The sequence below is a fragment of the Phormidesmis sp. 146-33 genome, assembly GCF_052939515.1.
The window spans coordinates 1-56,136 of sequence record NZ_JBJPHU010000031.1 but is presented as its reverse complement, the minus strand read 5'-3'; the positions used below and the strand labels follow the sequence as shown (position 1 = coordinate 56,136).

Genomic DNA, 56,136 nt, shown 5'->3' with positions numbered 1-56,136 from the left:
GGCCGCGAAATTGCCCGTCTCGGTCAGGGCGAAATCGTCGGTGAAATGTCGTTTGTCGATTCTCGTCCGCCGTCTGCCACGGTGAGAGCCGCCCAAGCTTCACAAGTCTTTGCAATTCCTCAAGTTGATCTCGCTGAGAAACTCAATCTCGATGTCGGGTTTGCTTCTCGGTTTTATCGAGCGATGGCCATGTTTTTGTCTAATCGGTTGCGATCGACGGTCGGCCAATTAGGAGATGTTGGAGAATCTGCATCCGAAGTCAGCGAGATTAACCAAACGGCCCAAGCTCGATTAGCGATGCTGCTCAAACGCCTGCGAGAAAAGTGACGAAAAGCAGCTGTTCCTGGCTGAATAGATGCTCTCAAGTAATTAAAACCGCAGTGATTCAAACAAACTGTGGACTCATTCAACAGACTGTCTTTTTAGCGTTAATGCAATGATTTTTTTCGCTTCGGTGTTCAGCGCCTCTGCCCCCAATCCCTCATTCTGACGGGCTTTAAAGCAATTCCGGTTTCAAAGTCCCTGACTCGTGAGGAATTTAGGAGGCTGCCCGGATTAATCACCGTAGCAAAAGATTTCATCGAATCCATGTCTTTTGAGGAGGATCACCTTAGAGAGATAGCTTACGATCGCTCACTCAGTCCAAAGGTAGGTTTTGTGAGTTCAGGAACCTTGTTAAAAATTCTCTAGTCAATAAAGACATCGCTACTAGAACACGACCTGAAGGACAGACCCATGTTGAACTTAAAGAAATTTCAAGCAAGTACCGCGCTCGCACTGACTTTGGGCGTGACTTCGACGAGCATCGCCCCCATGATCATGATGGGAGCCGCTAACGCCAATCAAGCACCCCAAAAAGTTGCACAACTCTTCCCGTCTCAGCGCACTTCACCCAGCTATGGTGTGAGAATCCCTGCGGGTGCCAGCTTCCCCGTAGTCTATGACAAAGCCGAAAGAATTGTAATCGCGCCAGCCGAAACAGTGCCCATGACGCTGACGATCGCCCGCAACATTCGATCGTCTTCTGGAACGCTACTCATCCCCGCTGGAAGCCAGGTTGAAGGTGAATTTCGACCCGCAGAGAACAACAACTCCCAATTTGTCGCCAGAACGCTAATTTTGACCGATGGCACACGCTTGCCGATCGATGCTCGTTCTGATGTTCTCAGCCGCAAAGAAAACATTCGCCAGGGTGTCGATACCGGAGCGATTTTGAAGGGAGCGGCGATCGGGTCAGGTGCGGCAGCAATCATCTCAGGAGTGACGGGTAAAAAACGCATCACGCTGGGTAGAGTTCTGATTGGGACGGGGGCCGGTGCCCTGGGCGGACTGCTACTCGGACGCAAAAACAATGAAGTCGTCGTCGTCGAGCCTCGCACCGATAATCTCTCTCTAACACTCAATTCTTCACTGGCGTTGAATCGTTAGAGACGTTAGACAGCCAGAGACGTTAGACATTGAACCGAAGATAGAAGACTTTCAAGGCTGCTTAGTCTAGAGTCCAAAGTATGAAGTTCAAGTCAGCCATAATCGTGACCGATTCCAGTTGGGGTTTGTCACGATTTTTAATAGCAATCATTTGTTCTTTACTCAACGTTAACGTTCGCTTACTGACTCATTAATTACAAAGCTGATAGCCTGTTCACAGATTCATTAAAAAACAACTTTTCTCAAGGCTTCCATCTATAAAGTTTTGAATCGCTTGGAGATTTACATTCATGATGCAAATTTTTCTAAGTCATGTATGAAAATAATTCAGTAAGCTGATTTCAAACTTTTTAGATTCTGTTCATTGTTAACCTCTCCCTTGTATTCAATTAATCTGAATGACGATCGCCCTTAAGCCACAGTCTACCAACCTTCCTAAATTGCGTCCTTGCTTCTGTGGTCTACTGCATTCAAACGATTCATCTGGTCAAAAGATGCAGGTGATTTCAATTGCGTTAGTCCTTTTAGCCAGCCTGTTTGCAACTGAATTAGCGATCGGCACCTGGAGCCATAGCCTCTCTTTACTGGCTGATGCGGGGCACCTTTTAGCCGATGTAACCGCCCTGAGCATGACTTTGGGAGCCGCCTGGTTAGCACAGCGTCCTGCGAGCGATCGCGCCACTTTTGGACACCAACGAGTTGAGATTCTCGCCGCCTTACTCAATGGCTTGGGACTGCTGGCGATCGCTGCCTTTGTCACCTGGGAAAGTTGGGAACGATTTAACTTACCGCAGACCGTTTTGGGCTTGCCGATGCTGCTGGGAGCCGGGATTGGGTTACTGGTCAACAGTTTGAATATTCTTTTGCTCTATCAGCGCAGTCAAGATGATCTCAATCTCAAAGCCGCTTTTTTGCACGTGGTGGCGGATGCGGCTAGTTCGGTGGGCGTGATTGTGGCGAGTTTGACGATCTACTTCTGGCATTGGATGTGGATGGACACGACGGCTAGTTTGATGGTCGCTGCTCTGACGAGTTTGAGTGCCTTACCGTTGATTAAGCAAAGTCTGGAAATTCTTCTAGAATACGCGCCCGCGTCGATCGATCCCACCGAAATCGAAGCCACTTTACTGACCTTTGAATCCGTCCAACAAGTCGAAGCGCTGCGGATCTGGAGCATTACGGCCGATCAGGTGGCGCTGGTGGCTCAGATTCGAGTTGAGAAAGCCTTGGAGAGTGGAGAACGCGATCGCTTACTACAAAAGATACAAGCTCACCTCCAAAAAACCTATCAAATTCAGGAGACTATTCTCCAACTTAAGGGAGATGAAACACAAGCTGAAACAGGCTTCCATCCATTACTTCATCAAAGCTTAACAGAGCATGTCTTCAGGAAAACACGGAGTTCATCAAGTTAGAGATTACTCTATTGACAGAACCTCTGAAACCCTGCTCATCTATTCATCTCAAAGACAAATTATGGGTTTACGTCTGCAAAATTGGGTGATTTCAGCCCTCTTGATTGGGTCAATGGCGGCTCCCGCTCGTGCCGAAAGCCGTCAAATTGAACGCTTACTCAACGCGGAAAGCGGCGATTTTGCAACCTTGATGAAGCAGGCAGACACGATCGCCACCGACCTGATCAATCAAAGCTTTGCCGATCCGACGACGACCAAAGTCTCGCTCAAAGTCCTGGGAGAACGAGAAGGTCAGATCGCCCCGCTGCTGTCTGTCAGCGTCTCTCGGCAGGATTGGCAAACCCGCTCAAGCGTTCAGCAATGGGCGCGTTATTTTGGAGGATCTACCACATTACTCGGCTTTGATCGATCGCCCGATACCACTCAAGTCGCTGCGTTTACGCCCCCGGTTCCGGTATCAGAAAACGAGCCAAACTTTTACGACAATCGATGAGCCGTTCTTTCTAGTTTCTGTTTAGCGTTCGTTTTAGTGTTTACCTTAAATTCAGGATCTTTGCATGATGCGTTTACCGTTCCATAAATCTGTGCGTTGGCTGACTCTCTTTCTGGCGGGTTTTTGCGTAGCACTCATCACAGCCGTGTGGTCTTTGTCTCAAGTCGCAACGGCGACCTCTTCGATTTACCCGCAAGGGGTTGAGCCTTCCGTCCACACTGCACAGCCCCAATTTTCTGCCCCAGTCAACCAGTTTGCTCAAGAAGTCATTGACAGCCATCGGGCCCCTAACTTCTATCAGTAGAAGACAGGCGTAGTAAAAAATCTGGCGTTGCTGAATCAGGGGATGAATTGCCCCCAAGCGGCGGGAACCCCAAGGTTCAAAGTCCCTCACTCGTGGGGGATTTAGGGGGCGAAAAGATGGACACTTCCCACAGAGTCATCCCTCCAATCAGCAACGCCAAAAATTTCTGTCACCCCTTCTCAAATCCAACCGGGATTCGCTCCAAGCTGAGTTCCACAGATTTTTTGTGCCAAAAAGCCGGACTTTGTTGCAAAGGAATAAACCATGATTCGTTTTTTTGACAGCATCACCCTACTCCTTGTGGGTAGCTTGAAGCGATCGTTTTCTCTCTTTCTCGCCTGCCTTTTCTGTCTCCTAAATGTCACCTTTTCTCCCCTCAGCACACCTCCTGCCCTGGCCGAAGGAAACGGAGTTAATGTCATCATCATGATCGGTGATGGGATGGGCTGGAACATGGCACGGGCGGCTGCGGCTGCGAAAACAGGCACCCTTTACAAAGCAGGAAAGGGGCAAGGGCTGAACTTTCAAAAGCTAAAGGGCTACACCTACACGACGACCTATGGAACGACGATCGACGCGACTAATGCCACCACAGGCGCAGTCACATCCTCAACGGGCAACTCGGCGCTAGATAACTCCAATCCGATTACGGGTCAGAGTCCCATTCGTCCAGGGTTCCAATTTAATCCGGCAATCAACCCCGGCACCCCCGCTCGCGACTTGACCGCCACCGCCAACCAACCTTGCCGCAACGGAGGCGACCCCGGAAAAGGCAACATTGTCGGCTACGAAATCGCCAAAGGCGGCCCAACTCCCTGGATTCCTCTGTCTCCGGCGGTTCCTCAAGGCACCGATCCTGAGTACATCAAGTGCAGCTATCCTGACTCGGCCAACACTGCTTCGACCTTGTACACCGGGGTTAAGAGCTACAACAACGCCATGTCAGTCGATATCTACGAGCAAGCCGACAAAACCATTCTGCAAACCGCACGAGAATTGGGCAAATCGACTGGACTGGTTACTTCAGTTCCGATTACCCATGCGACTCCTGGTGCGGCTGCTTCAAGTGTTAACCGTCGCAACAAATATGATGCTGACTTCCCGGCTTTAGACAACATTTTGCAAGAAGCGCTGCGTGAAGACCAGGGTTACCTGCCCACTGTTTTGCTGGGAGGTGGGCACCCGCTCGACTTTCTCAACACCACGGCAGCCAGCACTGTCACTCCCAAGGGCTTTGAATACATCAAGCAGTCTACCTATGAAGAACTGCGCGACAAGCCGACTAATAATCGCTATGGCTACACCTTTGTCGAACGGGATACCAGAGTTACCACAACAACCCGATCGGGCCAAATTAGACTGGGTGGCAAAACCTTGCTCGAAACGGCGAAGAAGCTTGATCCCAATCAGGGCGATCGTCTCTTAGGTTTGTTTGGGGCCCGTGGTCAAGATGGCAATATTCCCACGCTGTCCGCTAATGGCGATTACAGCCTAACGGGGTTGTCTAACTTCTCGGTTTACTCGACGGCCGCGGCTCCGACCAATGCGACGGGAACCCCAGTTAATAACGGCACTCAGATTCCCAAACCTGATACAGTGCGTCCTTTGGCAACGGCGATCGCTGAAACCAATGAGCAGTTCATAGTGAAAGAAGTCCGGGCAAATCCGACGCTGGCCCAAATGACGAGAGCCGCTTTAGAAGTGTTGGGTAAGGACAAAGATGGTTTTTGGCTGATGGTTGAAGGCGGCGACATTGATTGGGCTGCCCACGACAACAATCTAGATAACCTAATTGGGACGATGACCTCTTTTGACAATGCGGTGAAAGAAGTAACCAACTGGGTGAGCAAAAACGGCGGCTGGAAGAAAAACGTTCTGATTGTCACGGCTGACCACGACCACTATCTGACACTCAACGACAACTATGCTGAATTGGTCAAAGCCAACGGTGCAGAAGCGTTGACCTTCAATAAAAACACGCCAGCCGAAGCGGGTCACTTCTGGGGTTCTGATCCGGCTATCAAGTATGGCTGGGGCAACCACAGCAACCGATTGGTGCCTGTTTACTTCCAGGGCGACACCTTCAAGCTGCTCGATTATGTTGGAAGCAATGTTGAGTTTGTAGACAGACCACCGGGAGGCACTGCTAAGACTTACCAGATTCCTGGTGTACCGGGGGCAGTTGATCAGTCACACATCTATAAAGCAATGTTAGCTGCATTAAAGTCCTAGTTACGATGTGATTCACAGTCTGGATACCTTCTAGAAGCTCGATCGACTCAGTGCGATCGGGCTTTTTTTGCACCGACCACAAGGACTCTGGACTAGGGACAGGGCAAGTTTCAAATCCGGCATTGCTAAATCGTGGGCTGAATTGCCCCAAAGCGGCGGGAACCCCAATGTTCAAAGTCCCCCATTTTTGGGGGATTTAGGGGGCGAAAAGATGGACACTTCCCACAGAGTCATCCCTCCAATCAGCAACGCCAAAAATCCAACGTCTAAAGTCCAAAGTCTGCCCTAAAAATCATCCTTCCAAACCAATTTTTGAAACTGCTAAAGTGCTCGTATTGAGCAAGCCTTTGAAACAATTGAGAAACCGGATGAAGACAAACGCCGTCCGTATTTTGGACAACCTTGGCATCGATTACGACCTGCGAGACTACGACGTTGACCCCGATGATCTAGCCGCCGAAAGCGTCGCTCAAAAAATCGGATTGCCCCCCGAACAAGTGTTTAAAACATTGGTAGCTAGAGGCGATCGCACCGGAATTCTCTTAGCCGTCATTCCAGGCAACACCCAACTGGATCTCAAAGCACTGGCGCAACTGTCGGGCGATCGTAAAGTAGAAACCTTTTCACTTAAGGAAGTCCAACCTCTTACAGGCTACATTCGCGGCGGCGTGACGGCACTGGCTTGCAAAAAAGACTATCCCGTTTACGTAGACGAACTCATTGAAATTTTTGATCTCGTTTCTATCTCTGCTGGAGTCCGAGGAACACAAATTTTGTTACATCCCAGTGATTATCTTCGCGCTGTCAAAGCAGTTGTCGGCATGATTTCACAAGACAAACTTTGAGGCGAGAATCTTATCTTAAAGTTCACCAGAATTGGGGGCAGAAGGACAGAACACCAAAGCGCAAAAACTCGTCGAATTCACGTTAATGCTAAGGCTTAATCTTCACCAGTTCAGGCAACAAGATCTCGAACGCTCTGCCCCGGTGACTGACTTCATGTTTCACTTCGGGCGGCATTTCTGAAAATGTCATTCCTTGCTCAGGCACATAAAAAATCGGATCATACCCAAAACCGCCTTCTCCGAGCGGCTGCGTCAAAATTTCACCCGGACAAATGCCTTCCGCTTGCAGGGCGATCGTGCCATCCGGTCGAGCCAATGCGATCGCACAGACAAACTGAGCTTTGCGATCGGAGCGATTGCCCAATTCTCTCAGCAGTCGGTCAATTCGATTGGCATCAGTCGTCCCATAGCGTGCAGAATACAATCCGGGTGCCCCATTCAGCGCATCGACGGCTAAACCAGAATCATCAGCGATCGACCATTCCCCCAACGCCTTGGCAACCTGAGACGCTTTGAGCGCAGCATTTTCAGCAAAGGTTGTCCCCGTTTCTTCAATATCCAACTCATCTGGCTTGAGCATCAATTCCCAATCCAGCCCGACCAGATACGCCTGCATTTCTCGCAGCTTGCCAGGATTGCCCGTCGCCACCACTAATTTCGTCATATTCAACCCCAAAACCCCAATCACCCAATCCAATCCCGCAGCGCCTGCCAACCTAAAAGATCTTGCAGCAGCGTTTGATAGCCCATTACGTTAGGATGCAGCCCATCTTCGGTCAACTGCGTCTGACACCAATCCATCCCTCGCGACATCCACAGATCAAACAAGTCGAGATAAGGAATCTGTCGCTTTTCGCAGGCCAGCCGCGTGGCTTCTTTGTAGCGATGTTGATCAGCATGATTGTAGTAGAGACAGTTGAGAAACGGCATTTTGGCTTGATTGACAGGCACCATGCCTACAAAGATCACTGGGCAGAGGCGTTGGGAGCGATCGAGCAAATCAGCGATCCCCATCTCAAAGCCCTCAAACTCCGTCAAGTTTTTGCCATCCAGTCTAGCTAATCGTGGAGAATCATTCACACCCACCGAGAGAATAATCAAATCTGGAACTCGATTCCGCAGTTCGCCTCGATTGTGAAACTCAGCTTCAAGCCGTCGCGCCACCTGCCGAACGCCATCTCCCCGCACTCCCAAATTGTAAAGCGCATGATTGGGGCCACCCGGAGTCATCCACTGTCTGCGAAGTCGCTCAACCCAGCCGCCCCCCACCGGATCACCAAATCCATAAACCAGACTATCTCCTAGCGCTAACAGCCTCAGCGACGGAGGAGTGGGACGAGCATCTAATCCAACAGAGGGCGGGTCGATCGTTTGCATGAAACCGTGTAATCTTGGGTGGGTCTACGCTATTAATAGAAGGGGGCTAGACTGAAAATTTAGCATTCTAAGACGAAGATTTTCAAATCTTTACACAACCCTATCTCAAAACGGCATCATTCGCGATCCGTTGACAGACTTACCGAGATTTTGCGGAAAGCCCCTCGCCTTTAGGCAGGGAATGCAGAGCAACGGCGCTATCGCGCCAATCTCTTACGGCAATGAACGAAGAAACTCTCGCACGATGTCCGTTTTTGTGCGCTTTGCCTTCTTCGCGTAACGCTCAAGCTTTTTCATTTCTTCCTCCTAGATCCTAATGTTTAATTGTTTTCCAGTCATTTTTGTATAGCAATGCGCTATCCTGATTCTAGTGGAAAGGGTAATCAACCACTCTAAAAACCCAGTTGCCGAAAGGCTCAACGCTGCACCTTGAAAATTGAATCGATGCGGTTCTACTGCATTTTTCTAGACTCCCCCTCGCAGTAGGTAAAAGATTCAGAGGAGCTAGACAAACAGCATCTTGAAGCATTATTTGTTTCAAAAAACCTAAACAGGACTTGCGAAAGCAAATAGGGTAGGGCATACCCGAATTAACGCTTGGGGAGAATCCCACCTCTGGGCTAGAGACTGCAAGGAATCTAGTTTAAGTGGTTTCGTTGAGCCAAGAATCCCCGTGCGTTTACGTCGGGGAGTGTCAAGCTCTCGACCACTTACCCAAGACAACATTTATGGCAAAATCTGGCTCCTTACACAAGCGTCCTACCTTTGACACAACTCAACTGATGCGCCGCGCCGATGAGTTGATTAACGCTGCCTCCAACCGCTACCGGATCACTGTCCAGGTTGCCAATCGCGCCAAACGCCGCCGTTTTGAAGATTTTGATAGCGGAGACGACCCCATGATGAAGCCAGTGATGCGGGCGATCGTTGAGATGTCAGACGAGCTAACCCAACCCGAAATCATTGGTGAGTAGCGCATTCTGAGGAGATCGGGGGTGTTTGGCGCATCCCTATCTTCTCCTTCAACGCTGTCATTTTTTTTTGGGGAAACCTTTCTCTTCAAATTCGTCAACAGATTCAACGGACAAGATCGACCCGCATGAGCAAGCAATTTGATAAACGACGCATAAGACGATTTGGGCTGACTGTGGGCACGATCGGGCTGATTGGCTTGCTGGCTGGAGGAACGATCGCTGCCGAACCTTCTACGCCCACGACGACGAGATCCAGAGTCCAAGATGCCTGGTCAAAGGTTTATCAGCAGTTACCAGACCTACCGCTCGAAAATCAATACATCAACCGCGAGACGGGCAAAGTCGATCCAAACAACACCCTTGTCAGTCGCATGGTGCGCTATCACCAATATATAAAAGGCCGTCCCCTTGTCTATCGTCTCGACTGGAAGCTGACGCTGGGCGATTATCTGGGCATTAATGAGCCGATGCTGGAATCGAGCTATCCAGGCTTTGACAATTTGCGAAAAAATCCATTGGAGAGCGATCGGGCTGCCATTAGTCGCCTCACTCGGAGACAGCGAAATGCTCTGGTTCAGGCGCTAGTCAACGTTTTTAATCCGTCCGCCAGTCAACCGATCGCGCCCTCTGTTGCCAAACCAGTTGCCAAACCCCAACCGACCCCGACTCCGGCCGCTTCGCCTCAGACAGGGGGTGCCCGGTTACTATTGCCCTGATGGGACGGTTACTCAAAAGTGGCGCTGGCTGGCGGCTGGGATGGGATGCAGACGCTCCAGAATTTCGGGGACTGATCGGAGGAGACGACTGGGCGATCGAGCTAACAGAGTCCGAACTGTCTGATGTCATCCGATTAGCCGACCAACTGAGCCGCACCATGCTTCAAATGGCAGGAGAACTAATGGACGAAGAAACGATCGCCTGTGAAGCCGAAAGCGACCTCCTGTGGCTCGAAGCAGAAGGCTATCCTCACGCCTACAGTCTGCGTCTGATTTTGCGGTCTGGGCGGCGTGGTGAAGGCTTTTGGACTGAGGCCGTGGTTCCAAAATTACTGGAGGCGCTGCAAACTCTGCAAGTTTTCTGAAGATTTGGTCGAACAGGGCGCATTATGTTATGCTGGTTAAGCAAGTTCGGGGCGTAGCGCAGCTTGGTAGCGCACCACTTTGGGGTAGTGGGGGTCGCACGTTCAAATCGTGTCGCTCCGATCAGATAGAGGCCAGTCATTGTACTGGCCTTTGTCGTTTTTGGATCAGGGTTGCGCGCTCAAAATAGTTGGTAGCTGGGGTATGTCGCCGTCGGTCGCCCCTTGCAACCTTCCACCAATTGCTACCGTTGTACCAAAACATTCACTTTTAGTCGTTTAATCGACCTTAGCTCGGAATCGAAAGAAGCCATAAGAGGTTGACGGCGTACTGGTTGCGTTGGTGACGGTTCCGACTTGGATTCGGACTGCACCGCGCCCACTGTTGATGCCCGTACAATCAACAGGGAATGTAGCCGTGTAAAACCCACTTCCTGGGCCAGCACCAGAACCTTCAGTAACAGCAGTGGTAGTCCCGCCAAAGTTAAGTTGGATCGTTCCAGGAACTAAGGTTTGTTTAGCGGGCACAAAGTCACAAAGGTTGACATTGTTTGCATTGATCGTGCTGTCGGATAAAAAGTAAATGGTGTACTCCACTTCGTCTTTGGGAGCAGGGGCACCTGGATTCGGGGTCGGGATTTGTGTGCCGTTAATAGCTCCTAGAAGGTAAGTGTTGCTGCCGCCCGGCCAATTTACACCAGGGTTATCGTTATTGTCGGTGGCTAAGTTGTTGTATCCCCCGATCGCAGTCACAGTCGCGCTACCCTCCTTTTTGATACCCGTAATTCGTTTGACCAGACGCAGCCGAGGGCGAATCGGAGTTACCGTCGGATCGTTAGGGGCCGGAGTGCCAGGGTCGTTACTGGGCGCATTGGCAAAACCCGTACTAGAGACAACTGCCTGGTTTAAGAGTTGAGTTGTTCCTGCTGGCAATGGGTCATTAATTTTAACGCGGAATTTAACAGTGGTTGTATTGTTGGCAGCCGTCGTTCCTAAACTCCCACCTGCCGAACTCGTTGCCCCTGTACCTAATCGGAAAACAATCTGAGAGCCATTAATCTCAGCTTGATCGTCTGTGACCGCATCGGTTTTGCTTCCCGTATTTGCTCCAGCAGTAATTTGTAAGGAACTAGGAACATAAGCGGTGTTGGTGGGAAGCGGATCACTCAAAATCACGTTATTGACTGAGGTGGTAGTGCTAGTATTTCTGACCGCCACCGTGTACTCCAAAATATCACCGGGTGTCGTGCCGCTTGAGTTGTCGCTATCTGCCGCTAGAGCGACTGTCTTATCGACTTGCAGAGGGCTAACGGGTACGATCGTCACATCTTCTGCTGTATTTGCAGGTGATGTACCGTTGTATGTCGAAGTGACTGGGGCGCTGCCTGTCGGCGCACTGGTGACATTTGCGCTTGTATTGCTGTACTGTGCGGCTGCCGTGGCACTGTTGTTGTAAGTTCCAGAAGTGGTGCCGTTGGCAATGTTAACGGTGAACGTAATAGCAACGTTGCCGCCTGGTGGAATCTTGAACCCTGACCAGGAGGGCTGAGAAGCAGTTCCTCCGGTTGTCACGGTTGCTGGGCCGGTCGCTCCTCCTGAATAAACGGGAGTCACCGTGGCTGAACTGTTGGTAAACCCAGTGGGCAACCCTGAATCCGCAATCACGACGTTCTCAGCGGTCGATCGATTTGTTCCCGTGGGATTGCTGGCAGTAATGGTGTAGGTTGCTGTTCCGGGTGCGACCATCGGCCCGGGAGTTGAGGTTGACTTAGCGGCAGAGATGATACAGCTTGCCCCTGAAATGCTTGTTGTGGCATCTGCGGGAGTCACTGAAATTGGAGCAGTCACTCCATCCCCTGCGGTTGCTCCCCCAAAGTTGGTGGCATCATTGTTAGTCGTTCCGGCTGCCCCCCCGCTCACATTCGTGGTTGCGCCAGGGCTAAAGAGAACGACCCCACCAGAACCGCCCCCACCGGGCCCATGAGGAGCGCCGCCCCCTGTGTTAGTGCCCCCTCTGCCACCGCTTACATTAATACTGAGACCAGTTGAACTTCCCGTTTGCGAAATAACGAGAACACTACCCCCCGCTCCGCCCCCACCACTTGCGTCATTGGCAGGAATGGGGGCTGGAGTGGCACCTTTGGCACTGATCGTTCCTGTCCCAGCGATCGTTCCTGTCCGCAGCAGAACTATTCCCCCCCCAGGGGCACCACTACTGGCTAATCCAGCGCCAGGAGTTCCAGTCCCGTTGTTTGTGGTGCCAGCCCCGCCACCCCCACCCAAAATCAACCGACGGGCAGATGCTACTGAGAAAGGGGCACCTCCTGCGCCCCCGTAGGGCAAGACGCTATTCCAAGTTCTGCCACCTCTACCACCTGAACCGCCATTGCTACCGCCACCGCCGCCAGCGTTTTCATCGTTAGCGCTGGGTCTCCCGTCTGTACCGCCGCCGCCAGCGTTTCCGGGGGCACCACGACCATAGCTTCCATTGGGATAGCCTTCTTGCGTGTTAGTGACTAAGGCATTCGTAGTGGGGTTAAATAGGTATCTGGGTGTCCCGGCGACTCCCTCCCCCTTAGAGGCGTTGTTGTTGATAGTAGAAAGGGAAACAACATCTGTGTTTGCGCCAGCGCCTCCTCCCAACTGACGACCGCCGCCGCCTCGAAAGCCTTGCCCATCTACATTAATTTGGCCTGCACCTGTAAAGGTCGTGCTACCCACCACATCGATCGCTACCACACCGCCCGTTGATCCATTCCAGGGAGTTGCTGCGATCGTGCCACTCACGGTCAGGTTTGCATACTGTGGCACTCGAACTACCTGAAATCGCTTTTGCCCCTGGCTACTTCCACCCGTATTATCAGCATTCACATAGCTATTTACTAGAGAAGAACTGAGGATAATTGTGCCGCCGCTAGTTGCAACAGTGTTAGTTGCCACAACGTACTCAAAGTTTCCGGCAGTGAAGTTGGTCGCCGTGTTGCCATTGACAGTGCCATCTGTTGGAAAGTTTGGCAGCCCTGTCGAGCCATTGTTGCTAGAGTCACCATCCCCATAGGCACCCGTATTGGTACTATTAATCTCTGCACCTTGCATTTGGATGACTAGTAGCAAGTCACCTGGCTGAATCGGGCTGCTAAATCCTGATGATGTTCCTACGGTAATGCTATTGGTTCCAGCACTCGCAGTGACTCCAGCCGCACCAGGATAGTAAGTGTTGGCTACACTCGACCCCACAGTTGGACTCCCATCTTTACCGGGAACTGCGCAGATAGTGCCACCGCCCCCTATTTTGTCCGCCCTTGCGGGGGAGGTAAAGAACCAGAGATTTTGTGATACGAGCAAAACGGTAGCCGCATAGAGGGGACTAATGCTACGCAGTGATCGCGCCCAGAACGGCGATCGTTCAACATAAGGAGAGATTAAATTACGCTTCATGGGGTGGCACCTTGGACACTGGGGGGACTAACCGGAGCAGTTGAAAGGGTAGCTTCTGGTTTGGGCTGGTTGGCTGGAGTCGGTTTCTGTAAGCCAAAGCCGCTAAATAGTTCGTTGAGTTTGATGGTTAGCCCCAGGTAAGGGCCGCCTGTCGATCGACTGCCATCAAAGTCGCGATCGTTAACTCGACCAAAGCTATATCCTGCTGCCAGTCTAAGATTGGGTGTGAGATAGTAGCCTGCCTCTAGCAAAAAGCCTGTTTCACTAAATCCAGCACTGGGCTGAGTAATCCAACGGGCTTCTCCAACAAGATCCCAGCTATAACCCAAACGATAAGTGGCTCTGAGTTGGGCGAGAGAAACCGTGCTAGTGCCTACCAGATCGCTGGCAAAGAGCTACGACGCATGGCGTACTTCCCGTAGAATTCCCAGCGCCAATTAGGCGCATACAGACCTTCTAAAGCGATCGTGTGATCTTCGGAACCAGTGCCACTCCCAAATAAAATTGTGTCAGGAATCGTCGAGGGGTTTTTGCGGTACTCGTAGCGAAACAGAGCATTGAACTTGTCGTCATTGGGATTGCGGTAAGCTAGCCCTACTTTCAGGTTTGCGGTATTTCCTAATCCAATCAGCGTTTGGTTCGCGGCGTTGGCTTGCTGGTAGCGGACTAGTGCTGTAAGTGAGGGAGAAATCTTTCCGGTTGCCGCCGCCGAAATCACTGTATTGCTGCCGCCTGAAGAAGTCCGACGCTCATAGCGGGCACTCGCCTGAAAGTCTTTGCTGCCCGTATATTCCAGCCCTACGCTGTAGTTACTTCCTCCCTGCAAGCCGATCGCCGAAGCACTCTGACCGACCGCAAAGGGTTGAGCAAACTGTGTCCCAACTCCAGTAGTACCAAAGAAGCCACCAAACAGATGTTCATAGGCCAGATTCATTCTCAAACCAGGGGCGATCGTCAGTCCTTGATTGATTCCGATCGCGCCTTGGGTTGTCCAGCTACTTGCTCCACCAATAATGCCATATCGAGCCGATAGGGTCGTGTCTGAGCCAAACTTATACTCACCGCGAATCCCCAAGTTGGTAATTGATTGTCCAGCGAGTTGTCCCCTGGTATAGAACTGTTGACTCAAGCCCAAATTAACCCCTGGCATGAGCGCCCAATCTAAGCCAACGGCAGTGCGATCGGAGTAGACTGCATCGGTATTAGCAGACAGTGTAGTTTCGTTGAGCGCCTGGAAAGTCAGGTTCTTTGCCAGAGGCATTGTAAAGCGTGATCGCAGCTGATCTGAGGAGCCACTCGATTCGGGAGCAAGGCGATCGTCTCGCTGGCGATGGAGTAGATCAACATTCAGATCGGCACTTCCAAAACGTTGTTGAACTCCGACAGCGATCGTGGTTAGTGAATTGTCAACCTGTGTTCCTGGAATCGCTTCTGTCCTGGGAGCAAACAGATCTTGAAAGGTATCAATCTGTCGCGGTGCAACGCCTACATTGTCTTCGCGATCGTACTGCACTCGTAACTTCGTAGTTGGCGAAACACTGCCCGTGACTTCCGCTCCGTAGCGGGTTTGACCCGGAACAAAGCTCACTGTTGCATCGTTGGCAAAGCCAGTATCTGTTTTGCGGTAGTAGGCCCGCGCATCAATGCTATTAGTAATTTTGGCGTTGGCTTCGATGCGGTAAGCTGAACCACTCACTAGACCAAGAACATCCGATCGATTGCTAGAGTGAGCATATTCTGCAATCACACTGCCGTTGGCAAACGAGAATAGTGCATCGGTGCCATATAGTTCAAAATCACGAACGCCTTGATTTTCTCTCAGATAAGTTGCGCCAATCCAGCTTTCTTGTCCGGGTGTGTTTGAGAAGTGATAGCGAGCGCGACCTGCATAGATATTGCTCTTGTCGCCCTGCTGATTTTCGTACTGGTAGGTTGTAACAATCCGACGAACAAGAACCTGCCCCGCTTGATCAACATCCGTTCTCAAAATTGGTTGTTTGAATAACAGCGTGCCGCGATCGTAATCAATGTCGTAGTCTGTCCCCCGTACCAGTGGCTTGCGTTCTAGTACAGTGCCCGGACGGTTCAACTCTTCGACTTCTAGAAAGACATTTTCACTGCCGCCAATCACCAACCGTCGAGATAAGAAGTAGAAGCCACTTGTCCCATCAGGCGCGATCGTATCTCGCTGAAAGCCTTGCACATTGTTGCCGTAGAAAGCACTGAGTTGTAGCTTGCCAATGTTGTAGTTGCCCTTAAAGCCATGAAGCTGACGGCTAGTTGCGCTAAACTGCTGTGATCGAGTTGCAAACTCCTCGGTGTTGTAGTCGCCCCACATAAAGGAATCAATGCCGTTTGAGGTGGGGGAAGTGCGTTCAATTTTGAAGTACACACTGTCTGTTGAGGGAGTCAGAATATCAACCTTTGAGCTATCACCATAGACGGGATAGTTCTGATCACAGAACTGCTGGTCTCGAAATAATCTGGACGTTCCATCACAGGTTTCATTAAGGGCACGATCGCTGTTGTATGCACCAGTAACTAACCAGTCTCCTACTCGTCCCGTCGCAAACACTGCCCCGCTCGTCGATAAGCCATAACGATTGTCTCCATCGGGCGGCAAAAAGTCTCGAAAGCCGCGATAAAAATCAGTGCCCCGTCTGCCCAACCGTAAGTTAATTGAACCTGTGACGATCGACGATCTCAAATCAGTTTCAAACTGCACTTGAGTAAAGGCTTCTAAGTCCTCTAGTTTTGCTTGAATTCGTACCGTTTGGGCTTGAATACTCGATCGCAGGGTGGCTCTAAACTCTCCTTGAATGGCTTTGACTTGATAGCCGGGTTGATCAGGACTGACATCAGGTTCGACAAATTCGCCTGCGGTGGGTTTGAGGGTCACGATCGCGTCTCGATTCGAGCGGTTGCCTTGTGCGTCGAGCAGTTGTCCCAAAAGGGTGATGGTTGATCGTCCGTCTGCGGGTACGCGAGTTTCTGCGGTCTTCAGAGTTAGTTGCTTTGCAGTTCCTCGCACTTGTACTTGTATGGATGCAGTTTGTTCAACCTGACTATTGGCAAATAATTGAACTGCGATGGTATTGTTGCCATCCTGCAACGGAACACCATACCAGGTTTGAGTGATTTGTTTAGTCGCTTTGTCGGTTTCGGTGCGTCCGATGAGCGAAGAACTCACGACATTACCGTTAACTCTAAGTTCAACTTTCTGATCGCTTGGAAACTTGAGAATGACTGATGTGGCTGGTACATCTACGATCGCATTGGGCAGTGGTGAAACAATGCTAATTCCTGAAACAGTTGTCTGAGTGGGAGCCGCAGGAACGGGAGTAGACTGAGCAATCAAAGACTGCGTTGGAATGATTCCAGTCGAAGGTTGTGCAGAGGCTTTAATGCTCAGCTGAGTAGACAACAAGGCTGTTTCTACAGGAGTTGCAATGGCACGATGACATAAAGTTGCCAACAGTACCAGGCTGATCGTTTCAGCCGTAATGCCCAGCGTTTTCAAACAAGCAGTGAAATATTTGTGATTACGATTCATGGTTTGCCTGCCTCCGAAGCTGCGGGCGTGACGGCGAAATTCATGCGGACTAGACCACTCGGTTCGAGACGCACCAGACGCGATTGGCTGTTGCGCTCTTTGAAGTAAAGATTGGGAGCAAAGGTGTAGCCAGGAACGCTGCTCAGATCCAAAACACCTGTGCGATGTCCAGCTAGAACGTTGGCGACAGAAAACAGTCCATTGACATCGGTTGTGATTCGAGTACCGTCATCCAAAAAGACGACTGCGTTGGGAATTCCAGGTTCACCAGGTTGCTGTTCGCCGTCAAAGTTTTTGTCTTCAAAGACTCGTCCGATGATGGTTCCGCAATCTGAGACAATGCCAGGACGAATCCGAATTCGATACTTGGAGGGGCCATCTCTGAGAATCGCGTTGGTGTCGGATCGACGAACGCTAACACTTGCGATATTTTCACCTGATCCACGAACAGAGTCGGGACTGAGTTGAACTGCATAAGCAACATTCAAAACTCCATCTGGAGAAATGCTGCCGTCAAACTTAAAGGTGATATTTGAGCCATTGTGCGTTGCAGTAACCGGAACAACGATGCCACCAATCTCACCGCGAACACTTCTGGGTAAGAAAGAGAACCCGATCGGTAACACATCGGTAATCTCCATTTGATTTGCGGCTACTGTATTTAAGTTCCGCACGCTCAATCGATAGATCACGGTATCTCCAGGTTCGGCGGCGGCGCGATCGGCAGTCTTGATAATCTGAACGGGCTGCGCGACTCCCACACAAATCGGCTGATCCAATAGACTCACAGCAGACAAAACTAGCACCGTCCCGGCTGCATCATTAACTGGAACGGTCGTCGAAAAAGAAGCTGGATCGCCGTCCAAACTGATGCCTCGACCATCTAGAGCAGTCGCCGTATAAGACACTGTGTTCGCAATGTCATCTTGTGCAGTAATCACCACTCGAATTTGGCGTTGGCTATAGCGTCTCGACCCAGCAGGCGGATTGACAATTAGAATGTATCGTTTCCCGACTTCTAGTTGACCTGTGCTGCGATTGAGAAAGAAGTTAAAGCCGCCTTTTGGCTCATCATTCGCTAGAAAGAAAGGATTACTGTTTTGAACATTGGGTTGTAAGCCTGTAAAGCTAGTTCCTGCTCCTGTTCTGGGGATCGAAACAAGCGCGATCGGGGTATCATCTGCACTCGCGTCATATAGCCCCACACTAAACCCTGCATAGTCTGGTAAGACTTCTCCACCACAGCCACGAATGCGCCCAAAGGGATCAACTAGCTCTTGTTTGAGTTGATTAGTAATGCCTTCAACCGTGTTTTTAGCAGCATCCTGAAACGAATAGGAAGCTGTGTTGAGGATGGTTGTTTTTGCGTCAGCGATCGACTGAAACAGCAGACTGGCTAAAAGAAACGCCGCCAGTGGACGACATCGTTTGGGGTGAAAAAACATGGGAAGCCAAACCGGGTATAAAACAGATGCGATGATTAGCTAACACAATGACCAGAAGGACTGTTGATGCTTGTTTTCTGGTAGAAAGAATTGATTGAGAACGCTTATTTTCTTATTGAGCATTGGACGATCGCGCTACAACCAAAAATCGTCCAACACTCAATTCTTAGCCCAGCTACTAGCGAACTTTGACTTGATAAGCAGCCGCCACGCTTGCATTGGGAGAGAGATCTTGAGCGATCGACCAGCGCACGTGAGTGTAAGCCGTAGCTGGAGCAGGACGCTCTTCGACCTTGCCGCCGGGCAGCGTCACTTTGACCATTGGACGCACCACAAAAGTCTTGCCTTGATCAATGCTGTAGGTGGCTGTAATCCCTTGAGCAACCGTCGCTGTGCTTAGTTCATAAACGGTTCCTTTGGGTACTGGCTGTGTAATCACAAAGTTCTTAGCTTCGCGAGTCCCTTCATTTTCGCCTGTCACCGTAAAGCGAAACACATCCCCTGACTTGGCTTTGACTTTACCATCGACAGGTCGCCAGCTTGTCATTTCTTTGCCCTGAGCATCTTTTTTGACAACCTTCTGATCCGCCACCAGATTCAAATTGACCTTGGGTTGACGGAGTACGTTTTGAGCGATCGTCGAACCTGCGTTAAAGATCTGAGCGATCGCAGGCGAACCATTAATCGGCAATACCGAAACTACTAGCGCCGCACTTGCACTAAATAACCAATACTTCTTCATGACCAATCCTGTTGTAAACACTCGCTTGAACAATGAAATGGGGGAAGGGATTACCTCTCAGATGTTTGAGAAGAACAATCCCCCCAGACTTACTTGATCTTTCGCTGGAAGATAAATGTCCCTGCCGCAGCACCCGGAGGAACACTTAAAACTGTGTCGCGGTACTCTTGAATGTCTGCCGGAGTGCCACTCGTCGTGACCGCGATCGTTCCATTCACATCGGCTGCGGAACCGACCCCACCCGTTGTTGGAAAGGCTGGATCGATCGTGATGCCAAACCAATTGCTCGTATTGTTGGCGGTCGGTACTCCACTTTCAACAATCACCAGGTTGTTTGCAGGCAGAGTGACGTTATTGGTGCCCCCGCTGGTTGAGATGTTTCTGTAAGTAATGCGGTATTCAATGATTCTGCCGGGAGTGGCTGCTGCGCTCAGATCTGATTGCACAGTGGTGAAGCTTCCTGCTGCCCCCGATACAGCAGCACCGTTGGACTCTAGAATTCGAGCTTCTTTGACCAGGCTTACATAGTTGGTGTAGAGACGATCGATGGTAATGTTGCTCGGATCATTCACCGGACTACCATCATTATTCGTATCCACAAAAGCAGTGATGGGAACTGGGAACCCAGTCAGTTGGGGAGCCGCTGGTAGGTCAACAATCATCTGGTAAGAAGCCGTCCCTCCTCCTAAAACAGTGATTCTCACGGGAATCGTCGCACTCGTACCGCCCGTGCCCGATTCAAAGATGAAACCGCCTGCTGAGGTGTAGTTGTAGGTTGCGCTGGTGCCTGTTGCTAGATCAGTAATCGTCACCTTGGTGTTATCAGGCAGGGCTGTCGTTGTTGCAGGCGGAGTTGGCAATAATGAAATCGCTTGAGAACTGCCGCTTGTGTTTTGCACCGTGTTGTTGAAGGTGAATGGATCGGCATCGATCGACTGGTTGGGCGGCGTGTTAGGAGGAATAACGATCGACTTATTGGTAAAGTCATCATTGGTATCTGTTGGCCCAATCGCAGCAGGTTGACCACTTGGGCCATTTAGGGGAGTCGCGGCGATCGTAAACACAGTGTCTTCACCGCCCAAAAGTTTGGTGCCTGCGTTGGTTCCTGTATCAGGGCCCTGGTTGGTGTTGCCTGTGTTGGACGGATCGCTACCTGCACCCGGATCAGTTCCATCCGCAGTTGGATTAGCGACCCCATCTGTAATGCCGCCATCGTTTGCGCCTGCGCCTCCCGAAGTCGAATCGGGATTGTTTCCGACTAACCCGTTGTTGGTCGTCTGGTCACCTGACTCGTCGTAAACAATCTGGGTAGCCGTTCCAGGGGCGATGGTTCCCGGTTGAGATTGCCCAAAGACCTGTGCAATGTTAGCCACCTGACCGCCTGTGAAGCCTGCGATCGGTGTCATTGTGAAGGTAAAGCCAGAAATCGTATTGCCTACACCAGTCGTCCCTTTTGAAAGCGGTGTGGTGGTTGTGTCGTAGATGAAGCCGATCCGAGTAATGGCGGCTCCTGCGGTTGGGCGAGTTGTACTCCATCTTGCACTCAAGGCGCTTGTCGTCAGCGGATCTTGGGTGTAAACGGGAGTCCAGCTTGGCGGAGTGGTAATGGAGGCCGTTGTACCTAGTTGTAACCCCGTCGGAATCGCATCAGAGACGAGAACGTAAGGAGTCGCGGTGCTGTTGTTGACGTTGAGTAGCGTGCCATAAAGGTCAGAAGCAACCAGTCCAGTAGGGAGCGGCGTTGGGTTATCAATCTTCAGAGATAGTCGATAGGTCAGCGTGTCATCTGTGAGGTTGTTGGGTGTGCTGTTGTTGCTGTAGCCCCCGATCGCTTTGAGAACGGCCGCAAACGCCTGTAATCTGGCTGCCACAGTAATTGTGCCACTGGTTGCCATTGCTTCTCGCGTTCCATTTGTAGGAGGCGTTGCATTGGTTTCGCCCCCCACTCCATTCGCGTTATCAACCGTGAAGATGTCTGCTGCGCTGATGTTGCCTGTGCGATCGGTGTTCTGTCCATTAACAGGAGTTGTGTTACCCAATGACACAGTTAATAAGCTGCCTGCGGTTGCGGAGGCGAGTACCTGAATGGGAACGCGAATGGTGACGGTTCCGGTGGTGCCTGTACCAGGGTTGGCTGGAATCGTTGGATTTGCCAACAAGTTAGCGGTCGAATCTCCTGCATTCGGCACATTGACCGGAGTTCCTAGCGGGGTGCCGTTGACAGCAATAATTTGAATCTGTCCGTTTTGAGCAAAGGCTGTGGTGTTAGAGAGCGTGGCGGTGCCAGGAATAGAGAATTGAGTCGGGTCGTTACCTGTGTTGGTGACCACGAAATCAACAAATAGCGTATCGCCTGCGTTGGGATTAGGAACACTGGGGGTTTGAGCCGTTAGTGTAATGCCAGCAATTTCTGAAACCTCGATCGTCACTTCGTTAGAAGTCGTATTGTAGGTTGTCGTTCCGTCTGAAAATGTCCCAGTTGCGGTGTTTCTGATGGCAGTTCCGGCGGCTGTGCTTTGCGCCAGAGTGGGAAAAACGAATTGAAAAGTGCTTCCGATCGCCAGAGTTGCTGCTAGGAGATGTCGAAATCGAGAAGGCGGACAGGTGTTCATTTCGGGTAGCTTTGGGTAGTAACAAGCAAACAAGAGAGACGCTGCTGCTGAATGAATAGCAACAGGTTTTGTAGATTCAACCTGTGAGAGTTGAGGTTCAGATTCTAATAGGCGTTAGAAGCGGAATTTTGCTCAAAAAATGATTCCTCAAATCCACAGGTGGTGTGAAAATACTGATTGAGAGAATCTTGTCTTTTGGGATTAAGATTATGCTTCCCTAATCCTTTGAGAGTCAAACATCAGGTTATAAACTCTCTAATTTTCTGCTGCATTTATGTAGGGGCAATATTCTACACTAAGGCTTAGTAACCAACAGTAACTATTAATGAAGATAACTATTCTCAGCCCGTATCTCTTGAGATAAGTAACCAAGAAAACAAAGCTAAAAACCTCAAGTCTCTAGGCTCTCTAACTCAATAAAGTAAGCTAGAAATACAAGTTATCTACTTGATAGCGAGGCTACTTAAGCAAACGGCTTCTCAGGAAAGATAAGGGCGGCAAAAGCTTCAGCGTGTTGACTAATTGGTTTGAAAGCTTCACCAGAATAGAGGGTTGCGATCGCACCACAAGTCAACATCAAGGGCAACAACTGAGAGCAATTTTGATCGACCAATTTGTACGAATCCTGTCAAGCGAGCTTTAGCCGCGATCGTTAAGCTTGCACACTTTTACAATCAGGCTTGTTCTTGTAAGGTAAGCAAAGATTGTGACAGTCTTGTGAAAACCAGGCAGATCGGTAAAAGATTTAAGGCGTGCCGAACAATCGCTCAGACCGTTCAAACAGTTCACCAGACGTACAAACACAATGATGGCGCACAATGATGGCGGTTGAATAAATCTAAGTTTTAACCTTTTGAATCTAACGCCGATAAATTAGACTAGCGCTGGTGAAGACTTGTCCCCAAAAAATTAAAGAACTCGTTGGCACTGCCCACGGTTGTTAAGTGAATAGATTTAAGTGAACGTCAGTTCGATGAGAGTGACTCGCTTCGTTTCACTCGGCTTCAGCCCCCTAAATCCCCCACAAGTGAGGGACTTTGAACGAGAAATATTGTCTCAAAGTCCCCCAAAATTGGGGGGTTGGGGGGCAGAAGTGCTGAATAACGAAGCGAGAAAACTCCATCGAATTCACGTTAAGTGATTACATTCGACCAGCGTTCCCTGTAGATTTCATCCAAAAAAACTGCCAATAAAAAAGGGCACGACTCGATCGCGCCCCATCTCTAAAATTTCGTTCAGTTGGTTAGCTTTCAACCCCAGCGGTTTCTGCGACCGGGGCGGGATAAACGCTGACTTTTTTGCGACCCTTCGCATAAGGCTCAAACGTGACGATGCCGCCAATCAGAGAGAAAAGCGTGTCATCGCTGCCGCGTCCTACATTGTTGCCGGGGTGAATCTTGGTGCCGCGCTGACGAACCAGAATGTTTCCAGCTTTGACGACTTGCCCACCGTAGCGTTTGACCCCAAGGCGTTGAGCGTTAGAGTCGCGTCCGTTGCGTGTACTGCCTGTCCCTTTCTTGTGAGCCATGATTCCCTCAAAATTTTACTTAGGTTTTCAGTCTAGCTTTTAGCTCTCACTAACCGCTTCGGGGTCTTGTGCAGCTTCTCTCGAAGCGATGACAGCACCATTGATGCTAATCGAGTCGATCATCACACGAGTCAGTTCTTGACGGTGACCTTGCTTTTTGCGAGTTTTCTTTTTGGGCTGCATCTTGTAGACGATGATTTTGCGTCCCCGAAAGTGTCTCAGCACCGTCGCTTGAATCGTCACGCCCTCGACCAGGGGTTGACCCACGCTGATCTCGCCTTCGTTTCTGACAAAGAGAACTTGGTCGATCGTAATCTGTGCATTTTCTTCGGTGGCAAGGCGATCGACATCATAGAACCGACCGGGTTCCACGCGCATCTGTTTGCCGCCTGCTTCAATAATTGCGTAAGCCATGAGTCTTGTCCTAAAAAGTTGCCGTACAGGTAGCCTGAAAGTTTTGGGTTAAGCCGTCACTTTCTTACAGGCTTTTGATTGCCCGACCTGATCCGAGCAGGAATGAACAGCCAGTCTACCATTTTGCCGAATTTAATGGAATTCTGTCAACTAGAGTTAAAAAATTCTATAAAGAATGACGAGATACACTAGTAGGTGAAGCCACTTAATGAAGCCACTGCGCCAAAAGGTCTATGTCGAAGCAGCCAGAGGTTGTGAAACAGAGCGATTTACTCAATCAGTTTGTGCTCGATCGCCGATCGCTACAAGAACTCGGACAGATTGAAGTGCTGTGGATGTATCCCAAAGTGCATCGAGTGTTGGGGTTCATTTGTAAGTCGGGCTTATTGGGACGCAAAAAGACGGCGTTTAATCTGGATCAATTGGATACGATCGGCGCAAATGGCGTTTTGGTCAACTCACAACCTGTCGAGACGGATATCGAAAAAGTTCGGCAATTGGAGTCACTCGTCAACTGTGAAGTTTGGACGGATGCAGGCAATAAAGCAGGAAAAGTTGTTGATTATTTGTTTGATTTAGAAACAGGAGTAATCGAACATTACCTATTTATCTCAAGCAGCGTGACCGGAAGCATTTATAAACTGCCGCCCAACTATATTTTGAGCTTGGGTAATCGTCGAGTGTTGGTGTCAGAAGCAGCGGTACGATCGTTCGCTATCTACCAGGAAGGCCTTCAGGAAAAGCTTTACAAGGCGGCTGACTTCTTCAAAGAAGAAAAAACTCAAGTTACACAAGAATTCAAATCTCTCTTTCAGCAGGCTAAAGAACGGGCGCAAATCTTCAACGAACAACTCAAAGAAAAGGCCGAACTTTTAGCCGAACAAGCTAAAGAAACGGGGCAGGTTTTTGTTGAGCAGGTGAGAGAACGAACCCACGAAGTTGCCGAGATTTGGGACGATTGGGAAAATGAGCCGATCGCTCGTCCCGCTTCTGCTGAACCTGATCCTTTAGAAGATTGGGACGACGATGATTTCAGTGAGCCTGTTGAAAAGGCAGTTGAAGTTCAACCCAATACAGAAATCATCCAAAAATCTGCTGCCGAAGCCGAACCGTTTGATGGTTGGGACGATGACGACTTTGTAGAACCCACGATCGATGTTTCTGCAAAGCCGATCGCGGATCAAAAACTGATCGCCTCGTCAAATCAGCCTCCCGAAGATCCCGAAGATGACGATCCCTGGATTTAGACTATTTGCGTTTGAAGATTGAAGTCATGCGATCGCCCACCATTGCCAGCGCATTCTGCAAGCCAATTCCAGCCTTTTGACCCTTTGAGGGACGCACCGCCAACTCGATTTCGTCGTCCTTAAATTCCTTAAGCCGATAGCCATACTCCAGCATATTCTGGCTCTTCTTGAGAATGGGAAACAGCCGAAACGCGCCCTTCTGAAGTTCTTCCTCGTTGTCAAAAATGGCAGCGTGAATCTGGTTAGTGCGCTTGACGGCGATCGCACCCACGGGGAACCAATTTTTCTTGCCCTCAACCCGAATGTAGATCTCATACTCAGGCGTACCATCGTTTTTGAACTGATCGTATAGCTGTGAAGCTTCAGCCCGTTTTGCTGCACCTTTTGAAGGTTTTTTGGGCTGTGGCTTGGGTTTGCCAAATCCGGTAGGGTTTGCCATAGGATGAGTCCGAATATGAGTGGTTAGTAACAAAAGTTTACGGCATTTTTGAACCACTGCAATAGTCATGATCCCCGTTCTTTAGCCGCACGGTGTTAGAGAATGAGTTAAAGAACAAGAAAGCGCGACATTTGAGGCAAAAAAACGATGGAAACTGAGAACCCGATCTCTTCGAGTTACCCGCAAGGGGTCGCTCTGGAGCATCAAAACGTCCCTCAAGCACACCAGGGCTTACACAGCTTTCTGTACGGCTCTGACGACGAACACTCAACTACCAGCGCTCCCAATCTCGAAAGTCAGGGCGACGAAATTATGGCGATTGCGGATTGGTCAACTCAAGCAGCAAATTCCAAAATTGCGGGCGTGTATGCGGTGTTTGATGACGATCGCACCCTGCAATATGTCGGCTATTCCCGCAACGTTCAGCTTTCTCTCAATGCACATGTCACCCAGGTTGGTGAAAAAAATTGTGCCTTCCTGAGATTAAAAACCTTCAAATTTCCCAAGCGCGAGGAAATGGAGCAACTGCGAGACACCTGGATTGCTGAATCGGGCATCATTCCCCCTGGCAATCAAGAAAACGGCTGGGCTGCCACCGTGGGAGAAGCGGCCAAACTCGCTATGACCACTGCCGAACGAGACGCTTACGAAGAGAAAAAACTAAAACTTCGCAAAGCGATGGCAGACCAGAATCTTAATCAAGAAAAAGTCACGGAAACGGAAAGAGATCGCCGCCAAAAGTTAGAATCTGCTGTTCACAATGACGACTGGAGTGGAGTTATCCAACAATCTCAAAAAGGAGAAGTGTAAGCAATGATTCCGATTTCAACTCTGTTTATTGGTTTGAACGGATTGGTTGCCTTGGCGCTCTCCTACATCGTCGTCATGGAGCGAACCAGCACCAGAGTTTGGCATGGTGAATCTCAGAAAGATACAACCACTCAGCCCGATTATTTAGAGAATCCCGGTCAGTGGGCAGCGTTCGTTGAGCAGATGGCTCAGAAAACAGTCGTCACCAAGTCGATCGACGATGGACTGCTCCAACGAAAAGTTCGTGCCCATGCCAATTTCATAGAATATGTGCCGATCGCACTCCTCTTCCTCATCGCCCTGGAATTCATGAAAGCCGCACCCTGGCTGATCTGGATGCTTGGAGGAATTCTGACGATCGCGCGAATTGTTTACGCTTGGGGAGTCATTCAAACCTACGGCCCTTCACCCGGACGAGCGATCGGTTTTTTTGGAACCTGGTTTGTTTACGTTATCGGGAGTCTGGCTTGCCTCTACTATAGTTTTAGAGGGCTTTGGTTTTAGAAGGCTTTGGTTTTAGAGGACTTTAACGCTTTCTATCAGTGCCAGCCCCTTGATAAGCTGATTTTTGAATCATCATTTACCAGATTACATGCCCGCACTTGACACTCCTATTACAGCGTTTCCTTTGGCGGCGGTCGTTGGTCAAGAAGCCATCAAGCTGGCCTTGCTTTTGACGGCGATTGATCCCGGTTTAGGCGGTGTGGTGATCGCTGGACGCAGAGGCACAGCCAAATCGGTGATGGCACGGGCGATTCATGCACTGTTGCCGCCGATCGAGGTGGTCACAGATTCGATCAGCAATTGTGATCCGAATGCTCCGGGCGAATGGGACGATCGCACGCTGGAGCAGTTTGGAAATGTCGATCGTGCAGACTTGCCAACTCAAATAATTCGTGCGCCCTTTGTTCAGATTCCCCTCGGCACGACAGAAGATCGCTTGATTGGTTCTGTTGATGTCAGTCAGTCGATCCGACAAGGGCAAACCGTTTTTCAACCGGGACTACTAGCAGAAGCAAATCGCGGTGTTCTCTACATTGACGAAATTAATCTACTCGACGACCAAATCTCAAATCTATTACTCAGTGCATTAACCGATGGACGCAATCAAATCGAGCGCGAAGGCATCAGTTTTCAGCATCCTTGTAAGCCTCTACTGATTGCTACTTACAACCCCGAAGAAGGATCACTGAGAGAACATTTACTGGATCGGATCGCGATCGCCCTCTCCGCCGACATGGTTTTGGGACTGGACGATCGGGTTCAGGCGGTCGATCAAGCCACTCAATATGCAAACTCGCCTCAAGAATTTCTCAAAGAATACAGTGAAGACCTGGACTCTCTCAAAACGCAAATTATTCTGGCGAGAGAATGGTTAAAGGATGTCCGCATTTCCACTGACCAGATCAACTATTTGGTGAATGAGGCGATTCGAGGCGGCGTTCAAGGACATCGAGCCGAACTGTTTGCCCTGAGAGTGGCTAAGGCTCATGCTGCTCTGGACGGGCGAACTGAGGTGAATGCTGAAGATCTGCGTCGGGCGGTTGAATTGGTAATTGTGCCGCGATCGACGATCGTTCAGACTCCACCCGAAGAGAACCCACCTCCGCCTCCGCCCCCACCGCCCCAAAATCAGGACGAGCCGGAAGACGAAACCGATCAAGAGCAAGACGAGCCGGAAGACGAAAAAGAAGAAGACGAACAACAGGAACAAGAGCCACCCAACATTCCAGAAGAATTCATTTTTGATCCAGAAGGTGTCATTCTCGATCCAGAAGTCCTCTATTTTGCTCAAATGGCAACCCGCCAGGGCAAATCTGGAAGCCGATCGGTGATCTTCTCGGACGATCGCGGCCGCTACATTAAGCCGATGTTGCCCAAAGGCAAAGTGCGCCGAATTGCCGTCGATGCCACCTTACGATCGGCTGCTCCTTATCAAAAATCACGTCGTCAGCGATCGAGCGAACAGTCGCCATCCAGCCTTTCTCGCAAGCGGGTTTTTGTTGAAGAAAGCGACATTCGTCAAAAACGACTCGCCCGAAAAGCAGGCGCATTAATCGTTTTCGTCGTCGATGCTTCTGGCTCAATGGCGCTCAACCGAATGCAGTCCGCCAAAGGTGCCGTCTTGCGACTCTTAACTGAGGCTTACCAAAACCGCGATCAGGTTGCGCTGATTCCCTTTCGAGGCGAACAGGCTGAAGTGTTGTTGCCGCCCACGAGGTCGATCGAAGCCGCCAAACGTCGATTAGACAGAATGCCCTGTGGCGGAGGTTCCCCATTGGCGCATGGACTGACTCAAGCCGTTCGGGTGGGAGTCAATGCTCAACAATCAGGCGATATTGGTCAAGTCGTCATCGTCGCGATTACAGATGGTCGTGGCAATGTCTCGCTGGCTCGATCGCTCGGCGAAACCCTTCCTGAAGGCGAAAAACCCGACATCAAAGGCGAACTTTTGGAGATTGCCTCTCGAATTCGAGCGATCGGCTTTCAGCTACTCGTGATCGACACCGAGAACAAATTCATTTCCACTGGTTTTGCCAAAGAATTAGCGAAACAATCCGGCGGTAAGTATTATCATTTGCCCAAAGCCAACGATCAGGCGATCGCTTCCATGACCCGTAACGCGATCGCGGACATGAAAACGCGCTAACAAATCTTGAGTTCTCAATCCAGGCTCAAAATTGCCAACAGAAAACGCCGAACTGAAGGTAACTCAATCCGGCGTATCCGAGATGATGGGGGTAATCTTAGCAGCGAGTTAGGGGTCGGTTTGCAAGACTTGAGGTTGCAGCAGTCCAACCATCTGTTGAATGCCGCGATGAATGCGACGGGTCACTGTCATGGGGCTGACTCCAATTTGTTCGGCGACCTCCTTGCGAGAGAGGTCATGAAGAAAAACATATTCGATCGCTTGCCTCGTCTTATCTTCCAGTTGATTTAGGGCACGTTGCAATTGCTGACGATCTTCTTCTAAGTGCTGAAGAGCTTGATAACGAGAGTCAGGCAGCGTGTCGCCCAAGGTCATTGGAGAGTCCAACTGTTGGCAGATCGTAGCGTCGAGACTCAAAGGCAGACGGTTTCTTGCAGCCAGCTTGCTCTCGCGCCATTCATTTACGCCAACGCCCAACTCTAGTGCGATTTCTTCATCCGTCGGTTGACGACCATACGCTTCCGTCAGACTTTCGCGAACTCGTTGGCCTTCTTTGTTGAGTTGTTGCCAACGCCGGGGAATCTTAACAGTACCTGCACGATCGCGCAGAAAATGCAGCATCTCACCGCGAATGTAGGGCACCGCAAACGAACTAAACGCACATCCTTGGTGAGGGTTAAACCGCTCAATGGCGCGAATCAAACCGAGATAGCCAATTTGCTCAAGGTCTTCGTAGGGTTCGGCACACTGGTGGCTGACTCGATGAGCGATTTTTCTAACCAGACCTGCGTTGAGTTGCACCAACTGGTTACGGACACGGACAGACGGTTTTTGGTGGTACGAAACAAGGAGTTCCATGCCACGAGAACGAAGAGAAGATTGAGTAGCCATCATCTTTTGCAAGGTCATCTTTTCATATCAGCGTTGAGCCTATTTTCTATAGGTAGACCGATAGAAACCATCGTCGATCTACGGTAGTAATCAAAATTCTTCCTTAAGACAGTCGGCAAAAACACGTAAGGTTCTCTGGAACCGTGGGGGAGCATTCCTAACTTTTTCCGTCTGTGATTTGGATCATAGATTTTTCGTATATCTGGCAAATTGAGTCCCGTAATTCTACGGTTTTAGTCAGTAGAAGAAAGTCTGAAAGCTTCTTCCTGAAAGCCTTCTGCATTTTTGAGTTTGAGTCTTTACCTGCATTCTTTTTGAGGCGCGTCCTTCTCTTGAATGATTCCTGAAGTTGCTCTACGGACAGAGGGAAAACCGCGATCGTTTCCGTAATCTAGCAAGTGTGAACTTTTCAACATTTACGAAAAAGGAACGAGCAATGGCAACTCAAAATAAGAGCAAAGGTAACCACGACGATTCTCAAATGGAAGAAGAAATGGAGCCTAAAGCTGCTCAAAAAGAAGTTGACTCTGATGCAGGTGACGAAACTCCAGATCCGGATTCTCTCGTCGAAATTCTGCATAGTGACGTAACTGAAATTGAACCCAGCGACGCGATCGGTCAGATCGATCTGTGGGTTAATTTCCTCAAAGGTCACAAAGAAGAAAACATTAAAGAACTCTCCAGTAGCCTTAAGGAACTCAAAAAGCTCCTGAAGGGCAAAAAGTCTGAAGCGAGTGAAATTGCCGAAGTTCTCAGCCAACTGGGTGAGCAAACCAACGCGATTGGAGACGAAGCAGAACGCGGAGTCAAAGGCCCCCTGCACAAAGTCGGCAAGGCCTTGATTCAAGCGGCTGGCAAAATTGAGAAAATGGCCGAAAAAGCTGAATCGAAGTAAGAACTGACCTGATTTCTAAGATCTCAGGGTTAGACCTCTTGGGGGAGTTGATCAATCAATTCTCTTGAGGGGTCTACTTTTGTTTTGTTTCCGTGAATTTACGAGTGGTGCAGGATTGGAGTGCGATCGTGATGAATCAAATCCATCTGTCCGTAAGAGACGACCCATGACTCGCTACAATTGTGAAGGTTGTCTGAGGAAATTACGATCGCTATGGATACCGTAGAACTAAAGCGCAACGTCGAATTGCTCACTGATCGCCTGGGTAAAACTCAGGAGTATCTTTGACGTTCCTGCTTTGACCGCAAAAATTCAAGATCTAGAGCAAATCGCTTCTCAGCCCGAATTTTGGGACAATCAAGCGATCGCTCAAAAAACCCTGCAAGAACTTAACGATTACAAATCTCATCTTCAGCAATTTGACCAGTGGAAGACGCTTTTAGATGATGCTGAGGCGATTTTAGAACTGCTGTCTCTGGAGATGGACGACTCGCTGCTAGAAGAAGGGGAGGCAAAAACGGCTCAACTGCATCGAGAGCTTGACCAGTGGGAGCTACAGCAAATGTTGTCGGGCACTTACGACGCAAAAGGCGCACTGCTAACCATTAACGCCGGAGCGGGTGGAACGGATGCTCAAGATTGGGCAGAAATGCTGCTGAGAATGTATACGCGCTGGGCAGAAGCTCACGGCTACAAAGTGCATCTAATCGAAAGCTCAGAAGGGGAAGAAGCAGGCATTAAGTCAGCGACTTTGGAAATTGATGGGCGCTACGCTTACGGTTATCTCAAGTCAGAGAAGGGTACTCATCGCCTGGTGCGGATCTCACCATTTAACGCTAACGACAAGCGGCAGACGAGCTTTGCTGGGGTGGAGGTGATGCCGATGATCGATACGTCCGTGCAGTTAGACATTCCCGATAAGGATCTGGAGATCACGACCTCTCGTGCCGGGGGTAAAGGCGGACAAAACGTCAACAAAGTCGAGACGGCTGTGCGAATTACCCACTTGCCCACAGGTCTGGCAGTGCGTTGTACTGAGGAGCGATCGCAGCTACAAAACAAAGAAAAAGCGCTAGCCATTCTCAAAGCCAAACTGCTGATTGTGGCTCAAGAACAACGCGCCAAAGAGATCGCCGACATTCGAGGTGACATCGTAGAAGCAGCCTGGGGCAACCAGATTCGTAACTATGTGTTTCATCCCTATCAGTTGGTCAAAGATCTGCGAACTTCGGTAGAAACAACCGCAATTCAGAACGTGATGAACGGGGAGTTAGACTTTTTGATTGAGGCTTATCTACGCCAAGAAAATCAACTAGTTGAGGCTTGATTATTCAATAAAACTGCGATTTACAGAAGGCAGGAGAGCGACCATTTACACAGTCATAAAAACGGCAGTTTCTCTCCGCTTTACTAACTCACTAAACTCAGGAAAAAGAGGGTGTGGGTTAACATTATCAAGCAAATTGCATGACAGCTTCTTTGATTCAAGGCGATCGCAAATGCTCTAAAAATTAGTGCTAGCGAAATATTTCACCTTTTCTACAGACTTTAGATGGTTCTTTGCACATCAGTTTGTACATCAGAGAGATAGAGCGTCGTGTCACAGAATCTTCAGGGTTTAGAATTGAGCAAATTTAAGAAAAGCTTCAAAGTCATTGCTGTATGTCCCTTCTTAATTAAGGCATTGTGTAGATAGGGATAGCACCCCTTTTTTGTCATCACTATCGCAGACACTTCTTCCTGCCCAGATGCGGAATACACCAGGCACCGAAACCCAGAGTTTTTATCGAACTCTTCCGTGGAGTGTTTTTCACCAAATCGGGGGACTGCTAAAGCAAACCAATCAATCAGGGGCGATCGTACTCACTGAGTCCGTCTTGCCAGTTTTTAACCTGCGGGCAACTGAGCGGTTTGTTTTAGTGATTTCCCAGACTTTTTGTGCCCTGCTGCAAGGAGAAAGGATTGATTTAGAAGACGCTGCCGATCAAAACTCTCGCAATGAGGTAGAAACGCTGTGTCAGATGGGCTTGACGTTTGAGCCAGACACGATCGCCGCCTTTTTGACCCGTCTGGAGACTTTGCTGCCTGCTCCAATTTTGCAGCGAGTGCGATCGACCCGATCTTCAATCCAGCCCAACGACCCCGCCGTTCAGAGTGCCTTTACCTTGCAGCTTATCGAACTTTTGGTAATCCCGGCGACTCACACATCTTCCGCAGAAGTCGCCCTCAGACAGCAGGTTGAGCGAGAAAAACTGATCAACGAGGTGACGACGCTGATTCGGCAAAGTCTAGAATTGCCTGTGGTATTAGAGACTGCCGTTCAACAGGTGCGCCAATTTCTTAAGGCTGATCGCCTGATTATCTATCAGTTCAATATCCCTGCACCGTCCTGTCTATTGGAGTTTGAGTCAGATCAGCCCAGCCTTTGGGCAGAGGTTGCCAATCTGGATAGAATTACTTACGAAGCCAGAAAAAATGATTCCATTCCCTCGATTCTGCATCAGATGGAAGACTCGCACAGCGTTAGACCGCGAGAAGTGGATGGAGAAATCACTTGGGCAGACGATCGTCCCCTGTCCTTCGCTCATCTAGAACAGGTGGAAGCAGAATTAGTCACGCCGATCGTGGTTCGAGATGAAGTCTGGGGACTCTTGATCGCCCATCAGTGTGGTGCGCCGCGTCACTGGCAAGATAGCGAAAAAGCCTTTTTGCAACGAATTGCAGAACATTTGGCGATCGCCATCTATCAGGCAAAACTCTACACTCAAGTCACTCAGCAAAAAGCCACGCTAGAACAGCAAGTCGTCGATCGTACTCAAGAACTGCGGGATACTTTGGTCGCCGCCCAATCGGCCAGTCGAGCAAAAACAGAATTTTTGGCAACCATGAGCCATGAGCTACGCAGTCCCTTAACGACAATCATTGGCATGGCTTCAACGCTATTGCGCTATCAGTTGCATACTCACAAAAAAGGGGCACTCACCCTCCAAAAGCAGCAAGAATATTTACAGACCATTCAGGGACGCGGAGAACACCTGCTGGCCTTAATTAACGACATTTTAGACCTCTCTCAAGTGGAGACAGGCAAAACGATTTTGGAGGTGAGCGAGTTTTCGCTGTTTGAGTTGGCGCAACAGACCCTCAATTTGCTGAAAGAAAAAGCCGATCGCAGCCACATTCAATTAACTCTGGATTGGCGAGTGGAGGCGATCGCCGAAACCGCCCTCTTTAAAGCAGACTGTCATCGCGTCAAGCAAATCTTGGTCAACCTGCTCAGTAATGCCATCAAGTTTACGCTAGCGGGCGGACTGGTGACACTGAGGATCTGGCTCAACGACGACACCGCAGTTTTGCAAGTCGAAGACACGGGAATTGGCATTCCTGACCACCAAGTTCCGTTGTTGTTTCAAAAATTTCAGCAGCTAGATGCTTCCTATCACCGCAAGTATGAAGGAACGGGATTGGGGTTAGCCCTGACCAAACAACTGGTCGAACTGCATGGGGGCAAAATTGAAGTGACTTCAGCCGTCGGCGTTGGGTCAAAATTTACGGTATATCTCCCCACTCAAAGCTTGTCTGCCCTCGATCGCGCCAAACAAAAACGTCTAGCGGCAGCTCTGCATCCTCGAATTCTCTTGATCGAAAGTCACGAAGAAACCGCTACCTTGATCTGTGACTTGCTGACCGCCGCAGATTATCAGGTCGTGTGGACGATCGAGGGCACCACGGCTCTGCGTCAGATCGAAATGCTGCAACCGATCGCCGTAATTGTCGATTCTCAGCTATTGGGAATGGATGGCTGTAAGGTGATCCGCCATCTGAGACAAGACCCAAACACTCACAACTTCAGAGTTTTGGCGCTGATCACAGAAGCCGATGCTCACGAGCCGATTCAATGTCTCGAAGCCGGAGCCAATGACTATCTGGTTAAACCGATTAGCCAACCGGAGCATTTGATTGATAAGGTGACAGCATTGGTGATGGAAAGGTCAGAAAGGGAACTCTGAGAAGGGGCGTTTTGGGGTTTAACTGTTTTGGGGTCTAACGATTGAGTGTGCAGTGGGTCTACCGTTTGCACTCCGTGAGAAAGACTTTAAATTCAACCTGAACTCAATGAGATCTTTCACGTTTAGATCCAGGAAGATCCCCTACATTTGAGGGTTCTTGAACTGACCACCGTAAAATGTTTGCAGAAGATACTTGTAAACAACCCGGCTGACCCGTTCGATCTTTGAACGGAGGAACAGAAGCCTGGATCAGTCCTTCGCTTCCGCCTTCTCTACTCCATTTTTAACTTTTGGCGGTAACATTCTGTTCATGGAAAAACCTTTCACTGTTACGTTCTCCAACCAAGTCGCAGCCGTTATTCATGTCAATTTCTTTGGTCAGCTATCGGCATCTTTGCGATCGCTGGGGTTTGCTCGTCGTTCTCGTCCTGTGTTGGTGGTGATTGGTGGAGCAAGTAAGCTGAGTCAAGCTGACTACTCTCAGGTGCAGCGCTTGTTTTGGGATGTACTGGCTCCGATCGCTCAAAAGTGGCAAGCCTGTGTGGTGGATGGGGGCACAGATGCTGGAGTGATGCGGCTGATGGGGGAAGCGAGAACGGCGATCGCGGGGTCTTTTCCGCTGATCGGGGTGGCCCCAGAAGAACTGGCCACTCTACCCAAACAGACTCCCACCTCTGAGGAAGCCACCCCTTTAGAGCCGTCTCATACTCACTTTCTGCTGGTGCCCGGTTCGCAGTGGGGCGACGAGTCGTTGTGGATTGCAAAGGTTGCTAGTGAGTTAGCGGGCGGTGCGCCTTCGGTGACGGTTTTGATCAATGGGGGAGAAGTGACCTGGAAGGATGCGCTACAAAACGTAGAGGCGGGTCGGTTGGTAATCGTTGTCGCTGGGAGTGGACGCACCGCAGATCAGTTGGCAGCCGGACTGCGCGGAGAACCCACAGACGATCGGGCCCACGCTTTGATCGAGTCGGGTCTGGTACAAGCCGTCAATCTGAGCGAGGGGACAGACGCGCTAGCCAGCATTTTAGATGAGATTTTTGCAGGGGAAGTGGGGTAGATCGAGAAATTTCTCTAGCGCTCACCCTTGGATCAAATAGAAAATTAAAAGTGAAAAATTAAAAATGATCCGGTTTGTCCGGTTTAATGAAAAAAAGTCACCGTCACAGGGGCAGGAGTATCTATGTCTGAGGGCGATCGCGAAATTCCTCTTTCGGTAGGAGGCTCGACTTCTCCAGGAACCTCAAATCGGAAACAGAAGTTTAACTATAACGATCATCTAAAGCAGGAATTTGGCAAACTCATTGACCTGGTGGAGTTGCCCCCGTTGCAAAAAGAGTTTTTGCGATCGCGCTGGCTCGATCAGGTTCTCTGGATGGAAGGTCGGGCCGCAAGCGCGCGCAATTGGCACCGTCGGCTACGGCTGATCACCATTATCGGCGGCGTGATTATTCCTGCGTTTGTCAGTTTGAGCAGTTTTAATCTGGATGCGCTGCAACAGGTGACGCAACCGACTCAAACGCCAGTCAACACCAATAATCATTACCGCGTCTTCTTTGGGGTGTCGGCGTTTGTCCTCAGTCAGGTGGTGGCGATCAGTGCGGCATCTGAGCAGTTTTTTAATAATGGCGATCGCTGGCGGCACTATCGGCGATCAGTAGAATCGCTTAAAACTCAAGGCTGGCAGTTTTTTCAGCTAACGGGCCCCTACGCGACTTACAGCAAAACGGGTTCCCATAAGGATGCCTTTACTTTATTTGCGGGTCAGGTCGAAGAAATTTTGCAGCGCGATGTAGAAGTCTACTCGACTCAAGTGGTGCAAGAGAAAAAGAAGGATGACGACAAAGACCAATCAGAAAATAACGAGTCATCAGAATGAATCTACTCGACCAGATAACGAACGGTTATTAACCCCTTTGCATCAGTTGGAGCCATTGCAGCCAGACCCTCAAGACTCAAAGGGCAAGAAAACACTAACCATTAAGCGGGATTCTATTTCTTAACAAGCTCTGTACCTCGCGCCTCACACTCTAAAACTTGATAGCTTAAAACAACGTGAATTCGACAAAGGTTTTCCGCTTCGTTACTCAACGCTTCTGCCCCCCAACCCCCCAATTCTGGGGGACTTTCGGGCAAGATTTCTCGTTCAAAGTCCCCCAGAATTGGGGGATTTAGGGGGCTGCCTGGATCTATAACCGCAGCGAAAGATTCCATCGAATTCACGTTAAAAAAACCGCAGCAGGAGTTTTGTTGTGATTGACAGGCTAGAACACATTCAACGCATCGTAGTGACAGCGGATCAGATGCGATCGATCGAATCTCGACTCTTCGCCGCCGGAATGCCCGTCGCTGCCCTCATGGAAAAAGTTGCAGGGCGCATTACCGATCGCATTGTTATGCTCTACCCTCGATCGACTCATTCACGGGTGGGCGTTTTGGTTGGGCCGGGACACAATGGCGGAGATGCGCTGGTTGTCGCTCGCGAATTGCACTTTAGAGGCTACCAGGTCGCAATTTGTTCTCCGATTTCTCACCTCAAAGACCTGACCGCCCATCACTACACCTATGTCAAAAGCCTGGGTGTGCCCTGCCATTCTGAGATTGAGCCGCTGCAAACTTCAGATCTGCTAATTGACGGCTTGTTTGGCTTTGGGCTAGAACGCTGCCTCACTGATCCGATCGCGCCCCTGATTGAGCAAGTGAATCGTTGGAAGCTCCCGATCGTCAGCATCGACCTCCCTTCTGGACTGCACACCGACACCGGAAAAACTTTGGGAACCGCCATTCGAGCTACTCACACGCTTTGTCTGGGACTGTGGAAACAAGGTCTACTGCAAGATTGGAGCTTAGAGCAGGTCGGTCAAGCAGAATTAATCGATTTCGATCTGCCCCTGACGGATATTTTTGCTGTATTGGGCGATTCTCCTTCCATTCAACGTGGAACCGCTAACTGGGCACTCTCGATGTTGCCCCTCTCACGCCCCCCTTCTACCCACAAATACAAAATGGGGCATCTTCTGCTAATCTGTGGCTCTCAAAAATATGCAGGAGGTGCACTGCTGGCAGGATTGGGCGCACGATCGAGCGGTGTAGGAATGCTGACGATCGCCGTTCCTCAATCGCTCAAACCGATGCTCTCCTCCCACCTTCCTGACGCTCTAGTTGTGGGCTGTCCAGAAACGCCAGAAGGTGCGATCGCCACCATTCCCTCATCCCTCCTTCCTTTCTCCTCCTTTCAAGCGATCGCCTGTGGCCCCGGTCTGACGCTAGAAGCCAGCGCGGTCGTTCAGCAAGTCCTCGAAAGTAACTGTCCTCTTGTTCTGGATGCCGACGGGCTAAATAGTTTGGCGGCTCAAGGCACCATTCCCACCCTTCAAAACCGTCAGGCTCCAACGATTCTCACGCCTCACTTGGGGGAATTTAAACGACTTTTTCCTGACCTGGACTCTACGACCTGTCGCGTGACTGCCGTCCAATTAGCCGCAAAACAAACGGGCGCGATCGTGCTAATCAAGGGGGCAAGAGTGACGATCGCAGACGCTCAAGGGCAAACGAGAATTAATCCAAACAGTACGCCTGCCCTGGCGAGAGGAGGCAGTGGTGATGTGCTGACGGGACTTTTAGGCGGATTGCTGGCGCAGCAGATGTCTATTCTAAGAGAAACATCGATCGTCGATCTGGTTCAGACAGCGGCCTGGTGGCACGCTCAAGCTGGGATTTTGGCGGCTCAAACCCGCACCGAACTGGGTGTAGATGCCCACACGCTGACTCAGTTTTTGATCCCGGCATTGAGGGCAATTGTGAAGTCATAGAATTTTCGATTTCTGTTGCTGACTTTACACAGGGGTGTGCTACTATTTATATCCGTGGGACAAATGGGTCGATGCCCGAGTGGTTAATGGGGGCGGACTGTAAATCCGCTGGCTACGCCTACGCTGGTTCAAATCCAGCTCGGCCCATCTCACAGTAAACTTGATATAGTAAAAAGAAAAGTTAGAGTTTTTCCTCTACTATATTAGTTGTTCATTGCCCGTGTGGCTCAGTGGTAGAGCACACCCTTGGTAAGGGTGAGGTCATGAGTTCAATCCTCATCACGGGCTTCAGTTTAGAAACTTTAAGTTCTAATCAATCTAGGAGCTTGAGAATTTCAGGTGTCGAACTCTCAGAACTGCTAAAGAGACTTGAGTTCAATAAGTTTTTGGCTTCGTTGCCTGGCGCTTTTGCCCTCCACCCCCCAATTATGGAGGACTTTAAGACTAGATTTTTGGCTCAAAGTCCCTCACTCCTGGGAGATTTGGGGGGCTACTTGGATTGACACCCGTAGCGAAAGATTTTATCGAATTTACGTTATTGACAGCGATCGGCAGTTGCTCTAACCACAGAACCCAGGTTTGAGGCAAATTCTGCTGTGTAGTTAAAGGGCGATGAGCCAGAACAAGTCATGCGAGAGCGATTGGCGCGACGAGGCGAGAAGAAAGAGTCTGCATTCACGACTAGATTGCTTCCCTTAAGGGATAACCCTTTGACGACAAGCGAGTTGCTCTTACCACTGGAGAGTAGCGCCGACAAAAAGGTGGCGTTAGAAATGGTTCCTGTCGCTGGATTGATGCGCGTTAGCACTGCAATTTTTGCACCGCCACCTGATCCATAGTTCGTTAGCCAACCGCTGCCTGCAAAGCGCCGAAAATCTTGGCTGGGAGTCCCTTGCGTTCCGGTAGAACTAAAAACCCCATATAAGACGCTTCCCCCATCCCAGATCAGCCCATAGCCTGTGCCATCATCGTTTGTCACTTCATAGTCAGATTTGCACCAGGTGCGTCTGCCGTTGTCAAATCGAATCATGCGCGGATCTTTGTTGACACTCGAAACTTGCTGATAGCCAATGTAAATACTGCTTGTCCCGATCGTCACCGAGGCTCCGCCTTTAGCTTTGATGGTGGCTTCAGTGTCGCTACAAGAAAAGGTGACGGCTCGTTTGACCGAGGCAACGGGTGCAGCTTGAGCGGGGGTAAATAGACTTCCTCCTAATAAGCTTGTGAGCAGCAGGGTGGTGAGCAGTGTGGAATGAGATCGATTGCTCAACAAAGACAGAAATCTTTTCGTCATCTAGAGTATCTCCAACAAAATTGGTTCAATGTCTTGGGTGGCCGTTTCTGAGCGATCGTCAAAAACGAGGCAGACTACACCAATTTCTTCTAGATTTAAGCGATGAAACAGGTCGAATTAACCCGCTTTTTGCTTAAATGCACGCTATGAATGACCCCTGATAAGCAGTTCAGTTTGTTTGACAAACCGATTGCACTCTAACTCAGAAGCTTAATCGAACTGGTGCGAGTTTTTACTGAAGTTTCAAAATTTCCTTGAGAGTTTGGATCTTCTCAAGTGACTTTTCTGGCTTTGAGCAGAAGTTTCCGGTTTGTAGCTGAAAATTTTGAAGGACTAATGAAGATAACACTGAGAAGTTTATGCCAAACCTTATTTACGGGCTAATTGCAGGGGGAATTGCGCTCAGTCCGATCGCTGTCCAAAATTCTGTGTTGGCGAAAGCTTCAGGGCAACGGTTAGATGCCAATTTGCCGATTTGTTATCTGCGAACGGCGCGTCAAAAAGTAGTAAATCTGAGCCGTTTGTGTAATGTGCCTCAGATAAAATCTAAACCACAGATGACGGTATTAAACTTTGAGAAACAGGGCGATCGTCTAATTGGACAAGTCCGAAATGATACTGGAAAAACAGTGCGGTATGCGATCGTCAACTACACAATTACGCCAGAAGGTTCTCCATCTTCATCTGTTTCTCGCTTTGTATATGTCACACCAGAATCTCTAAAACCGGGACAGGTTGGCACGTTTGAAGGAACGCTAAATGAGTCGGGTAATGTGGCAGTTGGAACGGTGGAATGGGAAGGTGAACAAAAGCAAGCAAGAAATTGATAAAGAACCTAGTTACTAATAATCTTGCTGAGAATCGCTACAGCAACGTCATGACGATTACGCCTGTGACCATGATAGCTGCACCAAGTAATCGTTCTTGTAGTCCTGATTCTTTAAATAGAAAATGTCCAAATAAAACACTGATCAAGGCGCTCATTCGCTTAATGGCAATGACTTGAGTGACCAGCGTGTAAGTAACGGCAATCATTTGAAAGCTAATCGCCAAAGCGTGAAATAGCCCGATCGTCGCCAGCACTTTAACATTGGGAAGAATCTGATCAAAATGGTGGCGCGACTTGTAAAGCACGATCGGAAAGATGCCGATCGCTAAAAATAAATACAGAGCGGTTGACCAAAACAACGGAGAAGAATTCACTACGCCTACTTTGTCGAAATTGGAGGTGATACTCCAGAGGAATGCGACCATCAACATCAGACGACTACCTTTTTCTCGCAAAATGGCCCGCAACGGAGCAAAATATCCTCGACTGCGTTCTCTCAGATTTAATACATACGAGCCGGCTACAATCATAAAAACGCCAATCCCATCAGCAACGCTAGGCGACTCGTGAACAATCAGCGGCGATGTAACCAAAAGAAACAGCGGTGTCAATGTCACGATCGGAACCGTCAATGACAAATCTGATGCTTTAATCGCTTTAATATATAGCGTAAAAGAAATCACATTAAGACTGCCTCCGATCAGTAATGCGATCCAAAACTGAGCATTGAGTGTCGGAATTTTAGTCAACAATAATAATGGGATGAGGAACAGAGCTGAGAATACGATCGAGACCCAGGTCACAATATATTCGTCAATTTTTCTCAATCCGTATTTGCTAGAGACATCTTTCAAAGACTCAAAGAAAGCCGTTAAAATTGCAAATGCCAACCAAATCATGACGATTCCTGTGAGTTCCTCAACCCTGACTGCGATCAAATTTTTGCATCAGCCCACGTCTGCCGCATGGCTAGAACAGGCCTTGGGAAACCTTAACACCGTTTTGCTGGATCATTCTCACTGCGAACGAAAAGCAGCAGGCGTAGCGCTCAATCTGATGTTTCGCTATCCGTCGAGTGCAAAATTGGTTCGATCGTTGACGGCGATCGCTCAAGAAGAATTGCAGCACTTTGAGCAGGTCAATCAGATTTTAGAACGGCGTGGCATTCCGTTAGCGCCTCTGGCTCCTCCCCCTTATGGGGCTGGGTTAAATAAGCAAATTCGGCGGAATGAACCCGATCGCCTCCTCGATTCCCTGTTAGTGTCTGCGCTGATCGAGGCTCGTAGTCACGAACGGTTGGGTTTGTTGGGCGCACACTGTCCCGATGCTGAACTGGCTCGATTTTATCGGGGACTCATGGCTTCTGAGGCGCGTCACTATGGCATTTATTGGTCATTGGCAGATGAGTATTTTGAGCGATTGCTTCTCACCGATCGTCTCCAATCCCTTGCCCAGGTTGAAAGTGACTTATTATCTACGCTGCACCCAGAACCCCGAATTCATAGCTAATGAGTAAAATTCCGATTCTTCAGCCAGATCAGTCCTATACGTTTAGAAGCTATTTTGAGATGCCGTTTGAGCCAGACGACATTCTGGCAGAATTTGGTTTTTCATTAGTCAGAGCCTCTCTAATGCTTCCGCAGTTTGTGGCGGGACTCGATCGCTTACAAGATCTCAAACTCCGAATCGAAGAGAGCTTACCTTTAGTTAGGCTGACCAGCGAAGCTGCTCGTAGAGAATTGCTGATCGCACCGATTTTGATTGATGTAATTCACTACACACGCGCTCAACTGAGGATTGAGTATCCCTTAAACGTTACAGAACAACTCAAAGGAACCCTGGACTACTATTTGCAAGCTGCCCAAAAACTTTTAGTGATCGAGGCAAAAAATGCTGACTTGACCAGGGGGTTTACCCAATTAGCAGTCGAGTTAATCGCGCTCGATCGTTGGACTGATTCAGAACAATCAGTTTTTTATGGAGCCGTCTCCACGGGTGACATCTGGCAGTTTGGATCGCTCGATCGAGCCTCAAAACAAATCCATCAAGACTTAAATTTATATCGAGTGCCCGCAGATTTAGAAGCACTCCTCCGCATTCTGGTTGGAATTTTGAGCGCTTAACCTACAGAAACTTGTGAACATTCAATATCGTGATTTTCTGATTCGCTCTTGGCAAAGAGCCGATCGCTCCACCGCCGCTGAGATGATTGGTGCTGTGTTGGCTGACTATGGGTTGAGTTGGGAGCCGCTAGGAGCCGATCGCGATGTCTTAGAAGTTGAGCAATGTTATGAGGCGATCGGGGGCGAGTTTTGGGTGATTGAGCATTCTGATCGACTGGTCGGAACGGCGGCTTACTATCCCATCTCGCGAGGCAAAAAAGCGGTCGAAATTCGCAAAATGTATTTGTTGCCAGAGGCGAGAGGGCAGGGATTGGGAAAGTTTTTGTTGCAGCAGTTAGAACAGACGATCGCGCTTCGTCACTTTGAGCAAATCTGGATCGAAACTGCCAGCGTTTTGAAGGAGGCTGTCCAACTCTACGAAACCAGTGGCTACCAACCGACAACGGGTGTTGAAACTGCGCGGTGCGATCAGGTCTACGTCAAGTTTCTCAAGTCCTAATCTCAAGTCCTGATTTCAATGCCTAACAGTTGATTGGCTTGTTGAACTACGCGCTAAATCAACATGAATTCGACAGAGTTTTTTCGCTTCGTGATTCAGCACTTTCGCCCCCCAACTCCCCAATCTGGGGAACTTCCGGATGGGATTTTTTGCTCAAAGTCCCCCAAACTTGGGGGATTTAGGGGGCTGCCCGGAGCGATCACCGCAGCAAAGGATTTCATCGAATTCACGTTAAATCACAAACTCCTCGATCGCACGGGCATCTTCTAACGCGATGCTGATTCTAAACTGTTCGCCAGCGTCACCGCTAAACTGCAACTGAATGTAGTTGTCTGCGTTTCTTGATTGCACTTCCAAAAAGATGTTGTTTGCGTCGTCCAAAATAGATAAATGTAGCTGAGGGGGCAAAAAGGCTGCATTGGTCGGATGCACTTGTAGCAGAATTTCGGTTTGCTGATTTTCTTGAGGTCTGAGTTCGATGACCAGAGCAACGGAGTGGTGAGCGAGTTGAATGCCCAGATCAATTAATTTGGCGCGTCTGGGAAAGTCGATCGCGCTGTCTCTCCCTCGATAAGCAAATCGAACTTCTGAAGGATTGAGCAACGATTCGACGGTCTGCCAGCCGCTCTCAAAAACGCCTTGAAACCAGTGATTTAAGCTGACTAAGCTTCTAACGACTTCAGACTGTCTCAACTCGTGTAGATAATCAATTAAGTCTTCGGGCGATCGTAAGCTTCGCAAAGACAGTATTTCTGAATTCACGGTTGGCGTAAATCCCAATACGATCGCTTCTTGCAATTCCTCATTGATCTGCACCACCACATAGCCAGCCCGATCGTCCCATACTTCAGGAGGTACATAGCAAGTCGAGCGATCGCGGCTCACAGGGCGACACTCCAAACGACCCACATTGGGCAACACCAAATCGGCTACGTCAGCACAAAGTCTCGTAACGGGATTCCAGCAATCGCTTGCGGTCAAGTCGGTCGAAATGCCCATCAGTTGTAGATAGTCGTTGATGACAGAAACGGCCAGCGTGTTGAGTTGAATCTGGGCCGCTTTTTGGGGAGTAGGCTGCTCATTGGCAAACTGTTGTGCGATCGCGATCGCCGATCGAGGAATAGGCAACGGCAAAGAAAATTCTGAGTGTGTGCTAAAAGTCATGACAAGTCCTCCTTTACAAATATCCTTCTGACTCACCAAATTTACGCAAGCGAGGCATACATTGGCGCTGATAAAAGCTGCTCAACGTTGGAATGGGTAGCCCAAACTCCTCAGAGAGTTCTTTCCAGCTATTTTCGGGAGGCAGTCGTCTCAAAATCAAAATCTGACAGGTGACAGCAGGCGATCCTTTGATATGACTCCGCAATTCTCCGTTTGGGTCAGATTCTGCCCAGGCTCTCACAGCTTCGAGGAGAGGAGGAATATCGGGACTCGCTATCAGGTTGTCTACCGGATCAAATTCTGAATCTTCTCCTAATCGCCCAAACTGCCGGGGAGGAGCCGTGATTTTAATATCTTCGCGCTCTTTGATAAAAAAGTCTTGTAGCCGTCGCCGCAGGTAAGCATTAAGCCAGGTTGCGACACCAGCCGCGTCGGGATCATAGGGATCAGCCGTATCTCCCTCACAGAGGTTGCGACAAAAATAGACCCAGGTTTGCTGCAACGCATCGGCGTAATAAGGCTTGTTTTCCTTCCAGAGTTTGGGAGCGACTAAACGAATGATCTTAGTTAAATTTCTCTGGCGTACAGGGCTGCCTCGATCGTGTCCACAGGCCTCCCTAACTAGCCGCCTCAGCGTTTCCTCCAGTTCACTCATGCAACAAACCTGATCAGTAGATTCCTTTCATTTTGTCGAGAAAATAGAAGGTTTGCATGAATTCCAGAATCTTTTTGGGGTTCATCCCTCTCGCAAAGCAGATTACCCCCCAAGGGGGAACAGATCATCGAAGTTCTCCCTCATCCCTCGTTTCCGCAGAAGATTGATCAAAACATTGGGATAGTCTGTAATCAATCCATCTACAGCCAGATCGATCAAGCGCTGCATTTTGGTCGCGTCATTCACCGTCCAGGGGATCACCGGAAAACCCGCCTTCTGAATTTCTTGTACCGACTGAATAAAATGACGAGACTCTGGGATCAGCGTTTCAAAATTGGGGGAATAGCGATCGATAAACCCAGTTTCTTTAACCAATGCTGCAATGTTGCCGTGATAGCGCTTAAAGTCAAAGCCAGCGAGAAACGGGGAAGCAATTCTAGCTTGAGACAACAGCGTTCCGGGCTTATTGCGATACTGACGAATCAGAGCCGCCGTCTGAATCTGAGGCTCCAAATTTTTGACAGCCCGCAGCACTCGCCACTCAAATGATTGAATCGTAACGCGATCGCTCAACCCATACTCTCGCACCAGATTCACCAACTTTTTGGCAAACAAACTGGCCCCAAAGGTATCGCGCGATCGCAACGGATTGATTCTTAAGGGATTAACTTTGCATTCGATCGTATATTTCACCTGCGAATCGGGAAAGTGCTGCATCTGATGTTCAAACACTTGAGCAAGCGTGGGAATTCGTTCACCGGGCACTAATTGCTGCTCAGGAAAGCGCATCGGATTGGGATTGAGAGACCCACAATCAAACTGTTGCACCTCTGCTAAAGTCAGCTTGCGAATCAGTCGTCGAGGATAGCGTTTGAGATGGCTGCCATCGGGATTGAGACAGAGCATATGAGAAATTTCGGGATCGTGAGCGACGACCAACACGCCATCGGCCGTCAGTCCCACGTCTAACTCCAGCGCATCCACTCCTAGACGGGTAGCCAGAGCGAAGGCGGCGATCGTATTTTCGGGCATCAATCCTCGTGCGCCTCGGTGTCCAATGACTTGAAAAGGGCGCACTTCAGCAGACTTGAGAAGCTCAAAACAATCCGTCAGCATCGGTTCTGTCTGAATTGCCATGTCACTACTGAGAATGAAATGTAAACTGGATCACATCTAACATGCCTATAATCCACTCTTCATCATCGCTTGGTTTGGCCAGGTCGCACCGAAAAAAGCAAAACCGACCATTGCAATCGATCGCTACAGTGAGAGAGATGTTCTAAGTCGCTGCCTCTGGTAAAGTTCAGAAATAAACTGGATGACAAGCATTATGATCAAACGACTGCTCAAACAACCTGTTTTCTGTCTGGCGCTGTGGATGGCGGGCTGTAGTGGGGCGCTTTCTAATCGAGATGTGACGGTTACGCCAGAAGCGATCGCGCCTACCCAGTCGGCTCCAACCCAATCAGCGACCCCTGCCGCTCAACCCGCCGTGAGAACGGACGACCCAGACTATGTGGCGCAAGTGGTGCAGCAGGTGGGAGATGCGGTAGTGAGAATTAATGCGAGTCGGACGGTGCAGCAGCAATCTCAAAATCCTATTCTGGATCGCTTTTTTGGCGGAGACAATCAGCCTCAAGAGCGGGTACAGCGAGGCACAGGGTCGGGGTTTATCATCAGTCAAGATGGCCAGATTGTAACCAATGCCCATGTGATTGCGGGTGCCGATCGGGTGACGGTGATTCTCAAAGATGGGCGGCGGTTTGAAGGAGACGTGGTGGGAGTCGATCGCGTCACGGATACGGCTGTTGTCAAAATCAAAGCGACAAATCTACCGATGGTGAAGTTGGGTGACTCGGATAATTTGCAGCCCGGACAGGCAGCGATCGCCATTGGTAATCCGTTGGGATTGGACAATACAGTGACGCAGGGAATTGTCAGCGCAACGGGGCGATCGAGTGCGGATGTGGGCGTTCCGGCGGAGCGGGTGGAGTTTATTCAAACGGATGCAGCGATTAATCCTGGCAATTCTGGCGGGCCGTTGTTGAATGCGGCGGGGGAGGTCATTGGCATGAATACGGCGATCATTCAAGGCGCACAGGGGTTGGGGTTTGCGATTCCGGTTAATACGTTTCGGCGCATTGTAGACCAACTAATCACCAAAGGTCGAGCCGATCATCCCTATTTGGGTGTGCAGATGGTGGAGTTGACTCCGGAGTTGCGATCGCAGATTAATCAGAGTGATGCTGGCTTCAAAGTTGACAGAGATACGGGGGTGGTCGTGGTGGCGATCGCTCAAAATTCGCCTGCGGCTCGTGGGGGGATTCGTCCGGGTGATGTGATTGAGTCTGTGAATGGGGTCGCGATTCAGAATTCTCGACAGGTGCAGCAGCAAGTCGAAAAAACGAATGTGGGCAATCCGCTACAGGTCACGATCAATCGCAGTGGTAAGTCACAAACGATCGCCATCAAACCCGCCCAACTCCCCGAACGTGAACCTTCCTAAGTAGAACTCCATGACCATCTGAAGGGTTAATCACCATCAACTAGTCACTTCGTATCGTGAATTGTCCGAGTTAAAAGCATCAGTCGATCGCAGATGAACATGTTTAGTCGGTGATCAGCTATGAGATCCCTCTAGCGCCCCTTAAACAAACGTGAATTCGATGATCATCTTTCGCTACGGTTACTAAGCCGGGCAGCCCCCTAAATCCCCCACCAGTGAGGGACTTTGAACGAGAAATATTGTCTCAAAGTCCCCCAAAATTGGGGGGTTGGGGGGCAGAAGTGCCCAATAACGAAGCGAGAAAACTCCATCGAATTCACGTTAAACAAGGAGGAGCCGATTCAAAGTCAGCCTTTTGAAAGGGAGTCAGGGGATTGAAAGTCGGTAATCAAAGAAACACTGTCGATCCGCAACCTACTGAATCTATCAGATAATTTTTTCAAACAGAAAAGTAGGGGCGCTATGAGTGTACAACGTCCCTACTGATACAGGCTTTTTGAATGGATTGAATCGACTACACCTGAACACAGATAGGCAGAGGCTTCAAGAAATTGGCGGATACATAATCAGCCAGACGAGTCCCCGAAATATAGCCGTTGTCTGCATCCCATTGAAAATGTACGCCCAGATAAACCCGGCTTCTCCCGTTCTCTAAAGCGGCAGACGAGAAACTGTCAAACGTCCGCGTGATCGATTGACCTTCCAAAGACGGATCTTCTGTATCAAGCTCAAACGTGATGTCGTCAGTCCCAAAAAAGTTTCTTAGAATGCCTGCATGAGTTGCGCCAAAGGTGGCATGTCCTGAAACATAGGCTGGGAAAGCGGGCGAAAAGCGGCTGCCGTCTCGATTCACAGATAGAGGGGCCCAGGATTCATCGCGATCGGTCGCAGGATTATTGTCTTTCTCCGCCATCTGAATGGCTGTCTCGGGCCGCCACAGGTCGATTTCTGTAGAATATTTAGCATCCCAGGCAACAATCCCAGCATCTGCAAGGGCGAGGGCAACCAGCGCAAACAGTCGCGCATTCTCCGCTAGAGACAGTAACTGTTGTTCAGCAACAAGCTGCGTCATGCGAAAAAGATGTCCCGGTGGCTTGTAGGTGCCGTCGAGGTCATTGGCCCAAAAGAACGCGATCTCGGTTTGTTGGGGAGTGCGATCGCTGGATGTATCTGATCCCAGCCGTTTGACCTCATTGAACTGCACAGCATATTCTGCACTCCGCAGCATTTCATTTTTAGTCGCAAACCCGCCCGGTCGAATCGGTCGAAACTGAGAACCACTGGTCATTGTAAAAGGACGCACCTTTCCCCAATTCGGTGTAACTGCCATCGTGCCTGGGCTTGTCGGTCGCCAATCTCCCGGATTTTTGCCGCACACATAAGGAGCCATATTTTCAGACCCATCTTTGCTGCGTTTGGCGATGACGACATTGGCGATCGCCTGTCCCAAAATGCGTCCATTCTCAATCTCTAGTTCCGTTGCGCCAGCTTTGATTTGCTCCAAAGACTCCGCCAAACCCTCTTTAAAGAGAATTTTTAGATCGTTCAAAACAGGCTGCATATTGGAATGAGTGGTCATCAGTTCCAGGTTAATTGCACTCAAAACTTGATGAGCCGCATAGGCCGCCGCAGCTTCGGGAGAAGTATCAATCGGAGTCGGCAAACTAATAAGATAAGGCTGATGAGTTTTAGCGATCGAGTTAATCGCGTCATACATCGCCGCGTGCATCATTGCCCCAATCCGAGTGATCCGAGTCGGACTGGCCAACTCGTTCTTAGATCGACGAATCGCTTCCAAATAAACGTTGTTCCAACGAATGACAATATCAGACATAGTGAAATTTCCGATGGGTTGAGTGGAATGATGTTGCTCAGAATCGGTAGAGCGCCCAAACAGCCTGCTCCATAGCGCCCGAAAGCAGATTTTGTAATAAACCATGAGCCAACCGCAGGATCAAAAGGTCATATCAACGCCTGAGAGAGAACGGATTGTTTGTGTCCCTGCGCTGACTTCTCTCAACTGTATGAACTGCGATCGCCCATCGTCAGTAACCGATCGGGTAATATTCTCTAGCTCTGCCATTTTCCAAGATCAAAGGCAATGACCTCGCAGAACCAACTTTCGCCAGGGTGTCTGATTTTGCTGTTGCCAAAAATGCAGAGAATTGTCGTCGATCGCTTTCGTCGTCGCAGGGATGTCGAAGGACACCTACAAGTCTTGCAGCGCAGCCATCCTACCCGCACCTACATAATCATTTTTGACCCATCAGAAATCAATTCTTATGAGGAGCATCTTTGAATTAAAAAATCACTCCAATCAAAGAGACTGAGCGCTCGATTGATTTTTCAAGTACTCAAATACGCTTTTGTCGCCAATATCTGGAGGAATTTGTTGAATCGCTTTACGAATTGCGAACACCACAAACAAAACCGCCCAAACACCCAATAAGGTCGCTTCCCACGAGCCAGACAAGTTAAACAAATGCCCCAAAAGCAGCATCGGAACGATCGGCACCAGCAGTTTAGTTTCCAATCGGTTAAAGCAAAACGCCTCTTTAAAGAAGATTCCAGTCAGTGCAGCAAAGGTGAATCCAACGCCCAAAATCGTGACCGGATGCTGATAAACCTGCAAAGCCAGCGGTTCACTCTTGCCAAAAGTCAGAATCAGCGAAGCAACGCCCCCGATCGCCCAAAATGTCTGAAGCGCCAAATGCAGTGGCTTTAAGTAAATGTGAATCATCCACAAACTAACGCCCAACGCCGCCCAAAAGCAGAAATAAAGCGGAGTCAGTAAACCGATCGCTTGACTGCCTTGCGAGAGAACGAGTCCAGTCCCGATCGCAAAACTCAGCGCTGCCACCATCAGACCGCCTCGATAGATCACAACTCCCTGGCGATCGCGCTCCGTAATCGTAAAATCTCCAAACTGTCCTTGATAAACTTCGGGCTGTGTGGCTTGCTCAATCATAGGTCAGGCATGAATCACATCTGCCCCTATCCTACTGCTCTAGGGCGGCAAGTCGTTCTTCATCTGCGATCGCCTGAATCGCCAGCAACAATTCTTCTTCTTGCGCCTCAAACTCTTCTTCTGGAATCTCGCCCATATCAAACGCAAGTTGCAGCGTCAGCAGTCGTTTGCTCAAGTTTTCTGTGTCGTCAAGTTCTGTATCGGCACGTTCTTGAATTTGTTCAGCAATCCAGCTAAGTCCGGTGATGGGGGCAAACAGTAAGCGAAGAACCATGATTTTTATTGCTCAGGAATGTTGTTTGGGTGGTCTGGATTGAGTTCTGATTGACGCAGCCGATCGTCGAGTTTTTCTTCCCAATTTGGGTCACTGACATCGATCGTGATCATGCGTCCTGCTGCTTTGGAGCGATCGACATAAGCATGAAAGGCTGGAATGTCTTCTCGATGCTCCAACATGTATCGGCGCAGTTCATCTAAGTCCATTGCGTCATAGTTGACTGATGTCATGGCTCATACCCTCCGCTCGGTTTAACTTCGTAATCCAAACCTTCGCCAGCAAGAACACAGATGTTTCCGGTTCTTTCATCAATACGAACGAGGTCGATTGTTTTGAATTGCCATCCTGGATAAATCTGGTTGGTTAAACGATAGCATAATCGATAGAGTCCTTGTGCCTGGGCAATTGTGGGTTCCATGAAGTATTAATTCTCTATCGATCGAGTTGAGCAAAATTGTAAGGTGCAGTGAAATCGTTGTAGCGGATTTTTAAGCGTTGATCAAACTGTTGATCCAAAGCTTCGACCTGAGCGCTAAAGGTTGCCTCGTCGTCCCAACAAATCAGGTAAGCCGTGTTGTAAATCATGGCCTCAGTGAGTGAATCGTTTTCGACCACCGCTTCTGCCAGCGGATTGAGCGCATCTTGAAAGGCTTGAATCACAGTGCGTTTGCGATCGCTCATTGCCTTCTCAATTAACTGTCCGATCGAGACAATTTCTTCCATACCGAGAGACCTGCCCTCTAAGCGATCGCGCTGACTGCGAAGAATTTCATCCTCGTCCATCAAGGTTCGCAGTTCAGCAGCGGCATCCCAAAACAGTTTGACGCTTACTTCTCGTCGTCCAGCCAGCTTGTCAAACAAATGCTCCAAACTTTTGCTGTGGGGAGCCGTTAGCTGCTCAGTCACCGCCTCCCAATCTTCGATAATCAACCCAAACTGTAGCGGTAGTAGGGTGCGATGTCCCGCGTGCATGGCTTGTTCAAGAACTTTTTCATGCCCCAACAGATTGCGACGACTGGCTAAATACCGTTCTTGCTGCGCTTCTGAGTAGAGAAAGGCAAATCCATCAACGGTATGACTGTGAACGGGCTGTTTGTCTAAGCCTTCTAGCTCCAAACTTTGCGGCCCAGGGGTAGGAAAAATCCCGTATAGGTAGAGTCCGTAACTCATAAGAAAAATGGGGGGCGATTAGATAGGTTTCGCCGTCAGAACCAACTGAAGTTTTGCGTGAATCAAATCTAGTTGGGCCACTCCGATGTCAACGCTGCCCTCGACAACTACGCCTGTATTAAGAAGACGATCGAGCAATTCTAAAATAGAAGGACTAGCAGAGGTTTGACCGGGATAGTATCCTCCGGCTTTCGGTAATAGCGTGCCCATTTCGCCCAGGTCAATGTTCAAATCAGCAGGATCAATCTCAAAAATATTGCAGATTTCAACCACCTGTTCCGCCAACTTTTGCAAACTTTCTGCCGCTCGCTCTAATTCTTCGTCGCTGAGTTTTCCTTCTTCCATTCGACGAATCACTTGAGCCTCCATCAGTTGTTTGACTAGCTCGACAATGGTCAACAACAACGGAGCAAGCCCCCTGTCCTTGGTGGATTTGGGAGCATTGATAATGGCGAGATCAGGCGGTTCAGAAAACACTGGGTCACTCGGCTGAAGGTTGCTTCAATTGTAGAAGGTTGCGGTTAGCTTTTATGCTAGAGAGTTCTCGTTTGATACAGGCGGTTGAGCCACTGGCGACGGGCTTGACTCGATCGCATCCGACCGATTCCAGCAGCAATTCTGGCACGATCGCTTTCACTCAACGATAGCTGACCCAAACGATTGGCAGACCGACTACTAGGAATCACGCGGCTCGTCGCAATTTGCTTCATCGTTTTGACGGTAATCATAAGTCATCTAAAAGCGTTTCTAGGGAGTTGGGAAGAGATTCGGAACTAGATAGCTCTGGAGTCGAAGCGGGACGAAGCCCTTTTAACTCGGTTTCCAGGCTCTCAACGCGCTCTATTAGTTGGCGATTGGCCTCTATCAAGCCCTGAGACTGCTGGCTAAAGTGAGGATTGTTTTCCCACCAGTTGATGCCCATTTCTCTCGCTTTATCAACTGATGCAATGAGTAGACGAATGCGAATGTTAATCAACTCTGTCGTCGCAACAGAAATAGAAATGTCTCCAGCAATCACAATGCCTTTATCTAGCACTCTTTCTAAAACATCTGCCAGCGTTGAGCCGGGAGTCGAAGTGGTGATGCCTCTCGCAGCGTCTCGTCCAACCGCAGAGCGCATGGGGCTAGTTGTCATGATTCAACCTCGGCAGGAACTGATTGAGCCGAGAAAAGCCGATCGCGATGCACAACCAATCCTTTTTTCGCCAATGTCCGAATGGCATCCAATGCTTGCACTCGCGTCAAGCCTAAATCACTCTCAATCTGGGCAATTCTCACGGCACCTGATTTCAGCAAATACTCATAAATCTCTTGCTCGTGGGCAATGCTGGCTTCGGTAACAGGCGCTTCTTCTGGTAACGCTTCTGGCAATTCTTCTGGTAATGCTGCTTCGGCGGATTCGGTCAATTCGCGAAATAGCTCGACTAGCTGTTCTTTGACGGTCAATTCTGAGGGTTCTTCCAGTTCTGTAGCGACCTCGGCAAACGGAATGGCATCAGAGGCTAACGTCTCAACGGGAGTTTGTAGTAAATCGTTGTGCAACATGTCATTGAGCGATTGCCAGAGAATCTTAGTTGCATCGTCGATCGCTATGCCAATCCGAGACAGCAACACGTCTGAGCAAATTTCTCGAAAGTCTGCATTCATGGGAGAGACGGGAATCTCATGTTCTTGGCAAACTTTGGCGATCACCAGGCACGATCGCAGTCCCGAAATTTTTTCACCTTTGGTTTTGACTCGAAAGGCTTTGACCAGGCGAACAATCATCAGGGCACTGGCGCGATCGACTTCAGTTTTTTGCACCAAAATCTCTTGCTGAGTCAACTCATCTGGCTCAGGCATCGTGATCGTCACCAACCGATCCATTAGCGCATCTTGAGTCGAGTGAACGCCGCAATACTCTTCTGGATTAGAGGTAAAAATTGCTCTAAAGTTTGGATTGACGCGAATATATTCCGTCCGATTGCTGCTGGGGGGAAGGACTAACAGCTTCTCTTCTAAAGCAGACAACAGAACGTTATTCACCTCTGGACGCGATCGATTAAATTCGTCATAGACCAGCGTAAATCCTTCTCGACAAGCCAGTGTCAACCGAGAATCAACCCAGTTTTGCTTAAGTTCATCCTCAATTTTGACAACGCTGTGAATGTAGTTATCGACTACTTTTTTGCGTGTGTAGCCAGACTGATTGCCGATCAAATCAGAGCTTTTGGACTCATCATCTCCATAGATCAACATGATTGGACGAGTCAACAGATCAGCTAGATGAAGCGCCAATGTGGTTTTACCCGTCCCGGCTGGGCCGCGCAGATGTACTGAAAATCCAGATTGCAAATAGCGCAAAGCTCTAACAGCAACTCGCTCGATCGAAGGTGTACTGACAAATCGGCGGGGGCTGGCACGAAGAACAGTCGTCACGGTGATGAATCCTCAACTAAACAGTGGAATTAAACAGTGAAATCTTCTTGAATGCGGTAAACACGATCGCGCTGTGTCACTAACCCTTTTTGAATCAGCGATCGCAAGGCATCCACCGCTTGAAACCGACTGATTCCCAACGACGACTCGATTTCCGTGAGCCGCGCACCTTCCATCAAATCGATGTACTGATAAATTTTTTCTTCGTAGTCGGCTTCGAGAATGGGAGCCGCGATTTTGGGCAGGATCGCGCTAGTCGCTTGGGCTATTTTGACCTGGGCTGGAGAAGTCTCTAAAACCGTTTCAGGAAGAGGGGTAGAAGCTTTTAGCGGAGCGGCAGACTTCTGAGCGATCGTGGGCACCTCAATCGAAACATCTCCCCAAACAGCACTTTTTAGACTCGCGTGATATTGCTGAATTTGCACTCGAAACTCTGCCAGACTTGCCAACAAAGCCTTCATTTCGGTGGTGCGATCGACTTGATTTTGGTGCAGCCTTGCGGTCAATTGTGCTGCTTGTTGTTGTCGGGTAGCGCTGACTTCTGATAAGTAGGTTTGGAGATTCGATCGCAAGGTCTCTGTAAAAGCAGCTAGATGTCGAGTCAGACGAATTTGCGTTTTGAGGCGCTGTTGTCGGCTCTGATCAAGCAAAAGTTCTGTTTCGATCTGTAAGTCTTGAAGCTCTGATTGAATATCTTGACGTAGAGAAGACACGCTTTCATTTAGAGCAACTCGAAAGCTCTGAAGATCATTGGCCAACTGCTGTGCCATTAATCCTCTTTCAACTTCTGTAACTGTCAAAAAACTCGCGGTTTGCTGTTGAAGACGTTGGACAAATTCACTTAAGTGTTGGGCAACTTGTTGAGACTGCTTTTGACGCTGCTCTTTTGCCTCGCTCAAAAAAGATTGAGTTTTGTCCTGCAATTTTGAATAGAAGGCTTGAAACTCTGCATTGCGAGCACGATCGTTACTCAGCAGCGTTTCTCGAAATAAACTTAGGTCGCTACGAAGCTGAGAGGCTTTTTCCTGACGGTCTTTCTGAGTCAACGTTAAAGCTTCACTCACCTGTCTCCGACGCTGGATTGCTTCTTGTTGGCGCTGCTGTTTTTGCTGTTGCCAGGAGTCTTTCAAAGCCATGATTAAAAGCGTTTTTGCAGAGAAGATTTATCTATCTGAGTAAACAATGAAACTGGGGAGCGCCAGACTCAACCCCCCAGCATCTAACTTCTAAGCAGAAGGAACAGCAGCTTGAGAGGTCAAACCAACTGCTTCGGCATACTTCAAATAGGTCTCAACAGAAGCGATAACGATGCGAGCTTCGATCGCTAACAGTTCAATCCCAACGAGCGAAACGCGAACCCAGGCATCAATAACGATCCCTTTGTCGAGAATGCGATCGACGACTTCAGCCAAGCTAGAAGAGGAGTTTACTTTTTCAACAGCCATTGTTGTAATTCCCTGAACATGAGTGATTAGATTTCAGTCTGCCGAATCTCTTGGTTTAGACTTGCTTCGGAGTTTTCGGCTTCTGTATCAAGGTACGCTTCGGACAAGTTGAATTTGATTAGCGCAAACACGGAAGATCAAATGTCGTTTATTTAAACCGCT

At 49.4% G+C, this 56,136-nt stretch carries 57 protein-coding genes and 3 tRNA genes (1 of these 60 only partly in view); 29 read left to right on the top strand and 31 right to left on the bottom strand.

Annotated features, from left to right (window positions below; all coding sequences use genetic code 11):
- The 7 genes from ACJ2PR_RS14700 to ybaK all read left to right on the top strand — a co-directional run.
- Window positions 1–327, top strand: partial view of a cyclic nucleotide-binding domain-containing protein gene (locus ACJ2PR_RS14700; protein WP_446859683.1) — the 3' portion only. 180 nt of this gene lie to the left of the window's left edge; only the last 327 of its 507 coding nucleotides appear in the window; its start codon lies off the left edge, out of view; it ends in the stop codon at window positions 325–327.
- A gap of 408 nt (window positions 328–735) precedes the next feature.
- A complete protein-coding gene (locus ACJ2PR_RS14695) occupies window positions 736–1,428 on the top strand; it encodes a hypothetical protein (protein WP_446869669.1) in 693 nt (230 codons plus the stop codon).
- Window positions 1,429–1,826: 398 nt separating this feature from the next.
- Window positions 1,827–2,843: a cation diffusion facilitator family transporter gene (locus ACJ2PR_RS14690; RefSeq protein ID WP_446877540.1), complete on the top strand. Its 1,017-nt coding sequence runs from the start codon at window positions 1,827–1,829 to the stop codon at window positions 2,841–2,843.
- Window positions 2,844–2,904: 61 nt separating this feature from the next.
- Complete coding sequence (locus tag ACJ2PR_RS14685; protein ID WP_446869667.1) at window positions 2,905–3,336, top strand: hypothetical protein; 432 nt, start codon at window positions 2,905–2,907, stop codon at window positions 3,334–3,336.
- A 64-nt stretch (window positions 3,337–3,400) separates the two neighbouring features.
- Window positions 3,401–3,640, top strand: a complete 240-nt coding sequence (locus ACJ2PR_RS14680; RefSeq protein WP_446869666.1) for a hypothetical protein — start codon at window positions 3,401–3,403, stop codon at window positions 3,638–3,640.
- Between the two features lie 264 nt (window positions 3,641–3,904).
- Window positions 3,905–5,872: an alkaline phosphatase gene (locus ACJ2PR_RS14675; protein ID WP_446877539.1), complete on the top strand. Its 1,968-nt coding sequence runs from the start codon at window positions 3,905–3,907 to the stop codon at window positions 5,870–5,872.
- Between the two features lie 368 nt (window positions 5,873–6,240).
- Complete coding sequence (gene ybaK, locus ACJ2PR_RS14670) at window positions 6,241–6,717, top strand: Cys-tRNA(Pro) deacylase (RefSeq protein WP_446877538.1); 477 nt, start codon at window positions 6,241–6,243, stop codon at window positions 6,715–6,717.
- 88 nt (window positions 6,718–6,805) lie between these two features.
- On the opposite strand, the gene rdgB is transcribed toward ybaK, so the two are convergent.
- Together rdgB and ACJ2PR_RS14660 are read right to left on the bottom strand one after the other, a co-directional pair.
- Window positions 6,806–7,381 (bottom strand): RdgB/HAM1 family non-canonical purine NTP pyrophosphatase, encoded by a 576-nt coding sequence (gene rdgB, locus ACJ2PR_RS14665; protein WP_446877537.1) that lies wholly within the window; start codon window positions 7,379–7,381, stop codon window positions 6,806–6,808.
- A 20-nt stretch (window positions 7,382–7,401) separates the two neighbouring features.
- Complete coding sequence (locus tag ACJ2PR_RS14660; protein WP_446877536.1) at window positions 7,402–8,094, bottom strand: GDSL-type esterase/lipase family protein; 693 nt, start codon at window positions 8,092–8,094, stop codon at window positions 7,402–7,404.
- A 728-nt stretch (window positions 8,095–8,822) separates the two neighbouring features.
- Here ACJ2PR_RS14660 and ACJ2PR_RS14655 point away from each other — a divergent pair.
- The 4 genes from ACJ2PR_RS14655 (at window position 8,823) to ACJ2PR_RS14640 (ending at window position 10,270) form a co-directional block, all read left to right on the top strand.
- Window positions 8,823–9,068 carry a DNA-directed RNA polymerase subunit omega gene (locus ACJ2PR_RS14655; protein ID WP_446859692.1) on the top strand — a complete coding sequence of 82 codons (246 nt, stop codon included), beginning with the start codon at window positions 8,823–8,825 and terminating at the stop codon, window positions 9,066–9,068.
- 125 nt (window positions 9,069–9,193) lie between these two features.
- On the top strand, window positions 9,194–9,784 hold the full coding sequence (locus ACJ2PR_RS14650; protein WP_446877535.1) for a hypothetical protein: 591 nt from the start codon (window positions 9,194–9,196) through the stop codon (window positions 9,782–9,784).
- Window positions 9,784–10,149, top strand: a complete 366-nt coding sequence (locus tag ACJ2PR_RS14645; RefSeq protein ID WP_446877534.1) for a DUF1818 family protein — start codon at window positions 9,784–9,786, stop codon at window positions 10,147–10,149. Before ACJ2PR_RS14650 ends, ACJ2PR_RS14645 begins: the two co-directional genes overlap by 1 nt.
- A gap of 47 nt (window positions 10,150–10,196) precedes the next feature.
- A tRNA-Pro gene (locus ACJ2PR_RS14640) sits at window positions 10,197–10,270 on the top strand.
- A gap of 155 nt (window positions 10,271–10,425) precedes the next feature.
- On the opposite strand, the gene ACJ2PR_RS14635 is transcribed toward ACJ2PR_RS14640, so the two are convergent.
- From ACJ2PR_RS14635 to rplU, 9 genes are all read right to left on the bottom strand, one after another.
- The gene (locus ACJ2PR_RS14635) at window positions 10,426–13,584 is read right to left on the bottom strand and encodes a beta strand repeat-containing protein (RefSeq protein WP_446877533.1); all 3,159 of its coding nucleotides are present in this window, start codon (window positions 13,582–13,584) and stop codon (window positions 10,426–10,428) included.
- Window positions 13,581–13,913 (bottom strand): hypothetical protein, encoded by a 333-nt coding sequence (locus ACJ2PR_RS14630; RefSeq protein WP_446877532.1) that lies wholly within the window; start codon window positions 13,911–13,913, stop codon window positions 13,581–13,583. Before ACJ2PR_RS14630 ends, ACJ2PR_RS14635 begins: the two co-directional genes overlap by 4 nt.
- A 44-nt stretch (window positions 13,914–13,957) precedes the next feature.
- Window positions 13,958–17,137, bottom strand: a complete 3,180-nt coding sequence (locus ACJ2PR_RS14625; protein ID WP_446877531.1) for a TonB-dependent receptor — start codon at window positions 17,135–17,137, stop codon at window positions 13,958–13,960.
- Entirely contained in the window at window positions 17,134–18,582 is a 1,449-nt protein-coding gene (locus ACJ2PR_RS14620) for a hypothetical protein (RefSeq protein WP_446877530.1), read from the bottom strand. Before ACJ2PR_RS14620 ends, ACJ2PR_RS14625 begins: the two co-directional genes overlap by 4 nt.
- 178 nt (window positions 18,583–18,760) lie before the next feature.
- Entirely contained in the window at window positions 18,761–19,324 is a 564-nt protein-coding gene (locus tag ACJ2PR_RS14615) for a hypothetical protein (RefSeq protein WP_446859698.1), read from the bottom strand.
- A gap of 89 nt (window positions 19,325–19,413) precedes the next feature.
- Window positions 19,414–21,936 carry a beta strand repeat-containing protein gene (locus ACJ2PR_RS14610; RefSeq protein ID WP_446877529.1) on the bottom strand — a complete coding sequence of 841 codons (2,523 nt, stop codon included), beginning with the start codon at window positions 21,934–21,936 and terminating at the stop codon, window positions 19,414–19,416.
- 463 nt (window positions 21,937–22,399) lie between these two features.
- A complete protein-coding gene (locus ACJ2PR_RS14605) occupies window positions 22,400–22,549 on the bottom strand; it encodes a hypothetical protein (RefSeq protein WP_446877528.1) in 150 nt (49 codons plus the stop codon).
- Between the two features lie 630 nt (window positions 22,550–23,179).
- Window positions 23,180–23,464: a 50S ribosomal protein L27 gene (gene rpmA / locus ACJ2PR_RS14600; protein ID WP_446859701.1), complete on the bottom strand. Its 285-nt coding sequence runs from the start codon at window positions 23,462–23,464 to the stop codon at window positions 23,180–23,182.
- A 39-nt stretch (window positions 23,465–23,503) separates the two neighbouring features.
- Window positions 23,504–23,878, bottom strand: coding sequence for a 50S ribosomal protein L21 (gene rplU, locus ACJ2PR_RS14595; protein ID WP_446859702.1), 375 nt, complete (start codon window positions 23,876–23,878; stop codon window positions 23,504–23,506).
- 233 nt (window positions 23,879–24,111) lie between these two features.
- On the opposite strand from rplU, the gene ACJ2PR_RS14590 reads away from it, so the two are divergent.
- Window positions 24,112–25,125 carry a hypothetical protein gene (locus tag ACJ2PR_RS14590; protein WP_446877527.1) on the top strand — a complete coding sequence of 338 codons (1,014 nt, stop codon included), beginning with the start codon at window positions 24,112–24,114 and terminating at the stop codon, window positions 25,123–25,125.
- 1 nt (window position 25,126) lies between these two features.
- On the opposite strand, the gene ACJ2PR_RS14585 is transcribed toward ACJ2PR_RS14590, so the two are convergent.
- Window positions 25,127–25,564: an HHL1-like protein gene (locus ACJ2PR_RS14585; RefSeq protein WP_446877526.1), complete on the bottom strand. Its 438-nt coding sequence runs from the start codon at window positions 25,562–25,564 to the stop codon at window positions 25,127–25,129.
- 147 nt (window positions 25,565–25,711) lie between these two features.
- Between ACJ2PR_RS14585 and ACJ2PR_RS14580 the strand changes: the two genes are divergently transcribed.
- From ACJ2PR_RS14580 to bchD, 3 genes are all read left to right on the top strand, one after another.
- A complete protein-coding gene (locus tag ACJ2PR_RS14580) occupies window positions 25,712–26,374 on the top strand; it encodes a GIY-YIG nuclease family protein (RefSeq protein ID WP_446877525.1) in 663 nt (220 codons plus the stop codon).
- A 3-nt stretch (window positions 26,375–26,377) separates the two neighbouring features.
- Window positions 26,378–26,878 carry an MAPEG family protein gene (locus ACJ2PR_RS14575; protein WP_446877524.1) on the top strand — a complete coding sequence of 167 codons (501 nt, stop codon included), beginning with the start codon at window positions 26,378–26,380 and terminating at the stop codon, window positions 26,876–26,878.
- 88 nt (window positions 26,879–26,966) lie between these two features.
- Window positions 26,967–29,024 (top strand): magnesium chelatase ATPase subunit D, encoded by a 2,058-nt coding sequence (gene bchD, locus ACJ2PR_RS14570; protein WP_446877523.1) that lies wholly within the window; start codon window positions 26,967–26,969, stop codon window positions 29,022–29,024.
- Window positions 29,025–29,132: 108 nt separating this feature from the next.
- Here the strand turns inward: bchD and ACJ2PR_RS14565 are convergent, their stop codons facing one another.
- Window positions 29,133–29,933 carry an RNA polymerase sigma factor SigF gene (locus tag ACJ2PR_RS14565; protein WP_446859708.1) on the bottom strand — a complete coding sequence of 267 codons (801 nt, stop codon included), beginning with the start codon at window positions 29,931–29,933 and terminating at the stop codon, window positions 29,133–29,135.
- Window positions 29,934–30,351: 418 nt separating this feature from the next.
- Between ACJ2PR_RS14565 and ACJ2PR_RS14560 the strand changes: the two genes are divergently transcribed.
- The 8 genes from ACJ2PR_RS14560 to ACJ2PR_RS14525 all read left to right on the top strand — a co-directional run bounded on the left by ACJ2PR_RS14560 (window position 30,352) and on the right by ACJ2PR_RS14525 (window position 38,914).
- A complete protein-coding gene (locus ACJ2PR_RS14560; protein WP_446877522.1) occupies window positions 30,352–30,810 on the top strand; it encodes a hypothetical protein in 459 nt (152 codons plus the stop codon).
- Window positions 30,811–31,023: 213 nt separating this feature from the next.
- Window positions 31,024–32,137, top strand: a protein-coding gene (prfB, locus tag ACJ2PR_RS14555; protein ID WP_446877551.1) for a peptide chain release factor 2 whose coding sequence is annotated in 2 segments (ribosomal slippage) — window positions 31,024–31,095 and window positions 31,097–32,137 — 1,113 coding nt in all. Because the reading frame shifts where the segments join, the coding sequence is not laid out codon by codon here.
- A 421-nt stretch (window positions 32,138–32,558) separates the two neighbouring features.
- On the top strand, window positions 32,559–34,817 hold the full coding sequence (locus ACJ2PR_RS14550; RefSeq protein WP_446877521.1) for an ATP-binding protein: 2,259 nt from the start codon (window positions 32,559–32,561) through the stop codon (window positions 34,815–34,817).
- Between the two features lie 310 nt (window positions 34,818–35,127).
- A complete protein-coding gene (locus ACJ2PR_RS14545) occupies window positions 35,128–35,874 on the top strand; it encodes a hypothetical protein (RefSeq protein WP_446877520.1) in 747 nt (248 codons plus the stop codon).
- A 123-nt stretch (window positions 35,875–35,997) separates the two neighbouring features.
- The gene (locus ACJ2PR_RS14540) at window positions 35,998–36,693 is read left to right on the top strand and encodes a DUF4231 domain-containing protein (RefSeq protein ID WP_446877519.1); all 696 of its coding nucleotides are present in this window, start codon (window positions 35,998–36,000) and stop codon (window positions 36,691–36,693) included.
- 373 nt (window positions 36,694–37,066) lie between these two features.
- Window positions 37,067–38,626 carry an NAD(P)H-hydrate dehydratase gene (locus tag ACJ2PR_RS14535; protein WP_446877518.1) on the top strand — a complete coding sequence of 520 codons (1,560 nt, stop codon included), beginning with the start codon at window positions 37,067–37,069 and terminating at the stop codon, window positions 38,624–38,626.
- A gap of 65 nt (window positions 38,627–38,691) precedes the next feature.
- Window positions 38,692–38,773 (top strand) — tRNA-Tyr (locus ACJ2PR_RS14530).
- A gap of 69 nt (window positions 38,774–38,842) precedes the next feature.
- A tRNA-Thr gene (locus ACJ2PR_RS14525) sits at window positions 38,843–38,914 on the top strand.
- A gap of 247 nt (window positions 38,915–39,161) precedes the next feature.
- On the opposite strand, the gene ACJ2PR_RS14520 is transcribed toward ACJ2PR_RS14525, so the two are convergent.
- Complete coding sequence (locus ACJ2PR_RS14520) at window positions 39,162–39,920, bottom strand: hypothetical protein (RefSeq protein ID WP_446877517.1); 759 nt, start codon at window positions 39,918–39,920, stop codon at window positions 39,162–39,164.
- 359 nt (window positions 39,921–40,279) lie between these two features.
- Between ACJ2PR_RS14520 and ACJ2PR_RS14515 the strand changes: the two genes are divergently transcribed.
- Window positions 40,280–40,747: a hypothetical protein gene (locus tag ACJ2PR_RS14515; RefSeq protein WP_446859717.1), complete on the top strand. Its 468-nt coding sequence runs from the start codon at window positions 40,280–40,282 to the stop codon at window positions 40,745–40,747.
- A 37-nt stretch (window positions 40,748–40,784) separates the two neighbouring features.
- Here ACJ2PR_RS14515 and ACJ2PR_RS14510 read toward each other — a convergent pair whose 3' ends face one another.
- Window positions 40,785–41,648: an EamA family transporter gene (locus tag ACJ2PR_RS14510; protein WP_446877516.1), complete on the bottom strand. Its 864-nt coding sequence runs from the start codon at window positions 41,646–41,648 to the stop codon at window positions 40,785–40,787.
- Here ACJ2PR_RS14510 and miaE point away from each other — a divergent pair.
- From miaE to ACJ2PR_RS14495, 3 genes are read left to right on the top strand one after another with little or no spacing between them, the layout of a single operon-like run.
- Window positions 41,647–42,258: a tRNA isopentenyl-2-thiomethyl-A-37 hydroxylase MiaE gene (gene miaE, locus ACJ2PR_RS14505; protein ID WP_446859719.1), complete on the top strand. Its 612-nt coding sequence runs from the start codon at window positions 41,647–41,649 to the stop codon at window positions 42,256–42,258. The two genes, ACJ2PR_RS14510 and miaE, sit on opposite strands and share 2 nt — an antisense overlap.
- On the top strand, window positions 42,258–42,872 hold the full coding sequence (locus tag ACJ2PR_RS14500) for a hypothetical protein (RefSeq protein ID WP_446859720.1): 615 nt from the start codon (window positions 42,258–42,260) through the stop codon (window positions 42,870–42,872). Before miaE ends, ACJ2PR_RS14500 begins: the two co-directional genes overlap by 1 nt.
- A gap of 13 nt (window positions 42,873–42,885) precedes the next feature.
- Window positions 42,886–43,371 carry a GNAT family N-acetyltransferase gene (locus ACJ2PR_RS14495; RefSeq protein WP_446877515.1) on the top strand — a complete coding sequence of 162 codons (486 nt, stop codon included), beginning with the start codon at window positions 42,886–42,888 and terminating at the stop codon, window positions 43,369–43,371.
- 231 nt (window positions 43,372–43,602) lie between these two features.
- Here the strand turns inward: ACJ2PR_RS14495 and ACJ2PR_RS14490 are convergent, their stop codons facing one another.
- From ACJ2PR_RS14490 to ACJ2PR_RS14480, 3 genes are all read right to left on the bottom strand, one after another.
- Window positions 43,603–44,535 carry a DUF1822 family protein gene (locus ACJ2PR_RS14490; protein WP_446877514.1) on the bottom strand — a complete coding sequence of 311 codons (933 nt, stop codon included), beginning with the start codon at window positions 44,533–44,535 and terminating at the stop codon, window positions 43,603–43,605.
- 13 nt (window positions 44,536–44,548) lie between these two features.
- A complete protein-coding gene (locus ACJ2PR_RS14485; RefSeq protein WP_446877513.1) occupies window positions 44,549–45,190 on the bottom strand; it encodes a sigma-70 family RNA polymerase sigma factor in 642 nt (213 codons plus the stop codon).
- Window positions 45,191–45,292: 102 nt separating this feature from the next.
- The gene (locus ACJ2PR_RS14480; protein ID WP_446877512.1) at window positions 45,293–46,327 is read right to left on the bottom strand and encodes a glycerophosphodiester phosphodiesterase family protein; all 1,035 of its coding nucleotides are present in this window, start codon (window positions 46,325–46,327) and stop codon (window positions 45,293–45,295) included.
- Between the two features lie 193 nt (window positions 46,328–46,520).
- Between ACJ2PR_RS14480 and ACJ2PR_RS14475 the strand changes: the two genes are divergently transcribed.
- Window positions 46,521–47,696, top strand: a complete 1,176-nt coding sequence (locus ACJ2PR_RS14475) for an HhoA/HhoB/HtrA family serine endopeptidase (protein ID WP_446870430.1) — start codon at window positions 46,521–46,523, stop codon at window positions 47,694–47,696.
- 514 nt (window positions 47,697–48,210) lie between these two features.
- Here the strand turns inward: ACJ2PR_RS14475 and ACJ2PR_RS14470 are convergent.
- Both ACJ2PR_RS14470 and ACJ2PR_RS14465 read right to left on the bottom strand, forming a co-directional pair.
- A complete protein-coding gene (locus ACJ2PR_RS14470; protein WP_446877511.1) occupies window positions 48,211–49,530 on the bottom strand; it encodes a vanadium-dependent haloperoxidase in 1,320 nt (439 codons plus the stop codon).
- Window positions 49,531–49,650: 120 nt separating this feature from the next.
- Window positions 49,651–49,779 carry a hypothetical protein gene (locus tag ACJ2PR_RS14465; RefSeq protein ID WP_446859727.1) on the bottom strand — a complete coding sequence of 43 codons (129 nt, stop codon included), beginning with the start codon at window positions 49,777–49,779 and terminating at the stop codon, window positions 49,651–49,653.
- An 18-nt stretch (window positions 49,780–49,797) separates the two neighbouring features.
- Between ACJ2PR_RS14465 and ACJ2PR_RS14460 the strand changes: the two genes are divergently transcribed.
- Window positions 49,798–49,995, top strand: a complete 198-nt coding sequence (locus ACJ2PR_RS14460) for a hypothetical protein (RefSeq protein WP_446869264.1) — start codon at window positions 49,798–49,800, stop codon at window positions 49,993–49,995.
- A gap of 18 nt (window positions 49,996–50,013) precedes the next feature.
- On the opposite strand, the gene ACJ2PR_RS14455 is transcribed toward ACJ2PR_RS14460, so the two are convergent.
- From ACJ2PR_RS14455 to gvpA, 11 genes are all read right to left on the bottom strand, one after another.
- Entirely contained in the window at window positions 50,014–50,664 is a 651-nt protein-coding gene (locus ACJ2PR_RS14455) for a DUF2301 domain-containing membrane protein (protein ID WP_446877510.1), read from the bottom strand.
- Between the two features lie 31 nt (window positions 50,665–50,695).
- On the bottom strand, window positions 50,696–50,938 hold the full coding sequence (locus ACJ2PR_RS14450; RefSeq protein WP_446859731.1) for a gas vesicle protein GvpG: 243 nt from the start codon (window positions 50,936–50,938) through the stop codon (window positions 50,696–50,698).
- A gap of 5 nt (window positions 50,939–50,943) precedes the next feature.
- Window positions 50,944–51,171, bottom strand: a complete 228-nt coding sequence (locus ACJ2PR_RS14445; RefSeq protein ID WP_446869261.1) for a DUF6887 family protein — start codon at window positions 51,169–51,171, stop codon at window positions 50,944–50,946.
- Window positions 51,168–51,359: a DUF6888 family protein gene (locus ACJ2PR_RS14440; protein WP_446859733.1), complete on the bottom strand. Its 192-nt coding sequence runs from the start codon at window positions 51,357–51,359 to the stop codon at window positions 51,168–51,170. The genes ACJ2PR_RS14445 and ACJ2PR_RS14440 overlap by 4 nt, the downstream gene beginning before the upstream one ends.
- Before the next feature lie 14 nt (window positions 51,360–51,373).
- Window positions 51,374–52,111, bottom strand: a complete 738-nt coding sequence (gene gvpF, locus ACJ2PR_RS14435) for a gas vesicle protein GvpF (RefSeq protein WP_446877509.1) — start codon at window positions 52,109–52,111, stop codon at window positions 51,374–51,376.
- An 18-nt stretch (window positions 52,112–52,129) separates the two neighbouring features.
- Window positions 52,130–52,588, bottom strand: a complete 459-nt coding sequence (locus ACJ2PR_RS14430) for a gas vesicle protein K (protein WP_446859735.1) — start codon at window positions 52,586–52,588, stop codon at window positions 52,130–52,132.
- 56 nt (window positions 52,589–52,644) lie between these two features.
- Window positions 52,645–52,839 carry a hypothetical protein gene (locus tag ACJ2PR_RS14425; RefSeq protein WP_446877508.1) on the bottom strand — a complete coding sequence of 65 codons (195 nt, stop codon included), beginning with the start codon at window positions 52,837–52,839 and terminating at the stop codon, window positions 52,645–52,647.
- Window positions 52,836–53,246, bottom strand: coding sequence for a gas vesicle protein (locus ACJ2PR_RS14420; protein ID WP_446877507.1), 411 nt, complete (start codon window positions 53,244–53,246; stop codon window positions 52,836–52,838). The genes ACJ2PR_RS14425 and ACJ2PR_RS14420 overlap by 4 nt, the downstream gene beginning before the upstream one ends.
- Window positions 53,243–54,529: a gas vesicle protein GvpN gene (gvpN, locus tag ACJ2PR_RS14415; protein ID WP_446877506.1), complete on the bottom strand. Its 1,287-nt coding sequence runs from the start codon at window positions 54,527–54,529 to the stop codon at window positions 53,243–53,245. Before gvpN ends, ACJ2PR_RS14420 begins: the two co-directional genes overlap by 4 nt.
- Before the next feature lie 29 nt (window positions 54,530–54,558).
- Window positions 54,559–55,665 (bottom strand): hypothetical protein, encoded by a 1,107-nt coding sequence (locus tag ACJ2PR_RS14410; protein ID WP_446877505.1) that lies wholly within the window; start codon window positions 55,663–55,665, stop codon window positions 54,559–54,561.
- Between the two features lie 90 nt (window positions 55,666–55,755).
- Window positions 55,756–55,974 carry a gas vesicle structural protein GvpA gene (gene gvpA, locus ACJ2PR_RS14405; RefSeq protein ID WP_446859740.1) on the bottom strand — a complete coding sequence of 73 codons (219 nt, stop codon included), beginning with the start codon at window positions 55,972–55,974 and terminating at the stop codon, window positions 55,756–55,758.
- Window positions 55,975–56,136 lie beyond the last annotated feature (162 nt).

Bases quoted from the DNA above. Each gene is read 5' to 3' on its own strand.
- ybaK (WP_446877538.1), top strand. From the start codon at position 6,241: ATGAAGACAAACGCCGTCCGTATTTTGGACAACCTTGGCATCGATTAC.
- ACJ2PR_RS14510 (WP_446877516.1), bottom strand. From the start codon at position 41,648: ATGATTTGGTTGGCATTTGCAATTTTAACGGCTTTCTTTGAGTCTTTG.
- ACJ2PR_RS14490 (WP_446877514.1), bottom strand. From the start codon at position 44,535: ATGACTTTTAGCACACACTCAGAATTTTCTTTGCCGTTGCCTATTCCT.
- rpmA (WP_446859701.1), bottom strand. From the start codon at position 23,464: ATGGCTCACAAGAAAGGGACAGGCAGTACACGCAACGGACGCGACTCT.
- ACJ2PR_RS14550 (WP_446877521.1), top strand. From the start codon at position 32,559: ATGCGGAATACACCAGGCACCGAAACCCAGAGTTTTTATCGAACTCTT.
- ACJ2PR_RS14575 (WP_446877524.1), top strand. From the start codon at position 26,378: ATGATTCCGATTTCAACTCTGTTTATTGGTTTGAACGGATTGGTTGCC.
- ACJ2PR_RS14450 (WP_446859731.1), bottom strand. From the start codon at position 50,938: ATGGTTCTTCGCTTACTGTTTGCCCCCATCACCGGACTTAGCTGGATT.
- ACJ2PR_RS14540 (WP_446877519.1), top strand. From the start codon at position 35,998: ATGTCTGAGGGCGATCGCGAAATTCCTCTTTCGGTAGGAGGCTCGACT.
- ACJ2PR_RS14635 (WP_446877533.1), bottom strand. From the start codon at position 13,584: ATGAAGCGTAATTTAATCTCTCCTTATGTTGAACGATCGCCGTTCTGG.
- ACJ2PR_RS14445 (WP_446869261.1), bottom strand. From the start codon at position 51,171: ATGACATCAGTCAACTATGACGCAATGGACTTAGATGAACTGCGCCGA.
- ACJ2PR_RS14460 (WP_446869264.1), top strand. From the start codon at position 49,798: ATGACCTCGCAGAACCAACTTTCGCCAGGGTGTCTGATTTTGCTGTTG.
- ACJ2PR_RS14410 (WP_446877505.1), bottom strand. From the start codon at position 55,665: ATGGCTTTGAAAGACTCCTGGCAACAGCAAAAACAGCAGCGCCAACAA.
- rdgB (WP_446877537.1), bottom strand. From the start codon at position 7,381: ATGACGAAATTAGTGGTGGCGACGGGCAATCCTGGCAAGCTGCGAGAA.
- ACJ2PR_RS14650 (WP_446877535.1), top strand. From the start codon at position 9,194: ATGAGCAAGCAATTTGATAAACGACGCATAAGACGATTTGGGCTGACT.
- ACJ2PR_RS14680 (WP_446869666.1), top strand. From the start codon at position 3,401: ATGATGCGTTTACCGTTCCATAAATCTGTGCGTTGGCTGACTCTCTTT.
- ACJ2PR_RS14515 (WP_446859717.1), top strand. From the start codon at position 40,280: ATGCCAAACCTTATTTACGGGCTAATTGCAGGGGGAATTGCGCTCAGT.
- ACJ2PR_RS14615 (WP_446859698.1), bottom strand. From the start codon at position 19,324: ATGAAGAAGTATTGGTTATTTAGTGCAAGTGCGGCGCTAGTAGTTTCG.
- ACJ2PR_RS14610 (WP_446877529.1), bottom strand. From the start codon at position 21,936: ATGAACACCTGTCCGCCTTCTCGATTTCGACATCTCCTAGCAGCAACT.
- ACJ2PR_RS14620 (WP_446877530.1), bottom strand. From the start codon at position 18,582: ATGTTTTTTCACCCCAAACGATGTCGTCCACTGGCGGCGTTTCTTTTA.
- ACJ2PR_RS14685 (WP_446869667.1), top strand. From the start codon at position 2,905: ATGGGTTTACGTCTGCAAAATTGGGTGATTTCAGCCCTCTTGATTGGG.
- ACJ2PR_RS14425 (WP_446877508.1), bottom strand. From the start codon at position 52,839: ATGATTACCGTCAAAACGATGAAGCAAATTGCGACGAGCCGCGTGATT.
- ACJ2PR_RS14645 (WP_446877534.1), top strand. From the start codon at position 9,784: ATGGGACGGTTACTCAAAAGTGGCGCTGGCTGGCGGCTGGGATGGGAT.
- ACJ2PR_RS14655 (WP_446859692.1), top strand. From the start codon at position 8,823: ATGGCAAAATCTGGCTCCTTACACAAGCGTCCTACCTTTGACACAACT.
- ACJ2PR_RS14675 (WP_446877539.1), top strand. From the start codon at position 3,905: ATGATTCGTTTTTTTGACAGCATCACCCTACTCCTTGTGGGTAGCTTG.
- gvpA (WP_446859740.1), bottom strand. From the start codon at position 55,974: ATGGCTGTTGAAAAAGTAAACTCCTCTTCTAGCTTGGCTGAAGTCGTC.
- ACJ2PR_RS14695 (WP_446869669.1), top strand. From the start codon at position 736: ATGTTGAACTTAAAGAAATTTCAAGCAAGTACCGCGCTCGCACTGACT.
- ACJ2PR_RS14590 (WP_446877527.1), top strand. From the start codon at position 24,112: ATGTCGAAGCAGCCAGAGGTTGTGAAACAGAGCGATTTACTCAATCAG.
- ACJ2PR_RS14480 (WP_446877512.1), bottom strand. From the start codon at position 46,327: ATGGCAATTCAGACAGAACCGATGCTGACGGATTGTTTTGAGCTTCTC.
- ACJ2PR_RS14420 (WP_446877507.1), bottom strand. From the start codon at position 53,246: ATGACAACTAGCCCCATGCGCTCTGCGGTTGGACGAGACGCTGCGAGA.
- ACJ2PR_RS14580 (WP_446877525.1), top strand. From the start codon at position 25,712: ATGGAAACTGAGAACCCGATCTCTTCGAGTTACCCGCAAGGGGTCGCT.
- ACJ2PR_RS14500 (WP_446859720.1), top strand. From the start codon at position 42,258: ATGAGTAAAATTCCGATTCTTCAGCCAGATCAGTCCTATACGTTTAGA.
- ACJ2PR_RS14440 (WP_446859733.1), bottom strand. From the start codon at position 51,359: ATGGAACCCACAATTGCCCAGGCACAAGGACTCTATCGATTATGCTAT.
- bchD (WP_446877523.1), top strand. From the start codon at position 26,967: ATGCCCGCACTTGACACTCCTATTACAGCGTTTCCTTTGGCGGCGGTC.
- ACJ2PR_RS14690 (WP_446877540.1), top strand. From the start codon at position 1,827: ATGACGATCGCCCTTAAGCCACAGTCTACCAACCTTCCTAAATTGCGT.
- rplU (WP_446859702.1), bottom strand. From the start codon at position 23,878: ATGGCTTACGCAATTATTGAAGCAGGCGGCAAACAGATGCGCGTGGAA.
- ACJ2PR_RS14585 (WP_446877526.1), bottom strand. From the start codon at position 25,564: ATGGCAAACCCTACCGGATTTGGCAAACCCAAGCCACAGCCCAAAAAA.
- ACJ2PR_RS14475 (WP_446870430.1), top strand. From the start codon at position 46,521: ATGATCAAACGACTGCTCAAACAACCTGTTTTCTGTCTGGCGCTGTGG.
- ACJ2PR_RS14565 (WP_446859708.1), bottom strand. From the start codon at position 29,933: ATGACCTTGCAAAAGATGATGGCTACTCAATCTTCTCTTCGTTCTCGT.
- miaE (WP_446859719.1), top strand. From the start codon at position 41,647: ATGACGATTCCTGTGAGTTCCTCAACCCTGACTGCGATCAAATTTTTG.
- ACJ2PR_RS14520 (WP_446877517.1), bottom strand. From the start codon at position 39,920: ATGACGAAAAGATTTCTGTCTTTGTTGAGCAATCGATCTCATTCCACA.
- ACJ2PR_RS14560 (WP_446877522.1), top strand. From the start codon at position 30,352: ATGGCAACTCAAAATAAGAGCAAAGGTAACCACGACGATTCTCAAATG.
- ACJ2PR_RS14455 (WP_446877510.1), bottom strand. From the start codon at position 50,664: ATGATTGAGCAAGCCACACAGCCCGAAGTTTATCAAGGACAGTTTGGA.
- ACJ2PR_RS14485 (WP_446877513.1), bottom strand. From the start codon at position 45,190: ATGAGTGAACTGGAGGAAACGCTGAGGCGGCTAGTTAGGGAGGCCTGT.
- ACJ2PR_RS14660 (WP_446877536.1), bottom strand. From the start codon at position 8,094: ATGCAAACGATCGACCCGCCCTCTGTTGGATTAGATGCTCGTCCCACT.
- gvpF (WP_446877509.1), bottom strand. From the start codon at position 52,111: ATGAGTTACGGACTCTACCTATACGGGATTTTTCCTACCCCTGGGCCG.
- ACJ2PR_RS14470 (WP_446877511.1), bottom strand. From the start codon at position 49,530: ATGTCTGATATTGTCATTCGTTGGAACAACGTTTATTTGGAAGCGATT.
- ACJ2PR_RS14465 (WP_446859727.1), bottom strand. From the start codon at position 49,779: ATGGCAGAGCTAGAGAATATTACCCGATCGGTTACTGACGATGGGCGA.
- ACJ2PR_RS14545 (WP_446877520.1), top strand. From the start codon at position 35,128: ATGGAAAAACCTTTCACTGTTACGTTCTCCAACCAAGTCGCAGCCGTT.
- ACJ2PR_RS14625 (WP_446877531.1), bottom strand. From the start codon at position 17,137: ATGAATCGTAATCACAAATATTTCACTGCTTGTTTGAAAACGCTGGGC.